This is a genomic window from Glycomyces sp. NRRL B-16210 (genome assembly GCF_000719515.1).
GTDB lineage: Bacteria > Actinomycetota > Actinomycetes > Mycobacteriales > Micromonosporaceae > Glycomyces.
Genome location: NZ_JOGR01000007.1, coordinates 343,159 through 397,766, shown reverse-complemented (window position 1 = coordinate 397,766; position 54,608 = coordinate 343,159). Strand labels below are relative to the sequence as shown.

Genomic DNA, 54,608 nt, shown 5'->3' with positions numbered 1-54,608 from the left:
GGCCGCGCTGGTCGGGGAACTGGAACGGGCGCGGCTGCTTCACGAGGTCCCGGCCGAGCCGAGCGGGCGCGGGCGGCCGACGACACTGCTGGTCCCCCATCCCGAGGGGCCCGTGGCGTTCGCCGTCGACTTCCGGGAGGACTCGTGGACGCTGGCGTCGGTCGAGCTGGGCGGGGCGGCGACCGAGCTGGAGACCGCCGAGCACGACCGGACGCCGGGGGTGTTCGCCGAGATCCGGGAGGCGGTCGCGCGGCACGGGACCGCGCGGGTGGCGCAGATCGGCTTCGCGACGCCGGGTCCGATCCGCGACGGCCACCGGCTGCACATCTCGCACCTGGGCTGGGACGAGGTGGAGCTGGACGGGCTGCTCGGCGAGGGATGGCCGCCGACGGTGATCGACAACGACGCGCGGCTGGCGGGCCTGGCCGAGTCGCGGCGGGGCGCGCTGCGGGGGGTCGGGACCGCGCTGCACTTTCACATCGACTTCGACATCGGCGGGACGCTGCTGCTGGGCGGGGACGCGCAGCGCGGGGCGCACCGGATCGCCGGGGAGTTCGGGCACATGCCGCTGACCGGGTCGGATCTGGAGTGCATGTGCGGGGTGCGGGGGTGCTGGAGCCTCGATGTGGGCGCGAACGCGCTGGTGCGGCGGTTCGGGGCGGAGCCCGGTTACGGCACGGGACGGGAGCTGGCGCGGGCAATCCTCCGCCGGGCCGAGGACGGGGACGCCGAGGCGGCTTCCGCTGTGAACGACAACGCGGCCGCACTCGGAAAAGGGTTGGGCGCGTTGGCGAACGCGCTGGACCCGGAGGCGATCAGCCTCTCGGGTCTGGGGGTGGATCTGATCCGGTTGCGCGGGGGACTGATCGAGGAGCACTGCCGCGAGGCCCTGATGGCCTTCCGGCGGGACGAACCGCCGCGGATCGTGCCCGGCACGGTCGGCGCGGCGGGCCCGCTCACCGGGGCCGCCGAAATCGCGTGGGACGCGATCCTCGACCCCGTTCGGGTGAAAAATCGGCTGTGAACGCCATTTGGGCCCGATTCTTGTCGGACCCCGGTGCCACGGTTGCGCCGGGCCCGCGTTCCCCTGGGAGGGTGGGGGTTTGGGATGGCCTTCCCTTCAGGTATCTCCACAGTAGGGCCATCCCTAACCCCCACCCACCCAGAGGGGACCGAAGTCTGCGGCGATCGTGTCATCCGGGTCCGACAGAAAACCCGCCTCCAGCCCCGCGCCCGCGGAAACTCCACTCGAAAGAGTGAAGGGCGGGCCCTGCCGGGCCCGCCCTCATGGTTCCGATGCGCAGTCGCGCCGCCCTAGATCCCGCCCTCGAGGTGGTGGTAGACCTGGTTCCAGCGCAGTTCCTGCTTGAACTCGCGCACGTTCGTGCCCTCGCCGATGGTCACCAGTTCGATCCCGGAGATCTCCGCGAAATCCTCCATCACCTCGCGCCCGAACGCCTGCGTGAACGAGGTGTGGTGCGGCCCGCCCGCGGTCAGCCAGGCCTCCGCAGAGGTCTGGAGGTCCGGGCGCGGCTCCCACACCGCGCGCGCCACCGGCAGGTTCGGCAGGTCCTGGTCCGGCACGACCGCATCGACCTCGTTGGCCACCAGGCGAAGCCGGGTGCCGAGGTCGAGCAGGCCGACCATGAGCGCCGGGCCGGGCGGCGCGGTGAACACCAGGCGCACCGGGTCCTCCTTGCCGCCGATCCCCAGCGGGTGGATCTCCGCCGTCGGCCTCTCGGCCGCGATCGACGGGCACACCTCCAGCATGTGCGCGCCCAGGATCTGCGGCGACTCCGCCCCGAGGTTGTACGTGTAGTCCTCCATGAAGGACGTGCCGCCCTCCAGGCCCGCGGCCATGACCTTCATGAGGCGCACCAGCACCGCGGTCTTCCAGTCGCCCTCGCCGCCGAAGCCGTAGCCCTCGGCCATGAGCCGCTGCACCGCGATGCCCGGCAACTGCTTCAGCGCCCCGAGGTCCTCGAACGTGTCAGTGAACGCCTTCGCGCCGTGCTCCTCCAGGATCGACCGCAGCCCCAGCTCGATGCGCGCCGCGTCGCGCAGCGACTCGTGCCGCGCGCCCCCGGCGCGCAGCTCCGCCGCCACGTCGTAAGCGGCCTCGTACTCGGCGACCAGCCCGTCGATCGCCTTGTCCTCGACCTGGGCGACCCGCTCGGCGAGTTCGTTCACGCCGTACGTGTTCACCTCGACGCCGAGGCGGATCTGCGCCTCGACCTTGTCCCCTTCGGTCACGCCGACATAGCGCATGTTGTCGCCGAAACGCACCAGCTTGAGGTTCTGGACCTCGTTCCAGCCCAGCGCGGCCCGCGCCCACGCGCCCACGCGCCCCTGGACCGCCTCGTCGGCCCAGTGGCCGACGACGGTCTTGCGGCGGTGGCGCAGCCGCGTGAGCATGTACCCGAACTCGCGGTCGCCGTGCGCGGCCTGGTTCAGGTTCATGAAGTCCATGTCGATGTCGGCCCACGGCAGGTCCCGGTTGTGCTGCGTGTGCAGGTGCAGCAAGGGCTTCTGGAGCACCCCGAGCCCGGCGATCCACATCTTCGAGGGCGAGAACGTGTGCATCCACGCGATCACGCCGATGCACGCCTCGGCCGCGTTGGCCTCCAGCAGGACCCGCTTGATCTCCTCCGGCGTGGTCAGCACCGGCTTCGCGACCACCTTGACCGGGATCGCCTCCGCGCCGTCGAGCCCGGCGACGATGTCGGCCGAGTTCCGCGCGACCTGCTCGATGGCCTCGGGTCCGTACAGGTGCTGGCTGCCGGTGACGAACCACAGTTCTTTCGCGTGCAGAGCCTTGGTTTCCATTGCTTTTACTGCTCCTCGGGAGACGGCTGCTGGCCGTAGACGTTCTGGTAGCGGTCGTAGAGCTTGTCGATGTGCTCCTGGGCGATCGGGACCGGCTCGCCCAGCTGCCGCGACAGGTGCACGGTGCGCGCCACGTCCTCGGCCATCACCGCGGCCTTGACCGCGGCCCGCGGGTCCTTCCCGATGGTGAACACGCCGTGGTTCCTCATGATCACCGCCGGGGAGCGGTGGCCCTCGAGGGTCTCCACGATGCCCCTGCCGATCGCGTCGGAGCCGATGAGCGCGAACGGCCCCAGCGGAATCTCCCCGCCGAACTCGTCGGCCATCGCCGTCAGCACGCACGGGATCGGCTCGCCCCGCGCCGCCCACGCCGTCGCATACGGGCTGTGCGTGTGGACCACCCCGCCGACCTCGGGCTTGCGCTGGTAGACCACGTTGTGGCTCTCCGCGTCCGAGGACGGCGCGAGGTCGCCGGCGAGGATCTTCCCCTCCAGGTCGGTCACGACCATCAGGTCCGGCGTGAGGTCGTCATAGGAGACGCCGCTGGGCTTGATGACGATCAGGTCCGTGCCGGGCACCCGGCCCGAGACGTTCCCGCTGGTCCAGGTGACCAGGCCCCAGCGGAGCAGTTCGGCGTGGAGCGCGCACACGCGCTCCTTCATCTCCTCGACGGCCGCCGTGGTCTGGAACGTCATCTCGTCGCCTCCGTCGCGATCCGGTGCAGGGTGTGGAGCGCGCGCGAGCCGCCGCGCCCGAAGTGGTCGTGCAGCTCCTCGTAGACGGCGTACAACTCGTCGTAGGCGTCGGCGCGCGCCTGGTCGGGGACGTAGGCGTCGCGCTCGACCTTGCCCATCGCCTCCGAGGCCGCGTAGATGTCGGGGTAGGCGCCCGCGGCGACCGCCGCGTGGATCGCCGAGCCGAGCGCCGGGCCCTGCTCGGAGGTGAGCACCGTGATCGGCATCCGCAGCACGTCCGCGTAGGTCTGCATGAGCCACTTGTTCTTCAGCAGCCCGCCGGCCGCGACGAACTCCTCGATCGGCACGCCCGACTTCGTGAGCGTCTCCACGATCACGCGGGTGCCGAACGCGGTCGCCTCGACCAGCGCCCGGTAGATCTCCTCGGGCCGCGTCTGGAGTCCCAGGCCGAAGACGGCGCCGTGCAGGTCGTGGTCGACCAGGACCGAGCGGTTCCCCGAGTGCCAGTCGAGCGCGACCAGGCCGTGCTCCCCGACCGCCTGCTGCGAGGCGAGCTCGGTCAGGTGCTCGTGGATCGAGATCCCGCGCCGCTCGGCCTCCTCGGTGTAGGAACCGGGGACGCCGTTCTTGGTGAACCAAGCGAAGATGTCGCCGACGCCGGACTGGCCGGCCTCGTAGCCCCACAGGCCGGGGGTGATCCCGTCGCGGACCACGCCGCACATGCCCGGGGCCTCGGTCAGGTTCTCGCCGTTGACGACATGGCAGGTGCTCGTGCCCATGATGGCGACGAGCCTGCCGGGCCCGACGGCCTTCGCGGAGGCGGCGGTGACATGCGCGTCCACGTTGCCGACGGCGACCACGGTGCCCTCGTTCAGGCCCGTCCACGCCGCAGCCTGCGCGGTGACGCCGCCGGCCTTGCCGCCGAGGGGCGACAGCGGGTGCTCCATCTTCGCATTGAAGTCGGCGAAACCGGGGTTCAACGCGGCCAGGTACTCGCGGGAGGGGCGCTCGCCGTCCTGGTAGATGCCCTTGTAACCGGCGGTGCAGACGTTGCGGGTCTCCTCGCCGCACAGCTGCCAGATGATCCAGTCGGCCGCCTCGATCCAGCGTTCGGCCCGGTCGTAGACCTCCGGGTCCTCCTCGAGGAGCTGGAGGGCCTTGGCGTAGGCCCACTCCGAGGAGATCTTGCCGCCGTAGCGCGGCAGCCACGACTCGCCGCGCTCGGCGGCCAGCGCGTTGATGCGGTCGGCCTGGCCTTGGGCGGCGTGGTGCTTCCACAGCTTCGGCCACGCGTGCGGGCGGTCCCGGAGGTCGTCGAGTTCGCACAGCGGGGTGCCGTCGGCGGTGGTCGGGAGGATGGTGCAGGCGGTGAAGTCGGTGGCGATGCCGATCACGCGGTCGGGGGCGACGCCGGCGGCGGCGAGCGCCGCGGGGACGGCGTTGCGGAGCACGTCGACCCAGTCCTGGGGCGACTGGAGCGCCCAGCTGCGCGGCAGGCGGACGCCGGAGCCCGGGAGTGCCTCCTCGATGGCGCCGTGGGCGTAGACGTGCTCGGCGCTGGCGAGTTCGCGTCCGTCGGCTACCGAGGCGACGACGACGCGGCCCGAGAGGGTGCCGAAGTCGATCCCGATAGCAACGGCACCGTTGTCGCTGCCAGTCATTGCGGCCTCCTTGGGGTGCTCGTTCATCAAAAAGTGACCGCTCACATGCAGTCGGTCCACCGCGGCGAGACGGCGTGGGGCCACAGGTGGATCACCCACAACTTAACGCATTCACACGTCCGGCACCACTTGCGGTCAGGCGCGGTCCGAGGCGAATCGGACACCGCGCGCCGATCCGGCCCGGGGAGCCGCCTCGAGTGTGACCGACGTCCCGCCGCTTGGCGGGCGCGGGCGCGGGTACCCGAGCGTCGGAGCCGGCCGAGACGCGGCCGGCGTCGGGGGAAGGACGAAGCGATGGGGAAACCGGGACAGCAGCAGGAGCCGCCGGGGTACACCGATCAGATGCGGCCGCGGCCGCAGGACGCCATGGAGGGTTATGAGGGCCGCGGCCTGCTCAAGGACCGCCGCGCGCTCATCACCGGCGGCGACTCCGGGATCGGGCGGGCCGTGGCGGTCGCGTTCGCGAAGGAGGGCGCGGATGTGGCGATCGCCTACCTGGAGGAGCACAAGGACGCCGAGCGCACTGCCGAGCTGGTCGAGGCCGAGCACCGCCAGTGCACGCTGCTGCCGGGCGACCTGGCCGACCGCGAGCACTGCCGGCAGGTGGTCGAGCGGACCGTCGAGTCCCTCGGCGGCCTCGATCTGCTGGTCAACAACATCGCCACGCAGACGCCGGTCGACCGGCCCGAGGACATCACCGACGAGCAGTGGGAGCACACGTTCAACGTGAACATGCACAGCTTCCACCGGGTGACGCGGGCGGCGCTCGCGCACTTGGGCGAGGGGGACGCGATCGTCAACTGCGCTTCGGTGAACGGCCTGCGCGGGAACAAGACGCTCATCGACTACTCGGCGACGAAGGGCGCGATCATCGCCTGGACGTACTCGATGGCGCAGGCGCTCGCGCCGCGCGGCATCCGCGTCAACTGCGTCGCGCCGGGGCCGGTGTGGACGCCGCTGATCCCCTCGACGCTGCCGGAGGACCATGTGGAGGGCTTCGGCGACCGCGTGCCGCTGGGCAGGCCCGCCGAGCCGGACGAGCTGGCGCCCTCGTTCGTGTTCCTGGCCGCGAACCGGATGTCCTCGTTCATCACCGGGGAGGTCGTGGCCGCTCTCGGCGGCGAGACGATGCCGGGCTGAGCGAATTACGCGGGTGCGCCCCGGCCCTCCGGCCGGGGCGCACCCGCGTGTCATCGGTGTTCACGGTCGTCGAGTGCGGTGCCGTCTTCGGGCGTGGGCGAACCGGCGGGCCGCGGCCCGCCGGTTCGCGTCCGAGGCGTCAGTGACGCGTCAGGCGTCGCATCACCTTCCGGCGCTCGGACCGTACGGCGTCGGCCGCCGAACCGAAGGCGTCCTTCGCCGAGTTCAGGCGCTTGCGCGCGGCCTTGCGGCGGCGACGGCTGGCCTTGAGCGCGTCCTTGGCGACGCGCCTGGCGTTGCCGCTCGCCGAATCGCGCACCGCCACGATCCTCCCGCTCGACTTGCGGTGGGCGCGGGCGAGGCTCACGCCCACGACCGCGGCCGTCGCCATCCCGGCGGCCGCGAACGCGACCGTGAGCGGGTGGCGGCGCACCGGGGCGAACGGGCCGTACTCGCGCAGGTCGTCGAGGCCGATGCCCAATCGCTCGCGCAGTTCCACCACCGAGTCGTTGACGCGCTCGCGGGTCGCCTCGACCTCGTGCTCGAGTTCGGCCCGGGTGCGGTGCTCGTCGTCCTTGTGATCGGGGCCGTCACCGGTCTGGTGTCGGTCCGCGGCGTCGTGCTCCGCCCATTCGCTCTGGCGCATCAGCTGCTCCTCCTCTTCGGGGCGCTGGGCCTCCGGCTGGTAGGCCAGGCCCACCGCCGGCGGCGGCGAGAGACCGACGCCGGGCGGGATCGCCGCGCTCGGCGGCACCGTCCATCCGCTCATCGGTCGCTCCTCCCGCGCAGCGCCCGCATGTCCTCGCGGGCGTGCTCCATCGTCTCCTCGGGGACCGGCGGCATCGCGCCGCGCAGCTTGGCGCGGCCGATCATCGCGACGATCCCGGCCAGCGCCAAGAGCGCCGCGCCGGTGACGATCGCGGCCAGCCAGGCGGGCCACACGAGTGCGAGTGCGATGCCCGCGGCGAGCGCCAAGGCGGCGCCGCCGTAGACGGCGATCACGCCGGACAGTGCGATCATGCCGCCGCCGGCGGCGCCGCGCTTGGCCTTGTCGACGACCTCGCGGGCGGCCAGTTCGGCCTCCGCGCGTGCCAGGTGCGCGACCTGGGATGTCAGGTCGCCGACGATCTGCCCGACGGACCGGTCCTGTTCGTCCCAGTCGCGTCGGCGGTCCCCGCGCTCGCGGCCGCGTGCGCCGGAGTCCTCGGGGGGTCGGTCGCGGTGCTGCTCACGTTCGGCCTCGCGGATCGCGCGGGCCTCGGGGTCGTGGCGAACCTCCATGTCCTCACCTCTCTCCGCCGGGCTCACTTGCGCTGGAGGGCGCGTTCGAGCTCGGCTTTGTTCATCTTGGATCGGCCCTGGACGTTCTTGCGGCGGGCCTCTTCGTAGAGCTGTGCCTTCGTGCGGCCCTTCGGGCCGGTGTGCGAGCGTTTCCCGCCTCGTCTGTAGGCGGAGGTGTCCTCGGTCGAGGTGCGGCTCGCCGTTCGGGTCTTGCCGGCCTGGGCGCGCTGCTTGTTGACGGTGCGGGCGGCGATCTCCTTGGCCCGTGCGGGCTTGGTGCCGCGCTCTTTCGCCTCGTCGCGTATGTGCTCGTACTGGCGTTCTTCCTTGCCGGTCCATTCCTGCCTTGGCATGGCCGTCTCACCTCCGCGGTGTCGGTTTCGGCCAGGTCCGATGTGTTTCGGGGTTCCCCGCCGGGCGCTGGGGAAACCTCGCGGTCAGCGGGCGGCGCCCCGGTTGGTCTCGCCGAAGTCGCCCTCGCCTCGCGCTTCGCTCTCCTCGGGGAGGCTGCGGTGCAGCAGCAGGCCGAAGGCGATCATGAGCGCACCCAGGCCCAGGTGCAGTGTGGCGACGGCCCAGTCGGCCGGGAGCCAGTTGCCGGCGCCGGCGGCCGTGGCGATGAAGCCGTAGAGCCCCAGGAGCGCGGCGGCGAGTCCGCCCGCGAGGAGGTAGCGGCGCGAGCCGGCGACGGTCCAGGAGGTGAACAGGCCCAGCATGCCCAGGGCGAGGTGGACGAGGTTGCTCAGGACGGAGATGTGGAAGAGGCCGAACAGTTCGGCCCCCGAGCCGGTCCCGGCGAACTCGATCGCGGTGAAGTCGGTGGTGAACAGCGGGATGAAGCCGAGGACGCCGAGGAGGAGGAAGACCCAGCCGATCGCTCCCGCGCCTTCCTGGACGGCGGTGGTGCGCCGTCTGCGAGCCTCCCACCAGTGGTGCCCGGTGCTGGACGTGGCGTGCGTGTTCATGGGGTTCCCCTCGCGCTCGTGCGGGGCGCGCCGCCGCGTCCGCCCATGGGCGCTCGGGTGCGTCGGCGTGCCGCGGTCGGTGGTCCGGCCCGCGGTGCACGGGTACCCGGTCGGCGGGCGGCGACACCGGCGGATCGGTCCCGGGGGCATGAGCGCGGTCGGGGCGGGTACCCGGGGTGGATCGGAGAGGAGAGCACGATGAAAGAGATGAACCGCATGGCCACGGCGCGCGACCTCATGCACCCGGGGTGCACGTGCGTCAAGAGCGACGGCACGGTCGCGGAGGCGGCCCGCCTCATGGCGGAGCTGGACGTGGGCGCGCTGCCGATCTGCGGCGCCGAGGACGACAAGATCAAGGGCGTGGTCACCGACCGCGACATCGTCGTGCGGGTCGTCGCCGTCGGGCGCGACCCGGAGACGTTCACCGTCGACCGGCTTCCGCAGGGCCGGCTGATCCTCGCGGACGCGAACGAGGACGCCGACATCACGATCGCGAAGATGAAGGAGCACCAGGTGCACCGGGTTCCGGTCATCGACGAGGGCCGCCTGGTGGGCATCATCGCTCTGGCGGACATCGCGCAGCGGATGCCGGAGTCGGTCACGGGCGAACTGGTCGACGCGATATCGGCGTAGCGGCGCGTTTCCGCGGCAGTGCCCCGGCGGCCCGAGCGGTTCGCCGGGGCAGTGTCCTGTCACGGCACTGTCGGGAAGGGCGCTGTCGTGAGGAGACAGCGGCCGGGGGCGCTGTCCTGGGGAGTCTCCCCTGTTGCGCGGGTTCATGACCGGTTTCGGTGGCGCGGGCCCCGGGTATGCCCTTGACTGAAGCGCAACCGATCAACATGGAGGATCGATGACGCACACCGAACCTGAGACCGAACCGGACACCGACCTGGTCGCGGTCGTCCTCGCGGACCACCGCCGGTTCGAGGCCGCCTTCGCGGAGGTGGAGCGCGGCACCGGGCGCATCGAGGACCGCAAGGACCTCGTCGACCACGTCATCGCCGAGATCGTCCGCCATGAAGCCGCCAAGGAGCAGTTCCTGTACCCGGCCGTCCGCTCCCATCTGCCCGACGGCGACGCGATCGCCGACCGGGCCCTGGAATCGCACGCCGCGGCCGAGCTGGTCATGAAGGAGCTCGAAGGGCTCCCCGCCACCGACCCCCGCTTCGAAGGGCTGGTCGCGCTCATGATCGAGGACGTGCGCCGCCACCTCGCCGAGGAGGAGGCCGTGCTCCTGCCGCGGCTGCGGGCGTCCTGCGACGACGAGCACCTCCAGGACCTCGGCTTCCGGGTGATGGCCGCCAAGGAGTTCGCGCCGACCAGGCCGCACCCGCACACGCCGGACCGCCCGCCCGCGAACCTCATCCTCGGGCCCGGCGTCGGCTTCATCGACAAGATCCGCGACACCCTCGCCCACCGCGAGGTCTGAGGCCCCGAAACACCGTAGGGCGCGAAGACACGAGGCGGCGGGCCTGTCGGCCCGCCGCCTCGCCGTGGTGCCCCGCCACGGTGTGTCTCCACTCAGCGTGTTCCCCTAGTGGACTGGCTGTTCCAGACCGTCGCGCAGTTCCTCCAAGGTGCGGTGGAGGAGCCGGGAGACGTGCATCTGCGAGATGCCGACCTCCTCGGCGATCTGGGTCTGCGTCATGTCGCCGTAGTAGCGCAGCGCCAGGATGCGGCGCTCGCGCGGCGGCAGTTCCTGGAGGAGCGGCGCCAGCGACTCGTGGTTGTCCACGAGTTCGAGGGCGGTGTCCTCCTCGCCGACCGATTCGGCCAGCGTCGAGCGCTCGCCGTCGGCGTAGGGCTGCTCGTCCAGCGAGACGGCCCGGTACGCCTGGCGCGCCTCCTGGCCCTCGTGGACAGCCTCCTCGGTGATGTCGAGGTGCTGGGCCATCTCCGCGTCGGTCGGGGGCCTCCCGAGCCGCTGCGAGAGTTCGCCGCCGGCCTGGTTCAACGCGATCCGAAGCTCCTGGAGCCGACGCGGGACCCGCATCGGCCAGCTCGTGTCGCGGAAGTGGCGGCGCACCTCGCCCATGACGGTCGGGACCGCGTAGGAGAGGAACTCCGTCCCGTGCTCGGGATCGAAGCGGTCCACCGCGTGGATGAGGCCCACCGAGGCGACCTGCACGAGGTCGTCCTTCGCGATGCCCTTGCCCGAGAATCGCTGCGCGATGTGCTCGGCCAGTGGCAGGTGGCCCGTGACGAGGCGGTCGCGGACTTCCGCTCGGCGCGGGTCCCCCTCGTCGAGCAGGGCCATTTCTCGAAACAGCGGCGCAAGGTACGCGTACTCGCTGGAGCTCCGTCGCTCGCCTGATGATCGTTTGTCTGCCATGCGATCGCCCTCCTGTCCTAGGGACATCGGTTCGAAGCATGTCGCCTGTTGAGGCTCCTGACGCTTCTGATTGTAAGGCAGTTCGGGTGTCAGGGCAATGATGAAAAGGTGGAATCCGGAGTTACCTGTTGAAATCTGTGTGTACCGGACAGTTTTATGAGAACCATTCATCCGGTTAACCCTGGGTACCCGGACGGTCCGTCATGCAAACCTCCTTTCACTGAGAAGATCACAGAACACCGCTCGGCGGCGGCGTTGCGGCGGGATCTGTCAGAAGGCCGTGTTCTCACGGTAGTCCCCCCACTCCTGCCGCAGCGCGCCGCAGATCTCCCCCAGGGTCGCCTCGGCCCGGGCCGCCGCCAGGATCGGCTCGATCATGTTCGCCGTTCCCTTTGCGGCGGCGACGATCTCGGCCAGCGCCCGTTCGACCGCCCCGTTGTCGCGCCCGGCCCGGCGCCGGGTGAGCGCGGCGTTCTGGCCCTGCTCGACCTCGCCGGAGATCCGCAGGATCTCCAGGTCGGGCGTGACGGTCTCGTGGAGGTTGGTGACGCCGACGATGTTCTTGGTGCCGTCTTCGAGCTGCTGCTGGTAGGTGAAGGCGGCCTCGGCGATCTGGGCGTTGAACCAGCCGTCCTCGATGCCGCGCAGGATGCCGGAGGTGACCGGTCCGATCGGGTGGCGGGGCGTCTCGGCGTCGGCGTCGGCGCGCATGGCCCGGCGGGCGACCTCGGCGGGGTCCTCGCCGGTCTCGTTGCCGAGGGCGAGGATCTGGAGGAACAGCTGCTCGGCCTCGGCTTCGATCTTGTCGGTGAGGGCCTCGACGTACCAGGAGCCGCCGAGCGGGTCGGCGACGTTGACGACGCCGGTCTCGTCGCGCAGGACCGCCTGGGTGCGCAGGGCGATCTCGGCTGACTGGTCGGTGGGGAGGGCGAGGGTCTCGTCGAGGGCGTTGGTGTGCAGGGAGTTCGTGCCGCCCATGATGGCGGCGAGCGCCTCGACGGCGGTGCGCACGACGTTGTTGTAGGGCTGCTGGGCGGTCAGGGAGACCCCGGCGGTCTGGGTGTGGAAGCGCAGCCACTGGGCCCGTTCGGTTGTGGATCCGTAGACCTCGCGCAGCCAGCGGGCCCAGATGCGGCGGGCGGCGCGGAACTTCGCGATCTCCTCGAAGAAGTCGATGTGGGCGTCGAAGAAGAACGAGAGCCCGGGGGCGAAGTGGTCGACGTCGAGGCCGCGCGAGAGGCCGAGTTCCACATAGGAGAAGCCGTCGGCGAGGGTGAACGCGAGCTCCTGCGCGGCGGTCGATCCGGCCTCGCGGATGTGGTAGCCGGAGACCGACAGCGGCTTGTAGCGCGGAATGTGCTCGGCGCAGTAGGCCATGAGGTCGCCGATGAGGCGCAGGTGCGGCTCGGGCGGGAACAGCCACTCCTTCTGGGCGATGTACTCCTTGTGGATGTCGGTCTGGAGGGTGCCGTCCAGGCGCGAGATGTCCACGCCCTGGCGTTCGGCCGCGGCCAGGTACATGCAGAAGATGGGGATGGCGGGCCCGGAGATCGTCATGGAGGTGGTGACGGCGGCGAGGTCGATGCCGTCGAAGAGGCGGTCCATGTCGTCGGTGGAGTCGACGGCGACGCCGCAGTGCCCGACCTCGCCGAGGGACTCGGGCTCGTCGGAGTCGCGGCCCATGAGGGTGGGCATGTCGAAGGCGACGGAGAGCCCGCCGCCGCCGGCGCCCAGGAGCATCTTGTAGCGGGCGTTGGTCTGCTCGGCGTTGCCGAAGCCGGAGAACTGGCGGATGGTCCAGGCGCGTCCGCGGTAGCCGGTCGGGTAGAGGCCGCGGGTGAAGGGGTACTCGCCGGGCCAGCCGATCCGCTCCATGCGCGGGTCGGCGACGCCTTCGGGCGGGCCGTAGACCGGGTCGGTCTCCAGACCCGAGAGGGTCGTGAAGTCCGCCTCGCGCTTGGCGGCGGCCGCATAGCGCTTCTCCCAGCGCTCGCGGCCTTCGGCGATCGACTCAGCGTCCACGGTGACACCTCACTTTTGGCGAAGCTGCGGCGAGCCTCGGTCGGGCTCAAGGCCCATAGTACTGAACGATCGTTCAGGTGCACAGGAACCGGGGCCCGCAATCGGCCGGGGCGCTCAGCCGATGTCCCGCCAGGCCCTGAAGGCCTCCAGCTCGACGGCCACGATCTGGCCGGGGTGGAACAGGCCGGTGACGATCACGACGGTGGCGGTCGGCTTGACGACGCCGAAGAACTCGCCGTGGACCCGACCCACCGGGTCGGCGTGGGCCGGGTCGGTCACGTAGAGGCGCGAGCGCACGACGTCCGAGACGCCGGCCCCGGCGTGGACCATCGCGTCCAGCGCGGTGCGGAAGGCCTCCCTCGCCTGCCCGGCGGCGTCGCCCTCCAGTTCCGGGTCGGCCGCGACGTCGGCGGTGCAGGCGCTGGTGAGCACCAGCGGCCCCACCGCGACCGCGCGCGAGTACCCGTAGAGCTGCGCCCACGGCCCGGTCTCCGGAACCCGTTCGACCAAAGCCATGCGCGCCTCCCCAGCGGTTACCGACTCTTCAAGAGGTTCAACGCTTCAGCCACCGTGAAGTTACGCTCGTACAGCGCCGTTCCCACGATCGCGCCCTCGACGCCGATGCCCGTCAGCCCGGCCAGCGCCCGCAGGTCGTCCAGAGAGGACACGCCGCCGGAGGCGATGACGGGCTTGTCGGTGGCCTCGCAGACCGAGCGCAGCAGGTCCAGGTTCGGGCCCGAGAGCATCCCGTCGCTGTTGACGTCGGTCACGACGTAGCGTTCGCACCCGGCGCGTTCGAGGCGCTCGAGGGTCGCGAAGAGTTCGCCGCCCTCGCGGGTCCAGCCGCGGGCGGCGAGGCGCCCGCCCTTGACGTCGAGGCCGATGGCGACGCGGTCGCCGTATTCGCCGCAGATCCGGTCGCACCAGTCGGGGTTCTCGAGCGCGGCGGTGCCGATGTTGACGCGGCGGGCCCCGGAGTCCAAGGCGCGCTTGAGGGTCTCGTCGTCGCGGATGCCGCCGGAGATCTCGACCTGCATGTCGACCTCGGCGACGACGTGGGCGAGCAGTTCGTGGTTGGTGCCGCGTCCGAAGGCCGCGTCGAGGTCGACGAGGTGGAGCCACTGCGAGCCCTGGCGCTGCCATTCGAGCGCGGCTTCGAGCGGGTCGCCGTACTGCTTGCCGGAGCCGGCGACGCCCTGGACGAGCTGGACGGCCTTGCCGCCGGTGACGTCGACGGCCGGAAGTAGCTGAAGTTCGCTCATTTCAATCCCTTGATCCAGTTGGACAGCAGCGCGTACCCGGCGTCGCCGGACTTCTCGGGGTGGAACTGGGTGGCGGCCACCGGGCCGCGTTCGACCGCGGCGAGGAACGGCTCGCCGTGGACGGCGACGGCGGCCTTCGCGCCGGGCGGGACGGCCTTGGCGGCGTAGGAGTGCACGAAGTAGAACCGCTCGGCGGGGTCGATGCCCGCGAACAGGCGCATCCCCTCGTCGGCGGCGACGGTGTTCCAGCCCATGTGCGGGATGCGGGGGGCCTCCAGCAGGTCCACGCGTCCTTCGAGGACGCCGACGCCGCGGGTCGTGACGCCGTGCTCGACGCCCTCCTCGAAGAGGATCTGGTCGCCGACGCACACCCCGAGCACGGGCCGGTCGTCGCCGACCCGTTCGCGGATGACGGCGTCGAGGCCGGTCTTGAGGACGCCTTCCATGCAGGCGGCGTAGGCGCCGACGCCGGGCACGAAGAGCCCGTCGGCGGCGCGGGCGAGGTCGAGGTCGCTGGTCAAGTCCACGTCGGCGCCGGCGCGCTCCAGGGCGCGGTGGGCGGAGCGGAGGTTGCCCGAGCCGTAGTCGAACAGCGCGATGCGCGGTCTGGTCACGCGGTCCCCCTTAGCCGTAGATGAGGTAGAGGCCGAAGCCGAAGGCGGTGAGGGCGACGGCGGCGACGATGATCGCGGCGGCGTACTTCTCGCTCTTGCGCAGGCTCAGGGACCCGCCGAGGAGGATCCCGGCGAGGGCCATGAGCAGGATGGGGCCCGCGTAGGTCACAGGACGCCCTTCGTCGAGGGGATGTCGGCGCCGTCGACGCGCGTGGCGTACTTCAGCGCCCGCGCGAGGGCCTTGAACTGGGCCTCGATGACGTGGTGCGCGTCGGGCTTCTGGCCGGGGTTGGCGGCGCGGAGCACGGTGACGTGCAGGCAGATGCGGGCGTGGTAGGCGAAGGACTCCAGGATGTGGCGGGTCATGGAGGTCGGGTAGTCGGTGTTGATCATCGGGGCGATGTCCATGGGCTCCTCGTGGACCATGTACGGGCGGCCCGAGAGGTCCACGACGGCGCGGGCGAGCACCTCGTCGAGGGGCACCGAGGCGTCGGCGAAGCGGACCACGCCGGCCTTGTCGCCGAGGGCCTCGGCGAAGGCCTGGCCGAGGGCGATCGCGGTGTCCTCCATGGTGTGGTGGGCGTCGATGTGGAGGTCGCCCTTGACGGCGATCTTGAGGCCGAAGCCGCCGTGCTTGCCCAGCTGGTGGAGCATGTGGTCGTAGAAGCCCACGCCGGTGGCGACCTCCACCGCCTTGTCGGTGCCGTCGAGGTCGACGAAGACGTCGACGCTGGTCTCGCCGGTGGTGCGGACGATGTGCGCGGTGCGGGTCACTGGTTCTGCTCCTGTTGCTGTTCAGAGGCACTTCGCTGTTCGGAGGCGCTGTCGAAGAGTTCGGGTCGCCGCTCCAGCACGGTGTCGAACGCGGCGAGGAGCGAGGCGGTCTCCTCCTCATTCCCGGCGGTGATCCGCAGGCGGCCGGGCAGGCCGACGTCGCGGATGAGGACGCCTTCGTCGAGGACGGCGCGCCAGACGGCGGCCGCGTCGCGAAGGCCGCCGACGAGCACGAAGTTCGCGTCGGAGTCGGCCACCGGGAGTCCCTTGGCGCGCAGGTTCTTCACGATCCGGTCGCGCTGGTGCTTCAGTTCGTCCACTTCGGACTGGAGGCGGGTGGCGCAGGCGAGGGCGCCCCTCGCCGCGGCCTGCGTGATGCTCGAGAGGTGGTACGGGAGGCGCACCAGCAGGAGCTTCTCGACCAGCTCGGGATCGGCGGCGAGGTACCCCACGCGCGCGCCCGCGAACGCGAAGGCCTTGCTCATGGTGCGGGTGACCACCAGGCGCTTTCGGCCCTCCAGGAGGCCCAGGGCCGTCGAGGCCCGGTCGCGGGCGAACTCGGCGTAGGCCTCGTCGATCACGACGATGCCGCGGGCGGCCTCGTAGGCGGCCTCGACGACCGCGGCGTCGAGGGCGGTCCCGGTCGGGTTGTTCGGCGAGACCAGGAAGACCAGGTCCGGGTCGTGCGCTTCGATGGCCCATCGCACGTGGCCGGGCGTGAGGGTGTAGTCCGCCTCGCGTCCGGCGTCGACGAAGGCGGTGCCGGTGCCGCGCGCGAGCAGCGGGTGCATCGAATAGGAGGGCATGAAGCCCAGCACGGCGCGCCCGGGCCCGCCGAAGGCCTGGAGCAGCTGCTGGAGGATCTCGTTGGAGCCGTTGGCGGCCCACACGTTGTCGGCGGTGAGGCCGTGGCCGAGATAGGCGGCCAGGTCGCCGCGCAGCGCGAGCGCGTCCCGGTCGGGATAGCGGTTGAGGCCGCGCAGCTCCCGGCCGATGAACTCGGCCACCACGGCGGCCACGTCCTCGGGGATCGGGTACGCGTTCTCGTTGGTGTTCAACTGGACCGGCACGTCCAGTTGCGGCGCGCCGTACGCGGTCTGCCCGCGCAGGTCCTCGCGGAGCAGGTGCTCGATCTCGCTCACCGCTCCTCCTCGGCGGCGAACCGCGCCGAGACCGCCTCGCCGTGCGAGGGCAGGTCCTCGGAGACGGCGAAGGCCACCACGTCTGCGGCGACGGCCTCGAGCGCCTCGCGCGAGTAGTCGACGAGGTGGACCCCGCGCAGGAACGTGTGCACCGAGAGCCCCGCCGAGTGGCGCGCGCACCCGCCGGTGGGCAGCACGTGGTTCGAGCCGGCGCAGTAGTCCCCCAGGGAGACCGGCGAATAGGCGCCGACGAAGATCGCCCCGGCGTTGCGCACGCGCAGCGCCACCTCGCGGGCCCCGGCGGTCTGGATCTCCAGGTGCTCGGCGGCGTAGGCGTCGGCCACGGCCACCGCCTCGTCGAGGTCGCGCACCAGGATCGTCCCCGACTGCTCCCCCGCCAGGGCCGTGGCGATCCGCTCGCAGTGGCGGGTGCCGGGCACGCGGCGGGCGAGTTCGGCGTCGACCGCGTCGGCCAGGGCCGCCGAGGTCGTGATGAGCACCGAGGCGGCGGCCGGGTCGTGCTCGGCCTGGCTGACGAGGTCGACGGCGACGTGGACCGGGTCGGCGGTGTCGTCGGCGATCACGGCGATCTCGGTGGTCCCGGCTTCGGCGTCGATGCCGACGAGGCCGCGCACGGCCCGCTTCGCGGCGGTGACGTAGATGTTCCCGGGCCCGGTGATCATGTCCACCGGCTCGCACTCGACTGTGCCGTCTTCACGACGCGCGCCGTAGGCGAACATGCCGACGGCGGCGGGGCCGCCCACCGCGTACACCTCGTCGATACCGAGGAGCCCGGCGACGGCGAGAATGCCCTGGTCGGGCAGGCCGCCGTTGGTCTTCTGGGCGGGCGAGGCCAGGGCGATCGAGCCGACCCCGGCGATCTGGGCCGGGACGGCGTTCATGATGACCGAGGAGGCGAGCACGGCGAGGCCGCCGGGCGCGTACAGGCCGACGCGGCCCACCGGCAGGTACCGCTCGGTGATCGTGCCGCCGGGGGCGACCTCGGTGACGACCTCGGGGAGACGCTGGGCCTCGTGCGCGGCGCGGACCCGGTCGATGGAGGTCTGGTAGGCGCGCCGCAGCTCGGGGTCGAGCGCTTCGACGGCGGACTTGATCGCCGGTTCGGGCACGCGCAGGCGCTCCAGATGCACGCCGTCGAACCGCTCGACGATCTCGGCGACCGCGGCGGTGCCGCGGCGGGCGATGTCGTCGATGAGCGGCTGTACCGAGCGCAGCGCCTCGTTCACGTCGAACGCGGCGCGCGGCATCAGCTCGCGCAGGGCGCGGGCCGGGTAACCGGCGATTTCTCCAGAAAGGTCGATGCGTCTGAGCACGCCCCAAGCGTAGTGGCCCGGATTTCCAGGTCAAAGGGCATACCGCTATTCGGGAGCGTCCGTTCGAAGGCTGGGCCGGCGTGACCAGCCTGCGCAGACGGTGTAAGTGAAGGTGGCGGCGAGGGCCATGACCGCGAGCGCCCCGAGCCGCAGCGAATCGAGCGCGGTTGTGACATCCCCGACTTTCAGCGCCGCCCACGCCGCGGCCGGGTCGAGGTGGACGAACAGGACCGACGGCGGGCGCCACACGTGCGAGCCGGCCGGGGCCCGCTGGACGGCCTCCCAGAACCGGTCCCACTCGTGCGCGCCGATCTTCCAGGCCACCACCTGGCACGCGACCGAGCCGATGACCAGGCCCAGGAGCAGCAGCGGGCCGCGGCGCTCGCGCAGGGTCGCCCAGGCGACGGCCGCCGCCACGATGCCCAGGGCCAGACCGATCCCGGCGAAGACCAGGTCGGCCTGGACGTAGGCCTCGGGGTAGGGCTCGATCGAGGCCCAGCCGCCCTGGAGGACGACGAACTCGACGCGGGGGGTCACGACCTGCCACAGCATCGCGAACGGCAGGCCCAGCGCGGTGAGGACCACCGCGAGCGCCCCGGCCGCGAGCAGGTCGCGGCCGATGGTCCGCTCGGTGCGGGCGCGGACGCCGCCGTAGACGTGCGGGTCCGAGCGGGGATCGAGGGTGGCGCCGGCGGCGGCCGCGTCGTCGAAGGCGGGGTCGGTCTGCGCCTCGGAGGGTGGGGCCGCCGCGCCGGACTGGCCGGAGCGGTCGTCCGGACGGAGGTTGGCGGTGCGCTCGGCGTCGTCAGTCACGCCTGGAATCCTGCCACAGCGGTGCCCGCCGCTGACGGGGATGTGGACGGTCTGCGGTGGACCGCAAGCGGACCGGGCGGACTCAGAGCCCGTCGACGATGGTCGCGGCCGCCTCGAACCAGGCCGCGCGCGTCTCGGGGCGCAGCGCCGAGAACTCGATCTTCGCGCCCGGCTCCAGCGACGGGTCGTACGGCACCACCGCGCAGGCGCGGGTGCGCTGCGAGAAGTGCCGTTGCAGGTCGTTGAGGAGCGGCCCGGGGTTGGGCGTCGGCATCGACAGGAGCGTCACCGCGTTCTTGACGAGGTTGCCGTAGCCGCCCTCTTCCAGGTGGTCGAGCATCCAGTCGGCCGAGAACGCGGCGTCCTCGCGGGGCACCGTGGTGACCACGAGCCGGTCCACCGAGGAGACCACGGTGCGCCAGTTCGGCGACTCCACGTTGTTGCCGGTGTCGATGCACACGATCCCGTGGGTGCGGGTGAGGATGTCGAGCACCCTCAGGACCGTCGTCGGGTCCAGTCGCCGCTGGAGCTTCGGGTCCTCGTCCCCGGCGAGCACGTCGAACGAGCCGTCGGAGGAGTGGCGGAGGAACTCGTCGAGGTGCTCGGGCAGGTGGACGCCGGCGGCCTCCACCTGGTCGAGGTGCTCCACGAGGTGGCGGATGGTGCGCCCGTGGCGGGCCGACCCGGCCCGCAGGCCCAGGGTGCCGCGCAGTTCGTTGTCGTCCCAGGCGATCACGCCGCCGCCGCGCGCGGTGCCCATGGCGGCCGAGGCGAGGACGGTGGCGGTGGTCTTGTGGACGCCGCCCTTGGGGTTGATGAAGGCGATGACCTGGCTGCGGCCCAGATCGCGGCGCAGGCGCTGCAACGCGACCGGGCTCGGCTCGGCCTGCGGCGACGGCGCCTGGCGCGGCTGCGGCGGCAGTCCCTGCTGGGGCGGCTGGGGGCGCATCTGGGCGACGCTCGGCGGGGTCTGGGTGGCGACGGGCGGGCGGCGGCCCGCGGTCGGCACCGAGTAGTGGGCCTGCCCGGGCGGCGGGCCGGCGGGCTGCGAGGGCGGGTAGGGCTCGCGCTGCTGCGGAGGCGGGGCCTGCGGTGCGTCGGCGCCCCGGCCGCGACCGCGGCCGAGCAGCTTCTGCCACCTGGACCCGGCATCGGATCGATCGTTGTTCCAGGCTTCCGGCGTGTTCACGCGCAACCTCCTCTCGGGCGGACCAATCTTCGGTTCGCGCGTTTCGCCGTGGCTGTTCGTGCTGCGCCAACCCGACCGGACACCATTACCACCCGCGACTATTAGAACACAACGATTCCTCAAGGCCCGTTGCGAATCGCGGGCCCTCGGGCCCGTGAGACGGGAGGTGCGCTACGTCCGCCTCCCCGTTGAGGCGACCGGGCGAACCCTTGCGGAACCGCGGTTCCGTGCGGCCTCGCACCAGTCTAGAGGCTCGCTACTGATCCACTCGCAACCGCGCCAGGGCCGCCTCGAGGTCCTCGGGGTAATCACTCGTGAAGGTGACCGTCCGGCCGGTGGCCGGGTGCGCGAACTCGAGCCGGTACGCGTGCAGCCACTGCCTGGTCAGGCCCAGTTTCTCGGCCAGTCTCGGGTCCGCGCCGTAGGTCAGGTCCCCGGCGAGCGGGTGGCCGAGGGCCGAGAAGTGGACGCGGATCTGGTGGGTGCGGCCCGTCTCCAGGCCGAGGTCCATCAGCGAGGCGCCCGGGAACACCTCGATCGTGTCGTAGTGGGTGACGCTCGGCTTGCCTTCGGCGACGACCGCCCACTTGTAGTCGTGCCGCGGGTGGCGGCCGATGGGCGCGTCGATGGTGCCCGACAGCGGATCGGGGTGGCCCTGGGCGACGGCCCGGTAGCGCTTGGCGACGCGGCGCTCCTTGAAGGCGCGCTTGAGCTCGGAGTAGGCGGTCTCGCTCTTGGCGACCACCATCAGCCCCGAGGTGCCCACGTCGAGGCGGTGCACGATCCCCTGCCGCTCGTCGGGGCCGTGGCTGGAGAGGCGGTACCCGGCCGCGGCCAGCCCCCCGGTGACGGTGGGCCCCGACCAGCCGGGGCTCGCGTGCGCGGCGACGCCGACCGGTTTGGCGACCACCACGATGTCGTCGTCGTCGAAGACCACCTCAAGGCCCTCGACGGGCTCGGCCGCGCGGGCGCGGACGTCCTCGGGCGGCGGCGGGAGCACCACTTCGAGCCAGGCCCCGGCGCTCACCCTCTCGGACTTGGTCGCGCACGGCGCCCCGTCGATCGTGACGTCGCCGGCGGCGACCAGCTCGGCCGCGACGGTGCGCGACAGGCCCAGCAACCGAGAGACGACCTGGTCGATCCGCTGGCCCTCGAAGCCCTCGGGGACCGGCAGCGCGCGGGTCTGGCGCGCGGCGAGGTCGCTCATGCCGCGGCCTCCTTCTCGGGGCCCTCGCTCGACTGCGCCTCGGGACGATCGCTCGGTTCCTTCTCGGATTCTTCGGGCGGTTCCTTCTCGGGCCGCTTGCGCGACTCCGGCGAGAAGCCGTGCCCGGTGAGTTCGAGCAGCACGATGAGCACGACGCCGCAGCACAGCGCGGCGTCGGCGAGGTTGAAGATCGCGAACGCCTCGCCGAAGGGCTTGAAGGCGCTGATGAAGTCCACCACGTGGCCCTGACCGAAGTCGCCGGTGAACGGCGCCGAGGCGTCCGAGGGCGAGCGGAACAGGCGGTCGATGAGGTTCCCGGCCGCGCCGCCGAGCACGAGCCCGAGGGCGAGCGACCACATCGGGTACCGGATGCGGGTGGACAGGAACACCAGGAAGACCACCACCAGCGAGGCGACGGTGGTGAAGATCCAGGTGTACCCGGTGCCGAGGCTGAAGGCCGCGCCCGAGTTCCAGGTCAGGCTCAGGTAGACGAGCCCGCCGAGGATCCGGACCGGCTCGCGCGGGTCGAGATTGACCTCGGCGAGGACCTTCGTCCACTGGTCGAGCCCGATCGCGACGGCCGCGACCAGCAGGCACGCGAACGTCAACCCGGGCCTGCGGGTCTTCTCGGGGGCGGTCTCCTCGGCGCCCGGACCCTCCAGGGTCTCGGGCTGCGTTTCCTCGCTCAGCGTCGCTCCTCCAACTGCTTGCAGCTGACGCAGAGGGTAGCCGACGGGAACGCGGCGAGCCGAGCCGCGGGGATGGGATTACCGCACTTCTCACAGAAGCCGTACTCGCCCACGTCGAGCCGTTCGAGGGCGTGGCTGACCTGCCGGATGCGCTCGGAGATCGCGCCGGCGACGGCGACCTCGTGCTCGTGTTCGACGGTCTTGGAACCGGAGTCGATCTGGTCGTCCCCGGCGGTGTCGCTGAGCCGCTCGCGCTGGGCCGCGGCGATCGAGTCGGTGTAGCGCTGCTGCTCGTCGACCAGTTCGTCGAGCCGCTCCTTCAGGGCGGCGCGCAGTTCGGCCTGCTCGCTCTCGGTGCGCAGCGGGTGGGCGTCGTCCGCGGCCCGGGCCGGCGCGGGCGGAGCCGCCTTGGCGGCCTTGGCGGGCTGCTTCGCGACCTTCTTGACGGCCGCCTTCTTGGCGGTGGTCTTCTTCGCGGCGGCCTTCTGGGCCGCGGGCTCGGCCGGTGCGGCCGGCGCCGTCTTCTTCACGGCGGCCTTCTTCGCCGCCTTCTTGACCGTCTTCTTCGCGGCCTGCTTCTGAGTCTTCTTGGCTGGAGTCATGACGCGCCTCTGGAGGGGTATGTCGGCTCGGGTTCCGGTGGCGTCAGAGCACGCCGGGACCGCTGCGGCGGCCCACTTCGGGCATTCGGCATCGCGGCTCCAGTAAGTCGTGTGCTCGGGACGCCCTCGCCGAAACGAGGACAATGCGCGCCAGGCCCCGCCGAGGCGAGGACCTGCCGCGCAATTAAGCACACAGGATACGCAAGTCCTGCAACTAGGTCAATTACTTCCAGAACTTGTGTCCGGACTGTGCGTCAGCGTTCAGCGCCCCGCGACGGGCGCCAGCAGCAGCCGCGACGCCGGCTCGCACCGCGCGCAGGGGGTGAATCCCAGTTCGAGGGCCTCGGCGACCGGCAGGGCCTCGTGCTCGCGGCCGTGCAGGTGCGCGCACGCGGGGTGGTGGAACCGGGGGCGGCCGTCCACGACCGCGACCTCGGTGTCCAGGCGCATCAGCGCAGCGGACTCGACGCTGGACAGGCGCTGCTCGGGCGGTTCCTCGGCCGTCGCCTCGGGGGCGCGGTGGCTGGCGCGGGACTCGCCGACGGCCTGGCGCGGGGCCTGGCCGCGGCTCTGGCGCGGCGGGACGTCCTCGAAGCGCAGTTCGGGGTCGCGGTCGACCGCGTAGTCGGTCGGCTCGAAGACCATGCCCTCGATGAGCGGCAGCTCGGTGGTCGGGGAGTCGTCCAGCCCGATCCGGCGGAACTGCTGGGTGTCGTCGCCCTTGGGCGAGGACCGCGGGGCTCGGCCCGCGCCGGAGGCGACGCGGGAGCGCTTGGCGCTCCGGGCGCGCAGACCGGCGTACAGGGCCACCCCTGCCGCCAGGCTCGCCGCGATGGACGCGACCAGCAACTGGTTGTTCCCGGTGATCATGCCAGTGACCAGCAAGACCGCCGCGGTGACGAGGATCAGCAGGCTGCTGACGATCACGTCGAGTCCTCCCCTGCGCGAGGCGCGGGGCCCTCGCGCGGTCCACGCGGCCCCGGAGGGCCGCCGCTTCGTTGACGCATGGTGCGGCGGTGAGGGCGCTCGGCCGCTGTGCGGCCCGCAGTGTCCTCGGCGGTGTTGCGAGCCGCGGTGCGGCTCGGCCGAGGAAGGCGCAAGGCGCCCTCACCCGCTCTTCCATGACTAACGAGGCGATCCCCGTTCAGGTTATGGCTCGGGGGCGGACCAATGTCCGGCGCGTGTGCGCGTCCGGCACGGGACCCGGGGAGGAGCGGGAGGGGTCAGCCGCGTCCGCCCTGCATCACGAAGGCCGAACGGGAGCCGGTGCGCTCGGAGACCGCCTGCTGGGCCTCGTCGAACGCCTCCTCGTCGGTGCGGCCCTGCTGGCCGTTGAGGTCGCGGAGCTGGCTTTCGAGGTAGAGCTTCAACCGGGTCCGGTACTCGCGCTCAAAGGTCTTGAGCTCCTCGATGTTGTGGAGCAGCGAGGTGCGGGACTCCTCCAGCTGGCCGATGACCTTCTGGCGCTCCTGCTCGGTCTCCATCTCCATGCGCTCGGACTTGTCGCGGGCCTGGCCCACGAGGTCCTCGGCCTGCGAGCGGGCCTCGGCGACCATCGTCTCGGCGTCGCGCTGGGCCTCGGTGACCATGGTCGTGGACTCGCGCTGGGCCTGCGACACCATCGTCTGCGACTCGCGCTGCGCCTCGGACACCATGGTCTGGGCCTCGCGCTGCGCCTCGGTCAGCAGCGTGTCGGCCTCCCGGCGGGAGTCCTCCAGGTGCTCGTCGGCGGTGCGCTGGGCGACCATGAGCAGACGGAGCGCCTCCTGCTCGCCGCCGGCGGCGGGAGCGGACGGGTCCTGCTGCGGGCCGCGCTGGGCCAGCTCCTGCTGGAGCTGCTGCGCCTGCTGCTGAGCGGCGACCATCTGCTGGTGCATCTCGTGCAGCTCGGCGTCGAGCTCCTGGAGCTGCTGCTCCATCGCGTGCTTCTCGCGCTGCACCCGGTCGAGTACGGCGGCCATCTCGGCATGGTCGGCTGCTCCGGGGGGAGCACCGGCGCGGAGGCTCTCGACCTGGGCGCGAAGCTCGCCGTTCTCATCGCTGAGGCGTGCGAGCTCCCGCTCGACCTCATCGAGGAAACCGTCGACCTCGTCCTCGTCGTATCCGCGCTTTCCGAGCATGGGTTTCTTGAACGTGACGTTGTGAACGTCTGCTGGGGTCAGCGGCATTCGAAACTCCTTCTCAGCTATTCGCCTGGCGCACAGGGCTGCTCGACACGATAACCGCGCCTCGCACCCCCGCCCTGAGCTGCTAGCCGCGAATGAGCCGCTCCACGAGATACATCAGGAGCGCCATCCCCAACAGCAGCGCCAGGAACGCCAGATCAATCGATACACTACCAAGCCTGAGAGGGGGGATCACCTTCCTCAACCCCTTCAGGGGAGGGTCGGTCACGCTGTAAACCGACTCCAGCACCGCCGCGGCCCTCGGGCCGGGCTCCCATCGGCGGGAGAACTGGACCACCACGCCGCCGACGAGTCGGGCCAACAGAAACAGGTAGAACGCGAAGAGCGCCAGATAGACGAGCTGCAATGCCAGGTTCACGATTCGGAGTGTATCCCTCGGTAAGGACTGGTTGAAGAACCCGCCCTCGGCGATCTTCGCCTTGTCCTCGGCGGTCACCTGGACGTGCGGCGGCGAGAGCAGGAACACACGATTGGTCACCCGCTCGAAGGAGCCGCGCGTCCCGAAGATGAGACCGGCGGCGAAGTCGACCAGGCGCTTGGCGTCGGCCTCCTCCATCTCCGAGAGGTTCATGATCACCGGCGTCCCGTCGCGGTAGCGCTCGCCGATGGTGCGCGCCTCGTTGTAGGTCGTCGGGTGCAGGGTGGTGATCCGGTAGTTCGCGTGGGACTCCTCCTCCGCCGGGACCGCCCGCACGGGGGCGGGCTCGGCGAGCGCGAGGTTGTCCCGCGTCAGCGGCGTGACCGAACCGGAGCCGCGGTTGAGCTGGCGCACCGGGTTGCGGTCCTCGACGCCTCGGCCGACCCGGCCGGTGGAGCGCTGCGCGCCCCTGACGCGCGCCGGCGCCTGCTCCTCGGCGAACTCGTCGCTCTCCTCGTAACCGTTGTAGCCGCGATCGTCCTCGTCCTCGATGAGGCCGAGCCAGATGCCTGCCTTCCGCATCGCGCCCATCGATCGTGCTCCCTCCTCGGGCCGCCCCTGTTGAGTCAGGTACGCGGTCTCATCCTAGCGCCGACTCCTTACACGGATGTGTTTTTGCCCGACTAATCGGCCAACGGCCGCGGCATTGGTCCCGTTGCCCACCGGATACCTGGTGCCACATACCTTACGCCATCGACTCACGTTCGCCGAGCACGTTTCTGCCCAGTCTGACCATTGTGGCCCCAGCGGCGATCGCGGCGGTGAAATCGCCGCTCATGCCCGCCGAGACCTCGGTGGCGCCGGGGTCGACGCGCCGGACCGCCTCGGAGCACTCGGCAAGCAGGGCAAAGGCTTTGGCCGGTTCCCAGCCGAGCGGGGCGACGGCCATGACGCCCTTGAGATCGAGGTGGCGGGCCGCGGCGATGCGCTCTGCGAGCGCCTCCACGTCGCCGATCACCGCGCCGCCGCGCGAGACATCGCCGTCGAGACTCACCTGAACGAGTGCATTCAGCCTGCGGCCGTGAGGGGACGCGGTGTCGGCTGCATTGTCGAGAGTGCCGTCGAGCGCACCGTTGAAAGCATTGTCGAGGGCGTCCACGAGGCGGGGGCGGTCGACCGAGTGGACCCACTGCGCGTATCCGGCCACGGATCGCGCCTTGTTCCTCTGGAGCTGTCCGACGAAGTGCCACACGGGCTTCGGGCCGGGCGCCGTCAGGCCGTGCTCGGCGAGCGCGGCGGCCTTCGGCGCGGCCTCCTGGTCGCGGTTCTCCCCCAGGTCGGTCTGGCCGAGGTCGAGGAGGGCGGCGGCGTCGGAGGCCGGGAAAGTCTTGGTGATGACGATGAGGCGCACGTCCCGCGGGGGGCGACCGGCGTCGGCGCACGCGGCGGCGATGGCTTCGCGCGTCCGGTTCAGGTTGTCCTGCAACTGGTTTCGGCGCGATGGCGTGGTCAAGACTCGGGTCCTCGGCGGTCGCGGGGGCGTGCTGCGGCGGTATGCGGGGGCGACGGGCGGGCCGCCGAGTCGACTGGACTCGACGGTCCGCCGCCGCTAGAAGCCGTCTTTGAGGAAGGCGGGGACGTCGACGTCGTCGAACAGGACCTTGCCGTTCCCCGTCTCGCGCTCGGGCTCGGGCTCGGGCTTGCGGATCGGCTCGGGCTTCTGCTCCGGCAGGGCGCTGATCCGGGTCGGCTGCGCCAGTTCGAACTCGGCCTCGTCCACGTCGAACCCTGCGGCGATCACCGTCACGCGGGCCTCTTCGCCGAGCGCGTCGTCGATGACCGCGCCGAAGATGATGTTCGCGTCGGTGTGTGCGCAGTCCGAGACGAGCTCGGCGGCGTCGTTGATCTCGAACAGGCCGAGGTCCGAACCGCCGGCGATGGACAGGAGCACGCCGCGCGCGCCCTCCATGCTCTGCTCCAGCAGCGGCGACTCGATCGCGGCCCGGGCGGCCTCGACCGCGCGGTTCTCGCCGCGGGCCGAACCTATGCCCATGAGGGCCGATCCGGCGCCGCTCATGACGCTCTTGACGTCCGCGAAGTCGAGGTTGATGAGGCCGGGCGTGGTGATCAGGTCGGTGATGCCCTGGACACCGGAGAGCAGCACCTGGTCGGCGAGGCGGAAGGCGTCCATCATGGAGATGGAGCGGTCGCCGAGGTGGAGCAGGCGGTCGTTCGGGATCACGATCAGCGTGTCGCACTCATTGCGCAGATCGTCTATTCCCGACACGGCCTGGGTCTGGCGGCGCTTGCCCTCGAAGGCGAACGGCCGGGTGACCACGCCGATGGTGAGCGCGCCGAGCTTGCGGGCGATGTTGGCGATGACGGGCGCGCCGCCGGTGCCGGTGCCGCCGCCCTCGCCGCAGGTCACGAAGACCATGTCGGCGCCCTTGAGGACTTCCTCGATCTCGTCGCGGTGGTCCTCGCAGGCCTTCGCCCCCACTTCGGGATTGGCGCCGGCGCCGAGGCCGCGGGTCAGTTCGCGGCCGACGTCGAGTTTGACGTCGGCGTCGCTCATGAGCAGTGCTTGAGCGTCCGTGTTGATGGCGATGAACTCGACGCCCTTGAGTCCCGCCTCGATCATCCGGTTGACAGCATTGACCCCGCCGCCTCCGACTCCAACGACTTTGATGACGGCGAGGTAGTTGTGCGGTGGTGTCATCGCTGCTGCCTTCCTTCCCTTACCGGCCCCTGGGTGCGACAAACGGGATGTGCCTGCGCACCCCGCTCCCCCTTAACGCTAACTCACAGTGGGGGCATCTGGTGCGCTGACATCGACATGTTCGTAGCCGCCCTCCAACAATCGATCGGCGACCTCGGCTTTCTGCTCTCCTTCGGAGCCGTCGCCCCAACGCAGTGTCCGTCCATCGTCGAGATACAGCGTGATTCCGGCCGGGGAGGGCGATTCGACCCGTTCGACCTCGTCGGCGATGTTGGGGGGCAGCGAAATGAGGACCGCGAGGGTCTCGATGGTGGCCAGATCGTCCGGCCCCGGGTCGGCGATTTCGACCCTCCAAATAGATACCGGCGCCGTTTCGGTCTCGTCGAACACCACACCTTCGTCATCGACCATGAGAAAAGTCTCGTCGCCGGAGGGCACTGCGAGAAAAGGCTCGCGTTCGGTGACGGCGACGCGGACCGCGTCCGGCCACGAACGAGTGACCTCCACGGATTTGACGGGCGCGAGTTCGGCTACGGCCGTGGCGATCGCGCCGAGATCGGCGCCGAGCACCGAGCGGCCCACGGCGTCCCGACCGAGGCCGGCGACCTCTTCGGGATCGAGGACGGCGGTGCCGGAGACCTCGATCCGCTCGACCTCGAACAGCGGGGTCGTCCACACGATCACGAAGGCCGCCAACAGCAGTGCGGGCACCGCGACGGCGAGCGCCCACAGGCCGCGCGCGGCCTTCGAGCCGCGCTGCGGACGCAGGCGGCGCACCACGTGGACCAGCCGCCAGGGCCCGGGCTCGGACGGATTCTCAGGGCCGCTCATTGGTCGATGATGGCACGGTCGAGCCACGGTGCGGTGGCGGCACGCCAGGGCATTCAGATAAGGTTAGGCAAACCTTATTCCTTAGGAGGAGTGCCGCGTGTCGACGCAGACGCAGGAACCGACCGAGCACACCCGGCCCGAGAGCGCCGTCCGAGCCTGGGACATCTTCCCCGTCGGCGTCAGGGCGCTGGAGCGGCTGAGTCCTTCATTCATCCGGGTGACGTTCGCCGGCGAGTCGCTCGCCCACTTCGCCGACAACGGGTACGACCAGCGGTTCAAACTCATCTTCCCCGCGCCCGCGTGCGGCTTCGACAAGATGCCCACGAGCGAGCGCTGGTACTCCGAGCTGCGCGCCCTCCCCGAGGAGGAGCAGTGCGGCGTGCGGACCTACACCGTCCGCGCCGTCCGCCGCGAGCTCGCCGAGGTCGACGTGGACATGGTGATCCACGAGGCGCACAGTGCGGACGAGAGCGGCCCGGCGCTGCGCTGGCTCCAGGAGGCGAAGGTCGGCGACGAGGTGCTGCTGCTGGGCCCCGACTCCCGCTGGGACGGCCCGCACGGCGGCGTGGACTTCCACGCGCCCGAGGGCGCCGAGCTCCTCATCGCCGGCGACGAGACGGCCGCTCCGGCCATCGCCGCGATCCTCGAGGACCTCCCGGTCACCGCTCGCGGCAAGGCCTTCATCGAGGTGCCGGAGGCCGCCGACGCGCTCGAACTCGACGCGCCCGAGGAGGTCGAGGTGGTCTGGCTCGCGCGCGAGGGCGCGGTCTGGGGCGACAGGCTCATCCCCGCGGTCACCGAGGCGGCCCGGACGATGGACTTCGCGAAGAGGGAGGACCAGTTCGAGGAGGTCGAGGACGAGATGGTCTGGGAGGCCCCCGAGGCCGCGGCGCAGTCCGACGCCTACGTGTGGATCGCCGCCGAGACGGCTGTGGTCAAGACCCTCCGCTTCACCATCCGGAAGGAACTGGGCCTGCCGAAGGAGTCCGGGGCGTTCATGGGCTACTGGCGCAACGGCAAGCCCTGGGACTAGGCGGTGCGCACCAATCCCCGGCGAGTCGATGTCCGGGGACATTTGTTCGCTCACGGCGAGCGGGCAAATGGGCCGGACAGCGGCCGTCAGGGTTGGTGAAACGCCCTAGAGCGGGCTCCCGCTAGCAGGTCGACAGGCCCGTCTCGATGAACGCCGAGACGGGCCCGATGCGTTTGTCGTCGCGCTCGTAGTAGAGGACCTCCCCCTCGCCGATCTCGGCGAGGTCGGCGGTGGTGAACTCGATCGACCCCAGGTTCGTCTCCGTGGTCGGCCAGGCGCTCGCCCGGTAGAGGCGCCCGTCGTCGTCCCCGGCGACCACGTCGATGACGCCCACCGCGTTCCAGCGGTCGTCGGGGGCGGTGAGCGAGACGGCGGCGGGGTCCTCGTTGCGCGGGGCGGGGTTCGTCAGCTCCAGGTCGACGCGCCAGTCCCGGTCGGTGCGCGCGGACTCCCGGACGCCTTCCGGCTCCTGAGCCGTCGAACTCAGGCTGATGAATTCGGCGGGGCCTTCGCAGGAGGCCATCACCAGGACCGGTCCGCCCGCGTCGTCCACGCCTATCGCGACCTCGCCGACCTGCGGGAGGACGCACGCCGAGAGCCCGAACACCGTCAGGGCGACGGTCAAGGCGATGAGGAGTGCGCGCATCCCTCAAGTGGACACCGGCGCGGGCGGCCGCGCCAGCGCCTGCGCCCGGATCGGGACCGGACCGTTGCGGGCCGGTTACCCGGTGACGCCGTAGCGCAGGAACACCGTGCCGTTCGCGAACACGTGGTGTTCGAGCAGTTCGAGGCCGATCGATCGGTCCTGGGGCAGGAACGGCAGGCCGCCGCCGAAGGACACCGGGATCAGGTAGCAGTGGACCTCGTCGACCAGGCCCGCCTTGAGTGCGGCGGCGCCCAGGCCCGGCCCGCCGACGCCGAGATCGCGTTTGGACTCGGCCTTCATGCGGCGCACGGCCTCCGGGTCGAACCTGGATTCGAGCCGGGTCTTCGGGGTCGACACCGAATCGAGCGTGCGCGAGTAGACGACCTTGTCGGCCGCCTGCCAGATCGCGGTGTAGTCGCGCTCGGCCGCGGCCATCTCGGTCTCGGGCCCGAAGTCGGCCCACACGGCCATGACCTCGTAGACGCGCCGCCCGTACAGGTAGGTGCCGACCTCGCGCTCGCGGTCGTTGAGGAACGCCAGGACCTCCTGCGAGGGTTCGAGCCGGTCGAAGCGGCCCTCCTTGTCGGCGGAGTAGCCGTCGAGCGAGGTGATGCCCGAGAAGATCAGTCGTGCCATGGTGGTGCCGCCCTTCGGTGCCGTACGTCCAGGTGTACCAGGTGCGGGCGGCGCGCGCGGACGGCCCGCGCCTTTCGGCGCGGGCCGCTCCGGTGCTTCAGGAGAGCAGGTCCTCGGGCATGAGGGAGACCGGCGGGGCGCCCATGGTCACGACCACGTCGCCTTCGCCCGCGAGGGCCCGCACCGCGGCCGGGACCGCGTCCCACTCGGGCACGAACACCTTGTCCCCCTCCGGGAGCGCAACGGCGTCGGTGAGCGCCTGCCCGCCCTCGCCTTCGGGGATCGTCTCGCCCGGTCCGAAGATCTCCATCACGATCACCTTGTCCGCCAAGGCGAGCGCCTCGGCGATCTCGGCCCGGAACTCCACGGTCCGGTAGACGCGGTAGGGCAGGAAGACCACCACGAGCCTGCCGGGGTGGGCGACCTCCTTGAGGGTCTTGATCGCCTCGGTCATCGCCGTCGGGTGGTAGGCGTACTCGTCGAAGACCGAGTAGCCGTCGACCTCGCCGCGCTTCTCGAACCTGCGCTTGACGCCGCCGAAGGCCGCGATGCCCTCGGCGACGGCCTCGGGTTCGAGGCCCACGTGCAGGCCCACGGCGATGGCCGCGGCCGAGTTGAGGGCGATGTGCTTGCCGGGCATCGGCAGGTGGAAGCGGCCGAGCACCTGGTTGTAGACCAGGACGGTGTAGTCGACGCCGTCCCTGCTCGACTCGACGTCGCCCAGTTGGATGTCGGCGCCGTTCGAGAAGCCGTAGGTGACCACGGTGCGGCCCTCGGCGCGGAAGGTCTGCGCGAGCTTCGCGGTGCCCTCGTTGTCGGCGCACAGGACGAGCAGGCCGTCCTTGTCGGTGTTGCGGCAGAAGCGCTCGAAGGCCGCGGTGAGCGAATCCATGTCGCCGTAGGTGTTCAGGTGGTCGAGGTCGATGTTCGTGACCACGCCGATCTCGGGGCGGTAGCGCAGGAAGGAGCGGTCGGACTCGTCGGCCTCGGCCACGAAGTACTCGCCGGTGCCGTGGGCGCCGGTGTGGGCCCCGATGTTCTCCCCGCCGTTCACATAGGACGGGTCGAGTCCGGCGTGGGCGAGCATCTGCGTGATGATCGCGGTCGTGGTGGTCTTGCCGTGGGTGCCGGTGACGACGATCGAGCGGCGCCCGGTCATGGCCGCGGCGAGGGCCTCGGAGCGGTGGTAGACGCGGATGCCGCGCTTGCGGGCCTCGACCACTTCGAGGTGCCGGTCGTTGATCGCGGTGGAGCGCACCACGGTGTCGATGCCGTCCAGGTTGGACTCGGCGTGCTCGCGGTGCAGCCGCACGCCGAGGCGCTCGAGTTCGGGCAGGCTCGGCCACTCCTTGGTCTCGGAGCCGGTGACGTCGAGGCCGCGGGTGGCGTAGAGGCGGGTGAGGCCGTTCATGCCGACCCCGCCGACCCCGATGAACAGGGTGCGGCCGAGGTCCTCGGCGGTGACGCCCTCGTCGATCGGGCTGGTCAGGTCGTTGGGGTCCTCGCTCATGCCTGCTCGACCACTTTCAGCGTGTAGTTCCTGAGGGCCTCGTCGCCGGTGCGGCTGCCGAACGCGGCCGAGGCCCGGGACATCTGGGCGACCCGCGCGGGGTCGGTGATGATCGGGACGAGGTTCGCCTCGATCCAGGCGGGGCTGAGGTTCTCGTCGTCGCAGAAGATCGCGCCGCCGCCCTCGACCATCGGTCCGGCCGTGCGGTACTGCTCCTTGTTGCCCCAGGGCATGGGCACGAAGACGGTGGGCACGCCCAGGGCGCTCACCTCGGCGACGGTCATCGAGCCGCCGCGGGCCAGGACCATGTCGGCCGCGGCGTAGCCGAGGTCCATCCGGTCGAGGTAGGGCAGGGTCTTGTAGGGGACGGGCAGGCCCTCGGGGATGTGGATCGGCTCGTCGCGGCGGGCGCCGGTGATGTGCAGGACCTGCACGCCGCGGTGCGTGAGCACCTGGGCCGCACCGGAGACGGCGTTGTTGATCGAGGCCGCGCCCTGGGAGCCGCCGTAGACGAAGAGCACGGGGCGCCGCGGGTCGAGCCCGAAGTACTGGCAGGCCTGGGCGCGCATCGCGGCCCGGTCGAGGTGGGCGATCTCGGGGCGCAGCGGCACGCCGGTGACGGTGCCGTTCGCGAGCAGCGGCGAGGCCTGCGGCAGGTGCGGGAAGCCGAGCGCGAGGTTGTCGCTGAACTTGAGGGCCAGCTTGTTCGCGACCCCGGGCGGGTCGTTGAACTCGAAGATGACCATGGGGGTCTTGCTGCGCCAGGCGGCGAGGTAGGCGGGGACGGCCACGTAGCCGCCGAATCCGATCACGACGTCGGCGGCGACCTCGTCGAAGACGGCGCGGGTGGCCTTCATGGCCTTGATCATCCGGGGGGCGGTCAGCAGCAGGTCGAGGTTGACCTTGCGGGGCAGCTGGTGGGCGGGCACGTTGCGCAGGTCGTAGCCGGCCTTGGGGATGAGGTCGTTCTCCAGTCCCTTCTCGGTGCCGAGGCAGGTGACGCGGATGTGGGGGTCGTGTCGGCGGAGGCAGTCGGCGAAGGCCAGGAGCGGGTAGATGTGGCCGCCGGTGCCGCCACCGGCGAGGACGACCGATCGAAGCTGAGGCAACGTCATGTCTTTCTGGTCGTAGGGACGGAATCGGAGTCGGACGGGGCGTCCGAGTCCGAGCGGGGCGCGGGCGGCAGGGGGGCCCACAGCAAGCGTACGAGACGTGAGGGGTTGCGGGCCCGCAGCGCCTGGGCGGCGTCGGGTTCGGCACGCGCGAACCCGGCGAGCATCCCGACTGCGGCGAGCACGACCACGAGCGCGGTCCCGCCGTCGGAGATGAACGGCAGCGGCACCCCGGTCATGGGGATGAGCCCGAGCACGCCGCCGATGTTGATGAACGCCTGGCCCGCGATCCAGACGGTCACGCCCGCGGCCACGAGCGCCCGGAACGGCTCGTCCGAGCGGCGGGCGATGCGAAATCCCGTGTAGACGAGCACGCCGAACAGCGCGAGGATCACCAGGCAGCCGACGACGCCGAGCTCCTCGGCGATGAGCGCGAAGATGAAGTCGTTGTGGCCGTTGGGGAGCCATTCCCACTTCTGGCGGCTCTCCCCGAGGCCCACGCCGAACCAGCCGCCGTCGGCGATCGCGTAGTAGCCCTGGATGGCCTGGTAGCCCCACGTGTCGGCGAAGTCCTGCGGGCGCGAGAAGGACATGATGCGCTCCATGCGGTAGCCCTCGAAGGCGATGAGGAGCGCCGAGCCGAGCATGGCGGTGGCGAAGAGGGCGCCGAGGATGCGCAGCGGCACGCCCGAGGCCCACAGCAGGCCGATGAACATCGCCACGATGATGAGCATGGTGCCCAGGTCGGCGTAGCCGATGATGACCATCAGGAGCCCGGCGATCGGGAACATCGGGATCGCCAGGTCGCGCCACGAGGCGATGCGCGGGCCCAGCCGCACGAGCGAGTCGGCGACCCACAGCAGCAGCGCGAACTTCGCGATCTCGGCCGGCTGGAACTGGACGGGCCCGACGTGGATCCACAGCTGGTCGGTCGCGATCCCGCCCGAGGAGGCGCCGGACTGCTGGCGGATCGACATGACGACCAGGATGAGGCCGAGCAGGATCGAGACGATCAGGAGCGGGCGCGACAGCACCCGGTAGGTGCGCACCGGGAGCCGCTGGGCGACCCAGAAGCAGACCAGGCCGACCACGGCCCAGATGATCTGCTGGAGGATGATGTCGAACGCCGATCCGGTGGCGCCGTAGGACTCGACCATCGTGGCCGAGAAGACCATGACGAGCCCGATGGTCAGCAGCAGCGCCGAGGAGGAGAGCAGCAGGTAGTACGAGGCGAGCGGCCTGTCGAGCAGGCCGCGGAGCAGCTCGGTGAACCCGCTCCTCACCCGGCCTCGCCCCCGATCAGGGCCCGCGCCGCCGCCGCGAAGGCGTTCCCGCGCTGGGCGTAGGAGTCGAACATGTCGTAGGAGGCCGCGGCCGGGGACAGGAGCACCGTGTCCCCCGGCTGCGCGAAGCCCGCGGCGCGGGCGGCGACGTCGCTCATCACCTCATGGTCGCCGCCGTCGAGCACGGCCACCGGGAGGTCGGGGGCGTGTCGCGCCAGCGCGTCGGCGATCTCGGCCCGGTCCTGTCCGATGAGGACCGCCGCGCGCATCTTGGGCGCGAACCGGGACACGAGGTCGTCCACGTCGACGCCTTTGAGCTGGCCGCCGGCGACCCACACGATCGAGTCGTAGGCGGCGAGCGCGGCGGCGGCGGCGTGGGGGTTGGTGGCCTTGGAGTCGTCGACCCAGGTGACTCCCCCGGCTTCGGCGAAGGCGACGTTGCGGTGGGGTTCGGGCACATAGGATCGGATCGCCTCGGCGATGCGCTCGTGGGCGACGCCGACCTGGCGGGCGAGGGCGGCGGCGGCGAGGGCGTTGGCGACGTTGTGCGCCCCGGCGGGGCGGACGTCGTCGACGGCGCAGATCTGGACGGGCCTCTCGCCGGTGTGGTCGACGAGGTGCCCGAGGGCGACGCCGAACTGCCCGGGTTCGGGCCGGTCGAGGGTGAAGCCGATGATCGCGGCGTCGGTGTACTTGGCGAGGGCGACCACGGCCGGGTCGTCGAGGTTGACCACGGCCTTGCCGCCGCGCCAGACGGCGGCTTTGGCCTCGGCATAGGCGTCGTAGCCGCCGTGCCAGTCGAGGTGGTCGTGGGCGAGGTTGAGCACGGCCCCGGCGGTGGGGGCGAGCCTGGAGGACCAGTGGAGCTGGTAGCTGGAGAGTTCGACGGCGATGACGTCGTAGGGGCCGTTGGCGGCGTGGACGAGCGGGACGCCGATGTTGCCGAGGGCGGCCGAGCGCAGTCCGGCGGCCTCCAGGATCGCGGCGAGCATCGTGGTGGTGGTGGTCTTGCCGTTGGTGCCGGTGACGGCGAGCCAGCGGGCGGCGCCCGGTTCGCGCAGGCGCCAGGCGAGTTCGGGTTCGGAGTACGCCTCGATCCCGGCTTCGCGGGCGGCGACGGCGATCGGGTGGTGCGGCGGGAAGCCCGGTGAGAGCACCACCTGGTCGACGCCGTCGAGGAGCGCCGGGTCGAAGTCGTCGGCGACGACGCAGGCGGCGCCGCGGGCGGCGAGGCCCTGGAGGCGTTCGGAGTCGCTCTTGTCGTAGACGGTGACGGTCTTGCCGAGGTCGAGGAGGACTTCGGCGCACGCGGTCCCGGCGACGCGTGCGCCGGCCACGAGCACGCGTTCGCCGATCGGCGCTTGCGGTGACGCTTGCGGGCCGTGCTTGGGCCGCTTCGCCGAGGCCTGGCCGTCGGTGTGCATGGGTTCAGCCTGCCATTCGCAGGAAGTCCGCGAAGAAGAAGCCGAGGGCGATGGCGACGCCGATGCCGGCGATGATCCAGAAGCGGACCACGATGTTGACCTCGGACCAGCCGGCGAGTTCGAAGTGGTGCTGGAGCGGGGCCATGCGGAAGACGCGGCGTCCGGTGAGTTTGAAGGAGGTTATCTGGATCATCACCGAGAAGGTGATGATGACGAACAGGGCGCCGATGATGGGCAGCAGCAGGATGGTCTTGGAGGCGAGGGCGAGGCCGGCGATGAGGCCGCCGAGGCCGAGGGCTCCGGAGTCGCCCATGAAGATCTGGGCGGGCGAGGTGTTCCACCACAGGAAGCCGAACATGGCTCCGGCGGCGGCGCCGGCGATGAGGGCGATCTCCAGGGGGTCGCGGACGTCGTAGCAGAGGTCGGCGACGGGGTCGCCGGGTCCGCCGCACCAGTGGCGGTACTCCCAGAAGCCGATGATCATGAACGCGAGGAAGGCCATCATGGAGGCGCCGGTGGCGAGGCCGTCGAGGCCGTCGGTGAGGTTGACGCCGTTGGCGGTGGCGTTCACGATGAGCACGAAGAGCACGACCATGCCGATCTTGGTGACCGGGAGCCAGTCGATGTCCCTGGTGAAGGAGACGAACGGGGTCGCGACGGTCTCGGAGATCTCGCCGGTGTCGATGGAGCCGGTGTAGTAGACGGCGATGGTGCCGAAGATGATCGCGGCGATGGTGAGGCCGAGGATCTTGGCCTTGCCGGAGATGCCGCCGGAGTGCTTGCGGCGGATCTTGAGCCAGTCGTCGATGAAGCCGACGAAGCCGCAGGCCACGAAGAGTCCGATGAGGACGATGCCGGTGGCGGTGAACCCGGTGGGCCGGGTCAGGGTGAGGCCGTCGACCTTCTCGGGCAGGGCCATGAGCACGAGGTGCCCCGCGATGTAGGCGAGGACGATCGTGAAGATGAAGACGACGCCGCCCATGGTGGGGGTGCCGGACTTGGCGAGGTGGGTCTGGGGGCCGTCGGTGCGGATGGGCTGGCCGGCCTTGAGTCGGCGGAAGGCCTTGGCCGCGAGGGGCGTGAGCGCCATGGTGAGCGCGAACGCCACGAACGCGGCGACGATGACTGCTCTCACTGGTCGGTTTCCTCCTTGGCGCGCAGGTGGTCGGCGACGTCCCAGGTCCGGTATCGGGAGCCTTTCACCAGGACGGCGTCGCCGGGGCGCAGCCGGGTCCGCAGCAGCGCGATGGCCGCGGCTTGGTCGGGTACATGGGTGGCGGTGACGCCGTCGGCACCGTCGGGGCTGTGATGGGTGTTGCCGCCGGTCGCGCCCTCCACGATCGGCTCGGTGCCCTCGCCCACGGCGATGACCTCGTCGACGCCGGCCTCGCGGGCCTGTTCGCCGAGGCGCCGGTGGCAGGATGCTTCGAGTGCTTCGAGGTCGGCCATGAGTCCGAGGACGGCGATGCGGCGGCCTTCGGTGGGGAGCTGTCCGAGGGCGCGGACGGCCGCGCCCATCGAGGCGGGGTTGGCGTTGTAGGAGTCGTCGATGACGGTGGTGCCGTCGTCTCGGGTGAAGACGTCCATGCGGCGCTCGGACTTGCGGGTGGCCTCCGAGAGCCCGGCGGCGATCGACTCGGCGTCGGCGCCGAGCCGCCAGAGGACGGCGGCGGCGGCGAGGGCGTTGTGGACGTGGTGGCCGCCCCACAGTCCGAGGCGGACCTCTGCGGCGCCGCCGGGGGTGCGGAGGGTGAAGGCGTGGCGGCCGTCGCGCGGGTCCACTTCGGTCGCGGCGAAGTCGGCCGGTGCCTCGACGCCGAAGGTGAGGACCTCGGCCTTCGTGTGCGCGGCCATGGCCGCGACGCGGTGGTCGTCGGCGTTGAGGACGGCGGCGCCGTCGGCGGCGAGGAAGCGCGGGAGTTCGGACTTGGCGCGGGCGGTGGTCTCGATGTCGCCGAAGCCGTCGAGGTGGGAGATGCCGACGTTGAGGACCGCGCCGATGCTCGGCGGGGCGATCTCGCACAGCTCGGTGATGTGCCCGACGCCGCGGGCGGCCAGTTCGAGCACGAGGAACTCGGTGTCGGGCTCGACCCGGCAGACGGTGTAGGGGTGGCCCAGTTCGTTGTTGAAGTTGCCCTCGGTGGCGACGGTGGGCCCGAGGCGGGCGCAGAGCTGGCCGATGAGGTCCTTGGTGGAGGTCTTGCCGTTGGAGCCGGTGACGCCGATGATCGTGGCCTTGGAGGCGGCCGCGACGTGCCGGGCGAGCCGGGTGAGCGCGGCGACGGCGTCGTCGACGTAGATCGCGGGGGTGTCGATCGGGCGGGTGGCGATGGTCGCGAGGGCCCCTTGGGCGTGGGCCTTTGCGGCGAAGTCGTGGCCGTCGGCCCTCGCGCCGGGAATCGCCAGGAACAGCCCGCCGGGCCCGGCCTTGCGGGAGTCGTACTCGACGCCGCCGGTGACGACCGCTTCGGGGTCGGCCGTCGCGCTGAGCTCGCCGCCCGCGGCGGCGGCGACCTGTGCCAGGCTCATGGGGATCACTCGGCGGACTCCTCCTGTTGTGCGGTTGGTCTAACTATGCAGGGGCGGCGCTCGCGGGCCCGGTCGCGATCGGCGGTGCTCGGCTCGGGGCGCCGTTCAGGCCTCGCCGTGGGCCGGGGAGACCCAGCCCGCGTCCCTGAGCGCGCGGGCCAGCAGGACGCGGTCGTCGCCGGCGACGGGTCCGGCGGCGGTCTCGGTGACGGTCTCGTGGCCCTTGCCGAGCAGGGCGATGGTGTCGCCCGGGGCGGCCAGGGCGGCAGCCTCCCGTACGGCGAGTTCCCGTCCCGGAATATTACGGCAGGGCACGCCCTGGACGGCGGCGGCCACCTCGTCGCGGATGCGCGCGGGGTCCTCGGTGCGCGGGTTGTCGTCGGTGACGATGACCAGGTCGGCGGCGCGCGCGGCGGCGGCGCCCATGAGGGGCCGCTTGGAGCGGTCGCGGTCGCCGCCGGCGCCGAGGATCGCGATGACCTTGCCGGGGGTGGAGTCGTGGAGCGCGTCGAGCACGGCGGTGATCGCCTCGGGCTTGTGGGCGTAGTCGACGACGCCGCGCACGGGTGAGGCGCCCGAGACCAGTTCCATGCGGCCGGGCACGCCGGTGCAGGAGGCGACCCCGGCGAGGGCGGTCTCGGTGTCGAGGCCCGCGGTGGCGACCAGGGCCACCGCGAGGGCGGCGTTGGCGACGTTGTGGCGCCCGGGCATGTTGACCCTGCCCTCGCCTTTGCCGTCGGGGGTGTGGAGGTGGAAGGTCTGGGTGAAGCCGTCGGTGGCGATCGCCGAGGCGTAGTAGTCCGCGCCGGGGTCTTCGAGCGAGAACGTGTAGGAGTCGGCGTCGACAAGGGTGGCGACGCGCGGGTCGTCGGCGTTGAGGACGGCCGTCTCGGCGCGGCCGTCGAAGAGCCTGGCCTTCGCGGCGAAGTAGTCGTCGAGGTCGGCGTGGAAGTCGAGGTGGTCGGTGCCGAACATGGTGTACCCGGCGGCCGAGAAGCGGCAGCCGGCGACGCGGCCGAGCGCGAGGGCGTGGCTGGAGACCTCCATGACCACGTCGGTGACGCCGCGTTCGACCGCGACGGCCAGGAGCGCTTGGAGTTCGGGGGCCTCGGGGGTGGTGCGCTCGGATTCGATCGCCTCGCCCGCGATGCGGGTCTCGACGGTGCCGATGATGCCGGTGGTGCGCCCGGCGTACGCCAGGGCGGCCTCCACGAGGTAGGCGGTGGAGGTCTTGCCGTTGGTGCCGGTGATCCCGATGAGGCCCAGGCGTTCGGAGGGGCGGCCCCAGACGCGGGCGGCGATCTCGCCGGTGAGCGCGCGCGGGTCGTCCACGACGAACACGGGGAGGAGCCCGCCCGCGAGTTCGGCGCCGCGGGCGTCGGTGAGGAGGGCCACCGCGCCGCGTTCGGCGGCCTGGGCGGCGAACTCGGCGCCGTGGCGGCGGGCGCCGGGCAGGGCCGCGAAGAGGTCGCCGGGTTCGACCGCGTCGGCGGCGAGGCTCACTCCGGTGACGGCGAGGTCGCTGTCCTGGGCCGCGGGGACGAGGTCGGCGAGGCCGTCGACTCGGTAGGGGACGGTCGTCTCAGGACGCGGAAAGGTCGGCACGGCCTGACCCTACACCGGAGCGGACGGTCCGCAGGCCGTACACCGGCGGCGTCAACCGAAAGCGTTTACGCCGTTTCGGCGGGTCGTTCGGTGGCGCTGCGGTCGAGGTTGGACGACCAGATTTCGAGGAGTTTGTCCAGTTCCGCGGCCTGGTCGCAGTTGATCGCGTCGAGGAACAGCTCGCGCACGAGCGAGAGGATGCACGGCGCGGCCTGCTCCAGCCGCTCGATCCCGGCGGCGGTGAGCTTGACCCAGATGCCGCGGTTGTCGCGGTCGCACTTGTACCGCTCGGCCAGGCCCATCTCGGAGAGCCGGTTGACCTGATAGGTGACGGCGCTCTTGGCGGTGACGATGCTGTCGGCGAGGTCGCTCATGCGCATCGCCCGGTCGTCGCTGTCGGCCAGGCGCACCAGGATCTCGTACTGGGTGTGGGTGATGCCGTGGTGGTCCTGGAGTCGCCGGTCGATCTGGTGCTCGAGGCGGTGCGTGACGTTGAGGAAGCGCGCCCAGACGGCGTTCACGTCCGGAGCGAGCCAGCGGCTCTCGAAATCGCCCGCGCCCATGACCGACCTCCCGTCCGCGCTCGGCACCAGCCATTCGGCTGGTTCAATTTCGAACGATCCTACCAGTCGAAACGGTCCCGCGCGGCCCGCGAGTCGCCCACGCCATAGCCGTGACCCGATTCGGTGACGCACCGACTACCTGCGGTTATTCGCAAAGGCCCGATTCGACTGAAGAAACTTCCCGTTCTACGCTGTATCGCGACCACCCGACCACTCGGCTCCGAGCAACCGAAGGGCCCGCAAGCCTTGAACGGCATCCAACCGCCCCGACCGGCCGCGCGACGCGCGAACCGGCGCAAGGACCGCAGCGGCGTGAAGCGCCTGCTGTCGCTCCCGGTCGCGGCCCTGGCGGCCGTGGTCTTCCTCATCGCCCCCGGCTCCCAGTCCTCCGCGCAGGACCAGGGCGCCTCGGACGCCCTGAGCCAGGCCATCGAGGACTACCTCAACGCGCAGGACGAGCTCGCGGCGCTCAAACTGGAGCAGGAGGAGCTCGAGCAGGAGCTGGCCGACTCCGAGGCCGAGGTCGCCGAACTCCAGATCGAGCTGGAGGACTACGCCTACGTCGCCTCCACCACCTCCGACGTCCAGTCCACCGCCGCGCTCCTGGCCTCGGGCGACCCGCAGAACGCCATCAGCGCGATGACGCTCCTCCAGTTCCTCGGCGAGTCCCGGGCCCAGCGGCTCAACCAGCTCATCACCAGGCTCGCCGAGATCGAGGCCACCCGCCAGACCCTCGCCGACAACATCGAGGAGCAGGCGGACACGGCCTCGGACATGGAGGCGGCCCGCGACGCGGCCGCCCGCGAGCTGGCGGCCTCCGGCGGCGACGACGCCGTCGGCCCCTCCGCCTCGGACGCCCCCGCGGCCGAGCCGGCCCCGCGCAACTCCGACGGGACGCTCCCGGGCGAGGGCTGCTCCGAGAACGACCCGACCACCAGCGGCTGCCTGACCCCGCGCACGCTCCACGCGCTGGAGCAGGCCCAGATCGTCGGTTTCACCCGCTATGTCGCCTGCTACCGGGTGTCCTCCTTCGGCGAGCACGGCAAGGGCCGCGCCTGCGACTTCGCCGCCCAGCCGAACGGCTTCGGCGGCGACGCCGGGGGCGGCGACTACGACTACGGGCAGAACCTCGCGGCCTGGTTCGTCGAGAACGCGCAGGAACTGGGCGTGCAGTACGTCATCTGGTACCGCCAGATCTGGATGCCCTCCAGCGGCTGGAAGTCCTACTCCGGCGCCGGCGGCGACCCCTCCTCGGACCACACGAACCACGTCCATCTGAGCATCCGCTGATCGACTGTCCCCTTTATCACGGGGCAGCTGAATTCACAGGCGTGAACCGGTCGGCGTGTCGCCCGGGCTGTGTACCGTGGTGGCCATGACCTTCGAAGGAACCTCGCTCACCCGCCGCGGCGCCCTCGCCGCGGGAGGGCTCGCGGCCGCGGGCCTCGCCGCCGCGTGCACGAAGGAGTCCGGGACGATCGAGGACGGCGACGGCGGCGAGCCCGAGGCCCCGCAGAGCGCCGCGCAGATCACGATCAGCCCGGCCGACGGCGCCACCGACGCGACCGCCGCCACCGAGATCTCCTGGACCGTCGAGGACGGCGAGTTCACCGAGTTCACGCTCACCGACGCCGAGGGCGCCGAAGTCGAGGGCGCGATGCACCCCGACGGGACCACCTGGGTCCCCGCCGGCCCCCTCGCGTGGGAGCAGACCTACACCGCCACGGTGAAGGCCACCGACGCCGAAGGCCTCGAAGGCGAGGCCACCGCCGAGTTCACCACCATCGCCTCCCCCGGCGACCGGGTCGGCATCGAGAACTACCTGCCCGGGGACGGCTCCACGGTCGGCCAGGGCGCGATCCTCGCGTTCCGCTTCGACGGCCACGAGGTCGCCGAGGACCTGCGCGCCTCGGTCGAGCGGCGCCTGTTCGTCAGCGCCGAGCCGGCCCAGGAGGGCTCGTGGCACTGGATCACCGGCCGGGCCCTGGAGTACCGGCCCAAGGAGTTCTGGCAGCCGGGCACCCAGGTCTCGGTGCGCCTGGGCCTGGGCGGGCTCGACCTCGGCGACGGCCGCTACGGCCAGTACGACGAGGAGACCTCCTTCGCCACCGACACCGAGCTGCGGATCCTGGAGGCGGACGACGACACCAAGCAGATGCGGGCCTACCTGGACGGCACGATCGTCCAGACCATCCCGATCTCCCTGGGCGCCGACGACATCGACGGCAACGACGCGCGCTCCTACTCCGGCACCATGACGATCATGAGCCGCGAGGAGGAGTCGACCTTCGTCTCCGAGCTCTACGACTACGAGACCGACGTCAAATGGGCGATGCGCCTGACGTTCTCGGGCCAGTTCATCCACGGCGCGCCGTGGGCCTCGGACCGGCTCGGCGTCTCCAACGGCTCCCACGGCTGCATCAACGTCTCCGACGAGATGGGCGAGTGGCTCTACAACTTCGTGCGCTGGGGCGACCCGGTGGTCGTCATGAACACCGGCGTCCAAGTGCCGCAGGGCGACGGCTTCACCGCCTGGAGCCTCGACTGGGACTCGTTCAAGGCCGGGTCGTACCTCGACTGAGCAACGACGAAGGCCCGGCGTAACCGCCGGGCCTTCGCTGTGTCCTGTGTCAGCGCCGCTCAGACCGGCTCGTCCTGGCGGATCTTCGGGTCGGCGGCCTGCGGGTGCTCCTCGAGGATGCGGCGGTGCGCCCAGCGCTCGACGAAGAACGAGCCGATCGGCACGGTGCCGCCCAGCAGCAGGCCCACGGTGTGCGGCCAGAACCGCCACCCGGCCTGCTGGGCCAGGTGGAAGCCGAGCACCAGGTAGACCATGTAGCACAGGCCGTGGATCGGGCTGATCACCGTCACGAACGTGTCGTCGCCGCCGAAGTACTTGAGCGGCATCGCGACGAACACGAGCAGCATGAGGCACGTGCCGACGATCCAGGCGACGATGCGGAAGCGTTTCAGAGCGGCGTTCATGCGTGGCTCCCCTGCGGTGGGCGATGCGGATCGGATTCGGCGTCGTCCCCTCGGGCCCGCACGATCGCGGACTCGAAGGGCGAGGTCATCGGCGGCGGCTCGGGGCGCCCGCGGCGCGGCGCGGCGCCCTCGGGGAGGTCCTTGCGCAGTTCGAGGCGCATCTGCCGGACCCACAGCGCCACCGTGAACACCGCGAACAGCGGCCATTCGAGCGCGTAGCCCCAACTGATCGCGTTGCCCGCCTGGGCGCGGGACAACTGCCACCACCCGAGCAGCCCGAAGGCGACCGTCAGCACCACCGCGAAGCAGTGGAGGACGATCCAGGGGGGCGTCAGCAACCGTCGCACCGACCCAGCCTAAGGTGACCGACCCGATGTTGCCGCCCCGGGCCCGTCCGTGGTGACATAGCCCCGTGACTGAGGAACTTCCGCCGCCCGGCGCCGTCGCGGCGTATCCCGAACCCGACGCCGCGACCGTCCGCGAGCTGCTGCTCGACTGGTGCGGCGCCGAACCCGAGGACGCCGACGCCGCCGTGGCGGGCCTCGCCGCGCTCGATGCGGCCTCTCGCGAGCTGGCCGACCGGCTGTACCAGTCGATCGCCGCCGACATGGGCGGACGCAAGTGGCTGCCGTGGCCCACCGTCACCGAACCGCACTCGCTGCTGGGCCTGTTCCCGCTGCTCGCGGCCGTCCCCGACATGCTCGCCTACCACCGCGAACGCGGCGTCGACGAGGACCTCTCGCGTCGCGTCCTCGCCGACCTCGGCGAGAAGCTGCGGTTCAACAGGCGCCTCTACGGCAAGGCCGGGCTCGACGTCGCCAACTGGTTCACCGGCCACGTGCGCGGATCGCTGTACCAGCTCGGGCGGCTCCAGTTCTGTGTCGAGGGCCCCGACCCGAAGCCGTTCGTGGGGATGCACATCCGCGGCGAGGGCGGGCCGCTCACGCTCGACGCGGTGCGCGACTCGGTCGAATGGGCCCTGGAGTTCTTCCCGGCGGTCTTCCCCGAGCGGTACGGCGGACCGGAGGACATGGCGTTCGTGTGCGAGTCGTGGCTGCTGGACCCGCAACTGCGCGACTGGCTGCCCGAGCACTCCAACATCCCCGGCTTCGGCGCCCTGTTCGACCTCGAAGGCCCCGGCGACGCGGCGGGCGCCAGGAACAGCGTGTGGCGGTTCGTCTTCTCACGCACCGAGGACACCCCCGCCGAAACGCTGCCGCAGGAGAACACCCTCCAGCGCTCGGTCTTGGCCGGCATCAAGGCGGACGTGCAGTGGCGCAACCGCTTCGGCCGTCTGGACCTGGCCAGGCTGGGCCTCTGAACGACGGCGAGGGCACACCGCTTTCTAGGCGACGGCTTTGGGGCACCGACCTCCGATCAGGCGGCCGACCGGGCCCGGTGCCAGGCCTCGCCCGCCACGTAGTGGTTGTCGAAGCGCTCGCCTGAGGCCGGGATCTCAGCCGGGTCGGCCTCGCCGGCGACCACGCGTTCGAGCAGCCGGTAGTAGTCGAACCGGTCGGCGGCCGGGGCGAACACGGCGAGCACGTCGGCGTCGTGGCCGGGCGCGGCCCCGAACGCGTGCGGCAGTCCGGCCGGGAGCGTCACGAAGTCCCCCGCTTCCAAGACCACGACCTCCTCGCCGGCGAGGACTTGGAGGCGGCCGGCGATGACGAACAGCGATTCGCTCGCGCCGGTGTGGAAGTGCGGCGGCGCGCCGTCGCCGCCGTCCGGGAACGTCGAGCGGGTGACAGAAAGAGCCCCGCCGGTCTGCGAGGAGTCGGCGAGCAAGGTCATGACCGACTCCTGGGCGTGGGCCAGCCGCTCGGCGGCGGCGGCGCGGGCGATGACGGGTGCGGGCGTGGTGCTCATGGTCTTCCTCCGATGCGGTTCCGGCCCTCGCCGGAACTTATATCTGGATATTACATGTCTAGATAAAGATCCGCAATCGGCTCGCGTCGCATCGAAGGCCATGCCGCAGCCCGTGACCCGCGGACGGCGTCGGGGCCGAACCCGGAGCGATACCATCGGGATTATGCGAATCAGCGAAGGCGTCGAATGGGCCGCGCACTGCTGCCTGCTCCTCGACTGGATGGGCGCCGACGGGCCCGTTTCGACCGCGAGGCTCGCCGCCGGGTACGGGCTGCCGCCCGCCTACCTCAACAAGCAGCTCCAGCCCCTCGTCAAGGCCGGCATCCTCACCTCCACCGCCGGGAAGAAGGGCGGCTTCCGGCTCGCCAGGAGCCTGGGAGACATCACCCTCATGGACGTGCTCACCGCGATCGAGGGCCCCGCCGAGGCGTTCCAGTGCGCGGAGATCCGCCGCAACGGCGTCTGGGAGGACCTGCCGGACTCGGCCTTCCGCACCCCTTGCGCGATCGACACCGCCATGCGCGGCGCCGAACTCGAATGGCGGCGGGCGCTCGCAGCGCAGACCCTGGCGGCGATCCAGGCCAACGCCGAGCTTCAGGCGCCGGGACTGCGAACACAGGTCCAGGAGTGGTACGGGGTTCCGAGGCCATAGGCTAGGCGTATGCGGATCGTCATCGCCGGGTCGAGCGGCTATCTCGGCAAGCCCCTGATGAGGGCCCTCGAAGGCCACGACCTCGTGCGGCTGGTGCGCCACCGCCCCGACGAGGAGAACGAGATCCTCTGGGACCCGTACAAAGAGCCGCTCGACCCCCAGATCCTCGACGGCGTCGACGCGGTCGTGAACCTGTGCGGGGCCTCGATCGCCGGGCGGCGCTGGAACGCCGCCTACAAGCGCCGGATCCTCTCCAGCCGCGTGATCCCGACCAAGGCGCTCGCCACCGCCGTCGCACAAGCGGGCGTCCCGACACTGGTCAACGGCTCGGCCGCGGGCTGGTACGGCGACCGCGCCGGCGTCGAGGTGGACGAGAGCACCCCCGCGGCGGCCGACTACCTGGGCCGCACCTGCCTCGCGTGGGAGAACGCGACCGCCGCCGCCGAAGAGGCGGGCGCGCGCGTCGTGCGGCTGCGGACCGGCCACGTCCTCGGCGAGGGCAGCGTCCTGCTCGACAAGCTGGTCCCGGCCTGGAAGTGGTTCCTGGGAGGGCGCTTCGGCAACGGCCACCAGTACATGCCGTGGATCTCCCTGCGCGACTGGGTGGCCGCCGCGGTCGCCGCGGTCGAGGGCGACCTGCGCGGCCCGGTGAACCTCGTCGGCCCGACCCCGGCCACGAACCGCGAGTTCGCGCGGGCGCTCGGCGCGGTCGTGCACCGGCCGACCCCGTGGATCATCCCCGGCTTCGCGGTCAAGATCGTGGCCGGAGAAGCGGCCGTGGAACTGCTGCGCGGCGCGAAGATCCGCCCGGCGGCCCTGGAGAGCAGCGGGTTCGCCTACCAGGACCAGACGATCTTCGAAGCGCTGCGGGCCGCGCTCCCCCACCGCTGAGCCCGCCGCCTCCGAACCCGCCCGCGTGGCGGCTTCGGTCGCACCTTCCGGTACGCCGGAGCCGCCCGCGCCCCGGATCGGTCGGTTCCTCGCGTGTGGCCTGGGGGCCTTAGACTCGGATACCGCCCGACTCGAAGGAACCACCCTGTGTACACGCCGCCGGTCTTCCCCTCCACCCCGCCCCCTGAACTGCTGCAACGCAAACCGGGGACGGTGACGGCCGCCCAGGTGATGCTGTGGCTCCAGTTCTCGTTCCTCATCTGCTGCGGGACCGGCGGCGGCCTGGCGGCGCTGTTCTGGTCGCAGGCGGTCGACCTCGACGACTTCGGGTTCGGCAGCGACTTCACCGCGGGCGTGGGCGATTTCGCGGCCCTGGTCACGGTCGTCATCGCCGTGGTGATCGCCTCGGTGGTCCTCCTCGGGGTCCTGGCGGTGAAGATCGGGGCGGGCCGGCGCTGGGCGCAGATCACCACGATCGCGATCATGCTGGCGGCGTTCGTGTTCGGCTTCCTCGGGCTCTACACCGGGTTCGAGGCGAGCGACCGGGTCGGCGCTCCGGTGGACGGCTCGCGGCTGATCGGCACGCTCACGGGCCTGGCGATGCCGCTGGTGACGCTCATCTGCCTGTTCACCGGCTCGGCGAACCAGTGGTTCCGCCAGCGCGGCAGGGACCCGCTCAGGGTGCAGCCGCCTCCGGGGGCGCCCCCGTACCCGCCGTTCCGGTGAGGGCGGCGCCGAGCGCGGCGATGTTGTCCCGGACCGCTTCGGGTTCGCCGAGGCCTTCGGCGAGGAGCAGTTGGCGGGCGACGCCGGTGGTCTCGGCCGAGGCGGCGAGCCGTTCGGCGACGTGGTCGGCGGGGCCGACGGCGTGGCGTCCGACCATCCAGTCCACATAGGCGGCGTGGTCTCTGCCGGTGCGGCTGGGTTTGAGGCTCACGTACTGGCCGACGCCGCGGGTGAGCAGTTCGGTGAGCGAGGCGCGCAGCCGGTCGACGGTGGCGGTGTCGTTCGCGATCTGCGCGAGGTGGGTCGAGACGTGTTCGGCCGCTTCGGGGTCGTGGCCGGCGGTCTCGGCTTCGCGGCGCCAGACGTCGAGGAGGGCGAGGTGGTCCTCGTCGGGGGCGTGCATGCCGAGCAGGAGCGGGAGGCCGAGGCGTCCGGCGATGCGGGCGGTCTCCTCGCTGGTGGCGGCGACCCAGACGGGGGTTCCGGCGCCGGGCGGCATCACGCGGATGGGGAGGACGTCGAAGAACTCGCCGTTGTGGGTGACCTCGGTTTCGCCCGAGAGCCATTGGCGCAGGAGTCTGAGGCCTTCTTCGAAGCCGCGTTCGTAGCGGTCGACGCTGGAGCCGAAGACGTCGAGGTCGATCCAGGGGCCGCCGCGTCCGACGCCGAGCCGGAAGCGGCCGGGGGCGAGGGCGTCCAAAGTGGCGGCCTCTTCGCCGAGGGCGACGGGGTGGCGGTTGGAGAGGACCGAGACGGCGGTGCCGATCTGGAGGCGTTCGGTGGCGGCGAGGAGGTGGGAGGCCATGAGGGTGGCCGAGGGGTTGGCGCCGTACTCGATGAAGTGGTGTTCGGCCACCCAGGCGCCGTCGAGGCCGGAGGCCTCGGCCGCTCGGGCGTAGGAGACGACTCGGCGGAGCGTCGCCGCCGGTGCGGTACCGGGGAACACTCCGCCGAGCAGGAACACGTCGTGTGCACTCATGCACACCACTCTATGGCGCGCGGCACACTGGAGGAAAGCCTTAGTGGCGCAACATCTCGGCAACGAGGAACGCGAGTTCGAGCGACTGCTGGGTGTTCAGCCGCGGGTCGCAGGCGGTCTCGTAGCGGTCGGAGAGCTGGTCGTCGCGGATCTCCTGGGCGCCGCCGACGCATTCGGTGACGTCCTCGCCGGTGAGTTCGATGTGGATGCCGCCGGGGTGGGTCCCGGTCTGGCGGTGCACTTCGAAGAAGCCGAGGACCTCGTCGACGACCTGGTCGAAGGCGCGGGTCTTGTAGCCGGAGGCCGATTCGTAGGTGTTGCCGTGCATGGGGTCGCACTGCCACACGACCTTGCAGCCGGCGGCCTCGACCTTCTCGATGATCGGCGGCAGCACGGTGCGGACGTTCTTGTGGCCCATGCGGGTGATGATGACGAGCTTGCCGGGGATGTTGTCGGGGTTGAGCTTCTGGCACATCTCGACGACCCATTCGGGCGTGGCGGTCGGGCCGATCTTGCAGCCGACGGGGTTGGCCACGCGCGAGAGGAAGTCGATGTGGGCGCCGCCGAGCTGGCGGGTGCGCTCGCCGTTCCAGACCATGTGGCCCGAGAGGGCGTAGGCCTTGCCGTTGTAGATGCGGGTGAGCGCGCGGTCGTACTCGATGGCGAGCATCTCGTGGGAGGCGAAGACCTCCGCGGTGTGGAGGTTGTCGTCCTCGACGCCGCAGGCGGCCATGAAGCGCACGGCCCGGTCGATCTCGCGGCCGATGGCCTCGTAGCGCTCCCCGGCGGGCGAGGTGCGCACGAAGTCCTTGTTCCAGTCGTGGACGGCCATGAGGTCGGCGAGGCCGCCACGGAGGTAGGCGCGGAGCATGTTCATGGACGCGGCCGAGTTGGCGTAGGCGCGGATCATCCGCTGCGGGTCGCAGACCCGGGCCTCCTCGGTCGCTTCGAGCGAGTTGAACATGTCGCCGCGGTAGACGGGCAGGCCGAGCGAGTCGGTCGCCGCGGAGCGGGGTTTGGAGTACTGGCCGGCGACGCGGCCGACCTTGACGACGGGCAGCGAGGCGCCGTAGGTGAGCACGACGGCCATCTGGAGCAGGGTGCGCATGTTGGCGAGCACGTGCTGCTCGGTGTTGTCGATGAACGTCTCGGCGCAGTCGCCGCCTTGCATCAGGAAGGCGCGGCCTTCGCAGACGTCGGCGAGGAGTTCGCGGAGGTGCTCGACCTCGTAGGGGGCGACGATCGGGGGGACTCCGGCCATGACGCCGGAGACTTCTTCGACTTCGGCGTAATCGGGCCAGGGGGGAACCTGCTCTCTGGGCAGGTTCCGCCATGCGTCGAGCTGATAGCGTTCGGCCTCCTCCTCGTCGGCGACGACGGGGACGAGTCCGGGATTGCGCAGATCATGCCATTGGCGGTTCACGCGCATATCCTACGCGGGCCCGCCAAGCCCGTACCAGGCCGATTTGCCAGTCTCACGGGATGAGCCGGCCCAGGCGGACGCCTGTTCGGACTTGGGCACGGGGGCCCGGCGCGACACACGGGGACGATCGCAGACATCCCACCTTTGGAACCGCGGCTAGGGTGAGCGGGTGCGTGAGACGACGATTGAAGACTGGTTGACCGATCTGGCCTCGGAGCTTCCGGCGCCCGGCGGCGGCGCGGCGGCGGGGGTGAGCGCGGCGATGGCCGCGGCCCTGGTCTCGATGGTGTGCAACCTGACCATCGGGAAGCCGAAGTTCGCCGACCACGAGGCGGTGATGCGGGAGGTCCTGGCCGAGGCCGAGCGGCTGCGGCTGGAGGCGCTGGGGCTCGCCGAGGACGACGCCGAGGCCTTCTCGGGCGTGGTGGCGGCCTACAAGCTGCCGAAGTCCTCCGACGAGGAGAAGGCGGCGCGGACCGCGGCGATCCAGGCGGGCCTGGTCGAGGCCGCGGCGGTGCCGCTGGCGGTGGCGAAGGTCGCGGCCGAGGTGATCCGCCTGTCGGGGCGGATCCTGGAGGGGTCGAACCCGAACGTGCTCTCGGACGTGGCCGTGGCGGCGTCGGCGGCGAAGTCGGCGCTGGAGTCGGCGGCGCTGAACGTGGACATCAACGTCGTGTCGATCAAGGACCCGGCCGAGCGCGAGCGGCTCGCGAGCGCGCTCAACGAGGCGCTCCAGACGAAGGTGCAGGCCGAGGCGATCATGCATGCGGTGGCGAAGAGGATTCGGGCATGAGTGACATCGACGGGCGCGCGGTCGCGAAGGCGCTGCGCGCGGAGGTGGCCGCAGAGGCGGCCCGGCTGCGGAGCGAGGGCGTCGCGCCGACGCTGGCGGTCGTGGTGCCGACCGACGACGAGGGCACGGCCTGGTACGTGCGCTCGATCAAGAAGGCCGCCGAGAAGGAGGGCCTGGACTGCCGGATCGAGCACCTGAAGGAGCCGGACAAGGACGCGATCACCGCGAAGCTCCGGGAGCTGTCGGGCGACGATTCGGTGCACGGGGTCATCTGCCAGACGCCGCTGCCGGAGGGCGTGTCCCTCGGCGAGGTCGGCTGGTACATCGACCCGATGAAGGACGTGGACGGGGCGAACCCGGAGAGCCTCGGGCGCTTGGCGCAGGGGCGGCGGACGTTCGCTCCGGCGACGGCCGCGGCGGTCCTGGAGCTGCTGGGGCGCGAGGACCTCGTGCTCGAGGGCGCGAAGGCCGTGGTCGTGGGCCGGTCGAACGTGGTCGGGAAGCCGGCGGCGCTGCTGCTGCTGAACGAGTCGGCGACGGTGACGGTCTGCCACTCGCGCACGAAGGACCTGGCGGCGGTGTGCCGCGAGGCGGACGTGCTGGTGGCGGCCGTGGGCCGGGCCGGGATGATCGGCGCGGACTTCGTGAAGCCGGGCGCGACGGTGATCGACGTGGGCACCAACCCGACCGAGGACGGCGGCCTGGTGGGCGACGTGGACTACGCGGCGGTCGCGGAGGTGGCCGGGAGGCTGACCCCGGTGCCCGGAGGCGTGGGCCCGGTGACGACCGCGCTGCTGCTGCGGCACACCGTGACGGCGGCGGAACTGTCGAAGACCCGTGACTGAGCTATAGGGGAAGGGCCGGTCGCTGGAGCGGCCGGCCTTTCGCATGTGCCCGAGGAGGACGGGAAGCGCACAGGGCCGCAGCGTTACGTGTTCGAGGAGGGCGGCATTGCCTGGGTCCTCGGTTATCGACTCGCGCAACAGGTAGGCCCGTAGCCCGGCTCCGCGCGACCACCCGCCAAGGCGACGAAACGACGAAGCGCTCCTTCCCCACTCGCACCAGGGGGGAACATGACGCCAAGTGGCGGATACCCGACAGACAGGTGGGACTACTGTCCGTAGCGTTGAGACTTCCCTCGCAAAGGAGGTCACGAATGACACGTCGTCTCGGCTTCATAGCGCTCGTCGCCGCCATGATCGTCTCGGTCGCGAGTCCGGCGATGGCGTTCCAGCACGACCGGGTCCACAATCCGGTGGTGCACTGGGCACTCGACATCGCGACGCTCGCCATCGTGGTCGCGCCGCTGTGGACGGCGCTGCTGTGGGGCAAGGGTCGCAGTAAATGGCTGCTGGTCGGCCTGATCGCGCTCGTGCAGGTGCCGGTGGCGATCCTCGGCTTCTCGCCGGGGGCCTCGGCGCTGTTCGCCGGCAGCGGGCTGTTCCTCGGGCTCGCGATCAGTGTGGCGGCCATCGTCTACACCCGGCGGGCCACCCGCCTCGAACGAGCGGCCTCACAGGAGGAACTCGCGGGCGAGGCTCCCTGAGCCGAGTTCGAACCCGACGACGCGGTTCCCGTCGCGGAGCAGCCGCAGCAGCGGGCAGCCTGGGAACGGGCCGTGGAAGCCGCCGGCGGGGTCGCGGTAGGCGTGCCAGGAGCAGTGCGCCTCGCCCACCCAGCCCCAGGCGCGGTGGGTCTCGGCGCCCGCGAACCGGTACACGCCGACGCTGAGCAGGCGCCCGGCGACCGGGCGGCGGTAGAAGTCGGCGTCGAGCCCGGTGACCGGGACCGCCTCGAAGTCAATGTCCGGCAGGGTCTTGTGAAACGAGAAGTCGGTGAGGTGCGGGATCTCGCCGATCGTCTCGGACGGATCAGTCTCTGCGAAGGCCACGGGCACGCCAGGTCTAACGACCGGGCGTGCCCGTGGTTGCGCGCTGTCCGTACTTTGTGGTCGGTGCCGCTTACACGCCGAAGAAGACCTCGGCCTCGGCGTAGCGCTCGACGGGAACGGTCTTGAGCTCGTCGGTGCCCTCGTGGATCGGGATGCGCACGACGTTGGTGCCCTGGAGCGCCATCATCTTGCCGAAGTCGCCCTCCTGGACCGCCGAGGCCGCTTCGAGGCCCAGGCGGGTCGCGAGCACCCGGTCGAACGCGGTGGGGGTGCCGCCGCGCTGGAGGTGCCCGAGGATGATCGCGCGCGTCTCGATCTCGGCGCGCTCCTTGATCTCCGCGGCGACCCAGTCGCCGACGCCGCCGAGCTTGACGTGGCCGAACGCGTCGACCTCGCCGTCCTTGAGGACCATGCCGGTCTCGGCGTGGGCGCCCTCGGAGACGGCCACGATCGTGGCCTTGCCCGCGTCCTTGCGGTCCTTGACGAACGCCGCGACCTTCTCGATGTCGAAGGCGACCTCGGGGATGAGCACGACGTTCGCGCCGCCGGCGATCCCCGCGTGCAGGGTCATCCAGCCGGCGTGGCGGCCCATGATCTCCACGACCAGGCAGCGGTCGTGCGACTCCGCGGTCGTCCACAGGCGGTCGATCGCCTCGGTCGCGATGTTCACGGCGGTGTCGAAACCGAACGTGTAGTCGGTGCCCGAGAGGTCGTTGTCGATGGTCTTCGGCACGCCGACGCAGTTGACGCCGTCGGCGGTCAGCTTCGTCGCGACGCCGAGGGTGTCCTCGCCGCCGATCGCGATGAGCGCGTCCACGCCCAGTGCGGCCATGTTCTTCTTGATGGCCTCGACGCCGCCCTCGATCTTGTAAGGGTTGGTGCGCGAGGAGTGGAGGATGGTGCCGCCCTGGTCGAGGATGCCCTCGACCGACTCCCAGTCGAGGGGCTGCGTGATGCCCTCGATCGGGCCCCTCCAGCCGTAGCGGAAGCCCACGAACTCGTGACCGAATTCCTTGGTGCCCTTGCGGACCGCGGCCCGGATGACCGCGTTGAGACCGGGGCAGTCGCCGCCGCCGGTGAGCACGCCAATGCGCATGTGTCTTTACTCCCTGGAGTGAGGACTGTTAACTGGGCGGCCTCATTGCCGAAACACCGCCCAGCCTATATCGGGGGCGGAAGACGCAGGCCAGGGGTGCTGACGCGGCGCCTCAGCGGTGCGAGTCGACCGGGCCGTAGGCCGAGCGCTCCTTGCGGAAGCTCTCCAGGGCCTTCCAGCGGGCCAGGTTGAGCTGCGCGTCGGTCAAGGCGTCGTGGAGGTCCGCCTCGGGGGTGACCGGCAGGTCCGGGCGGCCCAGGTCCTCCCAGCGCTGGCGCAGGTCCTTGGTCATGCGCGGCAGCGCCCGCGGCAGCTCCGGC

At 71.2% G+C, this 54,608-nt stretch carries 58 protein-coding genes and 2 pseudogenes (2 of these 60 only partly in view); 14 read left to right on the top strand and 46 right to left on the bottom strand.

What is annotated here, in order from left to right:
* A protein-coding gene (locus IF12_RS0112355; RefSeq protein ID WP_133884360.1) for an ROK family protein crosses the window boundary here: on the top strand, positions 1–1,024 show its 3' portion. 134 nt of this gene lie to the left of the window's left edge; only the last 1,024 of its 1,158 coding nucleotides appear in the window; its start codon lies off the left edge, out of view; its stop codon occupies positions 1,022–1,024.
* 290 nt (positions 1,025–1,314) lie between these two features.
* Here IF12_RS0112355 and araA read toward each other — a convergent pair whose 3' ends face one another.
* The 3 genes from araA to araB are packed head-to-tail and all read right to left on the bottom strand — an operon-like array spanning position 1,315 to position 5,182.
* Positions 1,315–2,826: an L-arabinose isomerase gene (araA, locus tag IF12_RS0112350; protein ID WP_030158539.1), complete on the bottom strand. Its 1,512-nt coding sequence runs from the start codon at positions 2,824–2,826 to the stop codon at positions 1,315–1,317.
* A 5-nt stretch (positions 2,827–2,831) separates the two neighbouring features.
* On the bottom strand, positions 2,832–3,521 hold the full coding sequence (locus IF12_RS0112345) for an L-ribulose-5-phosphate 4-epimerase (RefSeq protein WP_030158537.1): 690 nt from the start codon (positions 3,519–3,521) through the stop codon (positions 2,832–2,834).
* Positions 3,518–5,182, bottom strand: a complete 1,665-nt coding sequence (gene araB / locus IF12_RS0112340; RefSeq protein WP_030158535.1) for a ribulokinase — start codon at positions 5,180–5,182, stop codon at positions 3,518–3,520. Before araB ends, IF12_RS0112345 begins: the two co-directional genes overlap by 4 nt.
* 294 nt (positions 5,183–5,476) lie before the next feature.
* Between araB and IF12_RS0112335 the strand changes: the two genes are divergently transcribed.
* Positions 5,477–6,322 carry an SDR family oxidoreductase gene (locus IF12_RS0112335; protein WP_030158533.1) on the top strand — a complete coding sequence of 282 codons (846 nt, stop codon included), beginning with the start codon at positions 5,477–5,479 and terminating at the stop codon, positions 6,320–6,322.
* A 139-nt stretch (positions 6,323–6,461) separates the two neighbouring features.
* On the opposite strand, the gene IF12_RS0112330 is transcribed toward IF12_RS0112335, so the two are convergent.
* From IF12_RS0112330 to IF12_RS0112315, 4 genes are all read right to left on the bottom strand, one after another.
* Positions 6,462–7,091, bottom strand: a complete 630-nt coding sequence (locus tag IF12_RS0112330) for a hypothetical protein (protein ID WP_030158531.1) — start codon at positions 7,089–7,091, stop codon at positions 6,462–6,464.
* Complete coding sequence (locus IF12_RS0112325) at positions 7,088–7,603, bottom strand: phage holin family protein (RefSeq protein WP_051704302.1); 516 nt, start codon at positions 7,601–7,603, stop codon at positions 7,088–7,090. Before IF12_RS0112325 ends, IF12_RS0112330 begins: the two co-directional genes overlap by 4 nt.
* A gap of 23 nt (positions 7,604–7,626) precedes the next feature.
* The gene (locus tag IF12_RS0112320; protein ID WP_030158527.1) at positions 7,627–7,956 is read right to left on the bottom strand and encodes a hypothetical protein; all 330 of its coding nucleotides are present in this window, start codon (positions 7,954–7,956) and stop codon (positions 7,627–7,629) included.
* 84 nt (positions 7,957–8,040) lie between these two features.
* Positions 8,041–8,568 carry a DUF4383 domain-containing protein gene (locus tag IF12_RS0112315; protein ID WP_081913527.1) on the bottom strand — a complete coding sequence of 176 codons (528 nt, stop codon included), beginning with the start codon at positions 8,566–8,568 and terminating at the stop codon, positions 8,041–8,043.
* Between the two features lie 216 nt (positions 8,569–8,784).
* On the opposite strand from IF12_RS0112315, the gene IF12_RS0112310 reads away from it, so the two are divergent.
* Entirely contained in the window at positions 8,785–9,201 is a 417-nt protein-coding gene (locus IF12_RS0112310; RefSeq protein WP_030158523.1) for a CBS domain-containing protein, read from the top strand.
* A 217-nt stretch (positions 9,202–9,418) separates the two neighbouring features.
* The gene (locus IF12_RS0112305; protein ID WP_030158521.1) at positions 9,419–9,997 is read left to right on the top strand and encodes a hemerythrin domain-containing protein; all 579 of its coding nucleotides are present in this window, start codon (positions 9,419–9,421) and stop codon (positions 9,995–9,997) included.
* A 105-nt stretch (positions 9,998–10,102) separates the two neighbouring features.
* On the opposite strand, the gene IF12_RS0112300 is transcribed toward IF12_RS0112305, so the two are convergent.
* The 21 genes and pseudogenes from IF12_RS0112300 to IF12_RS24135 all read right to left on the bottom strand — a co-directional run bounded on the left by IF12_RS0112300 (position 10,103) and on the right by IF12_RS24135 (position 28,591).
* Positions 10,103–10,900 (bottom strand): RNA polymerase sigma factor SigF, encoded by a 798-nt coding sequence (locus IF12_RS0112300; protein ID WP_030158519.1) that lies wholly within the window; start codon positions 10,898–10,900, stop codon positions 10,103–10,105.
* Between the two features lie 270 nt (positions 10,901–11,170).
* Entirely contained in the window at positions 11,171–12,922 is a 1,752-nt protein-coding gene (locus tag IF12_RS0112295) for a methylmalonyl-CoA mutase (protein WP_030158517.1), read from the bottom strand.
* A 114-nt stretch (positions 12,923–13,036) separates the two neighbouring features.
* Positions 13,037–13,438 carry a Rid family hydrolase gene (locus IF12_RS0112290; RefSeq protein ID WP_030158515.1) on the bottom strand — a complete coding sequence of 134 codons (402 nt, stop codon included), beginning with the start codon at positions 13,436–13,438 and terminating at the stop codon, positions 13,037–13,039.
* Positions 13,439–13,455: 17 nt separating this feature from the next.
* Positions 13,456–14,184: a bifunctional 1-(5-phosphoribosyl)-5-((5-phosphoribosylamino)methylideneamino)imidazole-4-carboxamide isomerase/phosphoribosylanthranilate isomerase PriA gene (gene priA / locus IF12_RS0112285; protein WP_030158513.1), complete on the bottom strand. Its 729-nt coding sequence runs from the start codon at positions 14,182–14,184 to the stop codon at positions 13,456–13,458.
* The gene (hisH, locus tag IF12_RS0112280) at positions 14,181–14,798 is read right to left on the bottom strand and encodes an imidazole glycerol phosphate synthase subunit HisH (protein ID WP_030158505.1); all 618 of its coding nucleotides are present in this window, start codon (positions 14,796–14,798) and stop codon (positions 14,181–14,183) included. Before hisH ends, priA begins: the two co-directional genes overlap by 4 nt.
* A gap of 10 nt (positions 14,799–14,808) precedes the next feature.
* Positions 14,809–14,967 carry a hypothetical protein gene (locus IF12_RS25640; RefSeq protein WP_156036834.1) on the bottom strand — a complete coding sequence of 53 codons (159 nt, stop codon included), beginning with the start codon at positions 14,965–14,967 and terminating at the stop codon, positions 14,809–14,811.
* Entirely contained in the window at positions 14,964–15,572 is a 609-nt protein-coding gene (gene hisB, locus IF12_RS0112270) for an imidazoleglycerol-phosphate dehydratase HisB (protein WP_030158503.1), read from the bottom strand. The genes IF12_RS25640 and hisB overlap by 4 nt, the downstream gene beginning before the upstream one ends.
* On the bottom strand, positions 15,569–16,714 hold the full coding sequence (locus IF12_RS0112265; protein WP_081913526.1) for a histidinol-phosphate transaminase: 1,146 nt from the start codon (positions 16,712–16,714) through the stop codon (positions 15,569–15,571). The genes hisB and IF12_RS0112265 overlap by 4 nt, the downstream gene beginning before the upstream one ends.
* Positions 16,711–18,048 (bottom strand): histidinol dehydrogenase, encoded by a 1,338-nt coding sequence (gene hisD / locus IF12_RS0112260; RefSeq protein WP_030158499.1) that lies wholly within the window; start codon positions 18,046–18,048, stop codon positions 16,711–16,713. The genes IF12_RS0112265 and hisD overlap by 4 nt, the downstream gene beginning before the upstream one ends.
* 45 nt (positions 18,049–18,093) lie before the next feature.
* Positions 18,094–18,861, bottom strand: coding sequence for a DUF2567 domain-containing protein (locus tag IF12_RS0112255; RefSeq protein WP_030158497.1), 768 nt, complete (start codon positions 18,859–18,861; stop codon positions 18,094–18,096).
* 82 nt (positions 18,862–18,943) lie between these two features.
* Positions 18,944–20,050 (bottom strand): hypothetical protein, encoded by a 1,107-nt coding sequence (locus IF12_RS0112250; protein WP_051704301.1) that lies wholly within the window; start codon positions 20,048–20,050, stop codon positions 18,944–18,946.
* A 256-nt stretch (positions 20,051–20,306) separates the two neighbouring features.
* On the bottom strand, positions 20,307–21,257 hold the full coding sequence (locus IF12_RS0112245) for an RluA family pseudouridine synthase (RefSeq protein ID WP_030158493.1): 951 nt from the start codon (positions 21,255–21,257) through the stop codon (positions 20,307–20,309).
* On the bottom strand, positions 21,254–21,865 hold the full coding sequence (lspA, locus tag IF12_RS23010) for a signal peptidase II (protein ID WP_197034692.1): 612 nt from the start codon (positions 21,863–21,865) through the stop codon (positions 21,254–21,256). Before lspA ends, IF12_RS0112245 begins: the two co-directional genes overlap by 4 nt.
* 77 nt (positions 21,866–21,942) lie before the next feature.
* Positions 21,943–22,308: a TraR/DksA family transcriptional regulator gene (locus tag IF12_RS27225; protein WP_030158489.1), complete on the bottom strand. Its 366-nt coding sequence runs from the start codon at positions 22,306–22,308 to the stop codon at positions 21,943–21,945.
* 501 nt (positions 22,309–22,809) lie between these two features.
* The gene (locus IF12_RS0112230) at positions 22,810–23,475 is read right to left on the bottom strand and encodes a hypothetical protein (protein WP_051704300.1); all 666 of its coding nucleotides are present in this window, start codon (positions 23,473–23,475) and stop codon (positions 22,810–22,812) included.
* A gap of 296 nt (positions 23,476–23,771) precedes the next feature.
* Positions 23,772–24,716, bottom strand: coding sequence for a DivIVA domain-containing protein (locus IF12_RS26910; protein WP_030158485.1), 945 nt, complete (start codon positions 24,714–24,716; stop codon positions 23,772–23,774).
* Positions 24,717–24,798: 82 nt separating this feature from the next.
* Positions 24,799–25,053, bottom strand: a pseudogene (locus IF12_RS27220) (YggT family protein); the annotation flags it as partial.
* 63 nt (positions 25,054–25,116) lie between these two features.
* Positions 25,117–25,683 (bottom strand): annotated as a pseudogene (locus IF12_RS27215) (cell division protein SepF); the annotation flags it as partial.
* A 154-nt stretch (positions 25,684–25,837) separates the two neighbouring features.
* Positions 25,838–26,605, bottom strand: a complete 768-nt coding sequence (locus IF12_RS0112215; RefSeq protein WP_030158483.1) for a YggS family pyridoxal phosphate-dependent enzyme — start codon at positions 26,603–26,605, stop codon at positions 25,838–25,840.
* Between the two features lie 96 nt (positions 26,606–26,701).
* Complete coding sequence (gene ftsZ, locus IF12_RS0112210) at positions 26,702–27,811, bottom strand: cell division protein FtsZ (RefSeq protein ID WP_030158481.1); 1,110 nt, start codon at positions 27,809–27,811, stop codon at positions 26,702–26,704.
* A 78-nt stretch (positions 27,812–27,889) separates the two neighbouring features.
* On the bottom strand, positions 27,890–28,591 hold the full coding sequence (locus IF12_RS24135) for a cell division protein FtsQ/DivIB (RefSeq protein ID WP_166659617.1): 702 nt from the start codon (positions 28,589–28,591) through the stop codon (positions 27,890–27,892).
* Positions 28,592–28,739: 148 nt separating this feature from the next.
* On the opposite strand from IF12_RS24135, the gene IF12_RS0112200 reads away from it, so the two are divergent.
* A complete protein-coding gene (locus IF12_RS0112200; protein WP_051704298.1) occupies positions 28,740–29,675 on the top strand; it encodes a siderophore-interacting protein in 936 nt (311 codons plus the stop codon).
* A gap of 121 nt (positions 29,676–29,796) precedes the next feature.
* Here IF12_RS0112200 and IF12_RS0112195 read toward each other — a convergent pair whose 3' ends face one another.
* The 10 genes from IF12_RS0112195 to IF12_RS0112150 all read right to left on the bottom strand — a co-directional run bounded on the left by IF12_RS0112195 (position 29,797) and on the right by IF12_RS0112150 (position 40,983).
* Positions 29,797–30,321, bottom strand: coding sequence for a hypothetical protein (locus IF12_RS0112195; protein ID WP_030158475.1), 525 nt, complete (start codon positions 30,319–30,321; stop codon positions 29,797–29,799).
* 75 nt (positions 30,322–30,396) lie between these two features.
* Positions 30,397–30,957, bottom strand: coding sequence for a dihydrofolate reductase family protein (locus IF12_RS0112190; RefSeq protein WP_030158474.1), 561 nt, complete (start codon positions 30,955–30,957; stop codon positions 30,397–30,399).
* A gap of 97 nt (positions 30,958–31,054) precedes the next feature.
* On the bottom strand, positions 31,055–32,467 hold the full coding sequence (gene murC / locus IF12_RS0112185) for a UDP-N-acetylmuramate--L-alanine ligase (protein ID WP_051704297.1): 1,413 nt from the start codon (positions 32,465–32,467) through the stop codon (positions 31,055–31,057).
* On the bottom strand, positions 32,464–33,576 hold the full coding sequence (locus IF12_RS0112180) for a UDP-N-acetylglucosamine--N-acetylmuramyl-(pentapeptide) pyrophosphoryl-undecaprenol N-acetylglucosamine transferase (RefSeq protein ID WP_133884517.1): 1,113 nt from the start codon (positions 33,574–33,576) through the stop codon (positions 32,464–32,466). The genes murC and IF12_RS0112180 overlap by 4 nt, the downstream gene beginning before the upstream one ends.
* Positions 33,577–33,578: 2 nt before the next feature.
* Positions 33,579–34,862, bottom strand: a complete 1,284-nt coding sequence (gene ftsW, locus IF12_RS0112175) for a putative lipid II flippase FtsW (RefSeq protein ID WP_051704296.1) — start codon at positions 34,860–34,862, stop codon at positions 33,579–33,581.
* Positions 34,859–36,286, bottom strand: coding sequence for a UDP-N-acetylmuramoyl-L-alanine--D-glutamate ligase (murD, locus tag IF12_RS0112170; RefSeq protein WP_081913524.1), 1,428 nt, complete (start codon positions 36,284–36,286; stop codon positions 34,859–34,861). Before murD ends, ftsW begins: the two co-directional genes overlap by 4 nt.
* 4 nt (positions 36,287–36,290) lie before the next feature.
* Positions 36,291–37,421, bottom strand: a complete 1,131-nt coding sequence (gene mraY, locus IF12_RS0112165) for a phospho-N-acetylmuramoyl-pentapeptide-transferase (protein ID WP_030158458.1) — start codon at positions 37,419–37,421, stop codon at positions 36,291–36,293.
* Positions 37,418–38,824 (bottom strand): UDP-N-acetylmuramoyl-tripeptide--D-alanyl-D-alanine ligase, encoded by a 1,407-nt coding sequence (murF, locus tag IF12_RS0112160; protein ID WP_030158456.1) that lies wholly within the window; start codon positions 38,822–38,824, stop codon positions 37,418–37,420. The genes mraY and murF overlap by 4 nt, the downstream gene beginning before the upstream one ends.
* A 96-nt stretch (positions 38,825–38,920) precedes the next feature.
* Positions 38,921–40,420: a UDP-N-acetylmuramoyl-L-alanyl-D-glutamate--2,6-diaminopimelate ligase gene (locus tag IF12_RS0112155; protein WP_051704295.1), complete on the bottom strand. Its 1,500-nt coding sequence runs from the start codon at positions 40,418–40,420 to the stop codon at positions 38,921–38,923.
* 65 nt (positions 40,421–40,485) lie between these two features.
* On the bottom strand, positions 40,486–40,983 hold the full coding sequence (locus tag IF12_RS0112150; RefSeq protein WP_051704294.1) for a MarR family winged helix-turn-helix transcriptional regulator: 498 nt from the start codon (positions 40,981–40,983) through the stop codon (positions 40,486–40,488).
* Between the two features lie 312 nt (positions 40,984–41,295).
* On the opposite strand from IF12_RS0112150, the gene IF12_RS26190 reads away from it, so the two are divergent.
* Complete coding sequence (locus tag IF12_RS26190) at positions 41,296–42,273, top strand: hypothetical protein (RefSeq protein ID WP_197034691.1); 978 nt, start codon at positions 41,296–41,298, stop codon at positions 42,271–42,273.
* Positions 42,274–42,358: 85 nt separating this feature from the next.
* Positions 42,359–43,564: an Ig-like domain-containing protein gene (locus IF12_RS0112140; protein ID WP_051704320.1), complete on the top strand. Its 1,206-nt coding sequence runs from the start codon at positions 42,359–42,361 to the stop codon at positions 43,562–43,564.
* Between the two features lie 59 nt (positions 43,565–43,623).
* Here IF12_RS0112140 and IF12_RS0112135 read toward each other — a convergent pair whose 3' ends face one another.
* Entirely contained in the window at positions 43,624–43,968 is a 345-nt protein-coding gene (locus IF12_RS0112135; protein WP_030158446.1) for a DUF3817 domain-containing protein, read from the bottom strand.
* A complete protein-coding gene (locus IF12_RS24130; protein ID WP_133884362.1) occupies positions 43,965–44,315 on the bottom strand; it encodes a hypothetical protein in 351 nt (116 codons plus the stop codon). Before IF12_RS24130 ends, IF12_RS0112135 begins: the two co-directional genes overlap by 4 nt.
* A gap of 65 nt (positions 44,316–44,380) precedes the next feature.
* Between IF12_RS24130 and IF12_RS0112125 the strand changes: the two genes are divergently transcribed.
* The gene (locus IF12_RS0112125; protein ID WP_051704291.1) at positions 44,381–45,289 is read left to right on the top strand and encodes an acyltransferase domain-containing protein; all 909 of its coding nucleotides are present in this window, start codon (positions 44,381–44,383) and stop codon (positions 45,287–45,289) included.
* A gap of 56 nt (positions 45,290–45,345) precedes the next feature.
* Here IF12_RS0112125 and IF12_RS0112120 read toward each other — a convergent pair whose 3' ends face one another.
* Positions 45,346–45,837: a cupin domain-containing protein gene (locus tag IF12_RS0112120; RefSeq protein ID WP_035748852.1), complete on the bottom strand. Its 492-nt coding sequence runs from the start codon at positions 45,835–45,837 to the stop codon at positions 45,346–45,348.
* 163 nt (positions 45,838–46,000) lie between these two features.
* Here IF12_RS0112120 and IF12_RS0112115 point away from each other — a divergent pair, with 163 nt between their 5' ends.
* The 3 genes from IF12_RS0112115 (at position 46,001) to IF12_RS0112105 (ending at position 48,106) form a co-directional block, all read left to right on the top strand.
* Positions 46,001–46,489: an Rrf2 family transcriptional regulator gene (locus tag IF12_RS0112115; RefSeq protein WP_030158438.1), complete on the top strand. Its 489-nt coding sequence runs from the start codon at positions 46,001–46,003 to the stop codon at positions 46,487–46,489.
* A gap of 9 nt (positions 46,490–46,498) precedes the next feature.
* Positions 46,499–47,380 carry a TIGR01777 family oxidoreductase gene (locus tag IF12_RS0112110; RefSeq protein WP_030158436.1) on the top strand — a complete coding sequence of 294 codons (882 nt, stop codon included), beginning with the start codon at positions 46,499–46,501 and terminating at the stop codon, positions 47,378–47,380.
* A gap of 147 nt (positions 47,381–47,527) precedes the next feature.
* Entirely contained in the window at positions 47,528–48,106 is a 579-nt protein-coding gene (locus IF12_RS0112105; RefSeq protein ID WP_030158434.1) for a hypothetical protein, read from the top strand.
* On the opposite strand, the gene IF12_RS0112100 is transcribed toward IF12_RS0112105, so the two are convergent.
* The gene (locus IF12_RS0112100; RefSeq protein ID WP_081913522.1) at positions 48,057–49,085 is read right to left on the bottom strand and encodes an LLM class flavin-dependent oxidoreductase; all 1,029 of its coding nucleotides are present in this window, start codon (positions 49,083–49,085) and stop codon (positions 48,057–48,059) included. The genes IF12_RS0112105 and IF12_RS0112100 overlap by 50 nt on opposite strands.
* A 40-nt stretch (positions 49,086–49,125) precedes the next feature.
* A complete protein-coding gene (locus IF12_RS0112095; protein WP_051704319.1) occupies positions 49,126–50,487 on the bottom strand; it encodes a class II 3-deoxy-7-phosphoheptulonate synthase in 1,362 nt (453 codons plus the stop codon).
* Positions 50,488–50,677: 190 nt separating this feature from the next.
* Between IF12_RS0112095 and IF12_RS0112090 the strand changes: the two genes are divergently transcribed.
* The 3 genes from IF12_RS0112090 (at position 50,678) to IF12_RS0112080 (ending at position 52,847) form a co-directional block, all read left to right on the top strand.
* The gene (locus IF12_RS0112090; protein WP_030158428.1) at positions 50,678–51,301 is read left to right on the top strand and encodes a cyclodeaminase/cyclohydrolase family protein; all 624 of its coding nucleotides are present in this window, start codon (positions 50,678–50,680) and stop codon (positions 51,299–51,301) included.
* Positions 51,298–52,146, top strand: a complete 849-nt coding sequence (locus tag IF12_RS0112085) for a bifunctional 5,10-methylenetetrahydrofolate dehydrogenase/5,10-methenyltetrahydrofolate cyclohydrolase (protein WP_030158427.1) — start codon at positions 51,298–51,300, stop codon at positions 52,144–52,146. Before IF12_RS0112090 ends, IF12_RS0112085 begins: the two co-directional genes overlap by 4 nt.
* Before the next feature lie 311 nt (positions 52,147–52,457).
* Positions 52,458–52,847, top strand: coding sequence for a hypothetical protein (locus IF12_RS0112080; protein WP_030158422.1), 390 nt, complete (start codon positions 52,458–52,460; stop codon positions 52,845–52,847).
* On the opposite strand, the gene IF12_RS0112075 is transcribed toward IF12_RS0112080, so the two are convergent.
* The 3 genes from IF12_RS0112075 to IF12_RS0112065 all read right to left on the bottom strand — a co-directional run.
* Positions 52,815–53,192: a hypothetical protein gene (locus IF12_RS0112075; RefSeq protein WP_030158420.1), complete on the bottom strand. Its 378-nt coding sequence runs from the start codon at positions 53,190–53,192 to the stop codon at positions 52,815–52,817. The genes IF12_RS0112080 and IF12_RS0112075 overlap by 33 nt on opposite strands.
* A 70-nt stretch (positions 53,193–53,262) precedes the next feature.
* Positions 53,263–54,288 carry a 6-phosphofructokinase gene (locus IF12_RS0112070; RefSeq protein ID WP_030158418.1) on the bottom strand — a complete coding sequence of 342 codons (1,026 nt, stop codon included), beginning with the start codon at positions 54,286–54,288 and terminating at the stop codon, positions 53,263–53,265.
* Positions 54,289–54,400: 112 nt separating this feature from the next.
* Positions 54,401–54,608, bottom strand: the final stretch of a protein-coding gene (locus IF12_RS0112065) for a polyadenylate-specific 3'-exoribonuclease AS (protein WP_051704289.1). The gene runs 347 nt beyond the window's last position; the window shows 208 of its 555 coding nt (coding positions 348–555); the start codon falls outside the window, past its right edge; its stop codon occupies positions 54,401–54,403.

Bases quoted from the DNA above. Each gene is read 5' to 3' on its own strand.
- murD (WP_081913524.1), bottom strand. From the start codon at position 36,286: ATGCACACCGACGGCCAGGCCTCGGCGAAGCGGCCCAAGCACGGCCCG.
- IF12_RS0112245 (WP_030158493.1), bottom strand. From the start codon at position 21,257: ATGAGCGACCTCGCCGCGCGCCAGACCCGCGCGCTGCCGGTCCCCGAG.
- IF12_RS0112140 (WP_051704320.1), top strand. From the start codon at position 42,359: ATGACCTTCGAAGGAACCTCGCTCACCCGCCGCGGCGCCCTCGCCGCG.
- IF12_RS0112110 (WP_030158436.1), top strand. From the start codon at position 46,499: ATGCGGATCGTCATCGCCGGGTCGAGCGGCTATCTCGGCAAGCCCCTG.
- IF12_RS0112135 (WP_030158446.1), bottom strand. From the start codon at position 43,968: ATGAACGCCGCTCTGAAACGCTTCCGCATCGTCGCCTGGATCGTCGGC.
- IF12_RS0112115 (WP_030158438.1), top strand. From the start codon at position 46,001: ATGCGAATCAGCGAAGGCGTCGAATGGGCCGCGCACTGCTGCCTGCTC.
- araB (WP_030158535.1), bottom strand. From the start codon at position 5,182: ATGACTGGCAGCGACAACGGTGCCGTTGCTATCGGGATCGACTTCGGC.
- IF12_RS0112330 (WP_030158531.1), bottom strand. From the start codon at position 7,091: ATGAGCGGATGGACGGTGCCGCCGAGCGCGGCGATCCCGCCCGGCGTC.
- IF12_RS0112290 (WP_030158515.1), bottom strand. From the start codon at position 13,438: ATGGCTTTGGTCGAACGGGTTCCGGAGACCGGGCCGTGGGCGCAGCTC.
- IF12_RS0112100 (WP_081913522.1), bottom strand. From the start codon at position 49,085: ATGAGTGCACACGACGTGTTCCTGCTCGGCGGAGTGTTCCCCGGTACC.
- IF12_RS0112195 (WP_030158475.1), bottom strand. From the start codon at position 30,321: ATGCGCGCACTCCTCATCGCCTTGACCGTCGCCCTGACGGTGTTCGGG.
- IF12_RS0112325 (WP_051704302.1), bottom strand. From the start codon at position 7,603: ATGGAGGTTCGCCACGACCCCGAGGCCCGCGCGATCCGCGAGGCCGAA.
- IF12_RS0112310 (WP_030158523.1), top strand. From the start codon at position 8,785: ATGGCCACGGCGCGCGACCTCATGCACCCGGGGTGCACGTGCGTCAAG.
- IF12_RS0112190 (WP_030158474.1), bottom strand. From the start codon at position 30,957: ATGGCACGACTGATCTTCTCGGGCATCACCTCGCTCGACGGCTACTCC.
- IF12_RS0112345 (WP_030158537.1), bottom strand. From the start codon at position 3,521: ATGACGTTCCAGACCACGGCGGCCGTCGAGGAGATGAAGGAGCGCGTG.
- IF12_RS0112070 (WP_030158418.1), bottom strand. From the start codon at position 54,288: ATGCGCATTGGCGTGCTCACCGGCGGCGGCGACTGCCCCGGTCTCAAC.
- priA (WP_030158513.1), bottom strand. From the start codon at position 14,184: ATGAGCGAACTTCAGCTACTTCCGGCCGTCGACGTCACCGGCGGCAAG.
- IF12_RS0112335 (WP_030158533.1), top strand. From the start codon at position 5,477: ATGGGGAAACCGGGACAGCAGCAGGAGCCGCCGGGGTACACCGATCAG.
- IF12_RS0112320 (WP_030158527.1), bottom strand. From the start codon at position 7,956: ATGCCAAGGCAGGAATGGACCGGCAAGGAAGAACGCCAGTACGAGCAC.
- ftsZ (WP_030158481.1), bottom strand. From the start codon at position 27,811: ATGACACCACCGCACAACTACCTCGCCGTCATCAAAGTCGTTGGAGTC.
- IF12_RS0112150 (WP_051704294.1), bottom strand. From the start codon at position 40,983: ATGGGCGCGGGCGATTTCGAGAGCCGCTGGCTCGCTCCGGACGTGAAC.
- IF12_RS0112315 (WP_081913527.1), bottom strand. From the start codon at position 8,568: ATGAACACGCACGCCACGTCCAGCACCGGGCACCACTGGTGGGAGGCT.
- IF12_RS26910 (WP_030158485.1), bottom strand. From the start codon at position 24,716: ATGCCGCTGACCCCAGCAGACGTTCACAACGTCACGTTCAAGAAACCC.
- IF12_RS0112080 (WP_030158422.1), top strand. From the start codon at position 52,458: ATGACACGTCGTCTCGGCTTCATAGCGCTCGTCGCCGCCATGATCGTC.
- IF12_RS0112300 (WP_030158519.1), bottom strand. From the start codon at position 10,900: ATGGCAGACAAACGATCATCAGGCGAGCGACGGAGCTCCAGCGAGTAC.
- IF12_RS0112305 (WP_030158521.1), top strand. From the start codon at position 9,419: ATGACGCACACCGAACCTGAGACCGAACCGGACACCGACCTGGTCGCG.
- murC (WP_051704297.1), bottom strand. From the start codon at position 32,467: ATGAGCGAGGACCCCAACGACCTGACCAGCCCGATCGACGAGGGCGTC.
- IF12_RS0112085 (WP_030158427.1), top strand. From the start codon at position 51,298: ATGAGTGACATCGACGGGCGCGCGGTCGCGAAGGCGCTGCGCGCGGAG.
- araA (WP_030158539.1), bottom strand. From the start codon at position 2,826: ATGGAAACCAAGGCTCTGCACGCGAAAGAACTGTGGTTCGTCACCGGC.
- IF12_RS0112120 (WP_035748852.1), bottom strand. From the start codon at position 45,837: ATGAGCACCACGCCCGCACCCGTCATCGCCCGCGCCGCCGCCGCCGAG.